Genomic DNA, 56,841 nt, shown 5'->3' with positions numbered 1-56,841 from the left:
CATGAGCGCCTGCCCGTATCCCTTGCCGCGCACCGACGGGTCGCTGCCGATCACCGCGAGGTACCAATGCGGCTCCTCGGGATGGTGCGCCTTCATCTGCGCCATCAGTTCACCGAGCCGACGGCCCATGGACAATCGCGGGCCGAAGCCGAACGCGAACGCCGGCAACATCATCAGCTGTTCACGGCCAGACTGCTTCCATCGGCCCGGCGGATCCCACAGGGCGGCCGCGCCGATCGTCGACCCGTCGGTGGCCACCTCCACGCCTCCCCCGGCCAGATGGTGGTACCGGGCAACGGTGCCGAAGAATCTGGCCAGGTGTCGCGTCCGGCTCTTCTCCTCGGGCATAATCCAGAGCGACACCGGGTCGTCGAAAAAGGCGCGGCCGAGCGTGTACGAGAGCTCGGAGACGTCGGCTTTGCGCCCCGGGCGCGTGTGGATTGTCATCGGCAGCCAGAGTAGTGGCGTACAAGTGGTGGCGGTCCCGCAGCCAGGCGCCCCAGCCACTACCCCTTGTCAAAACTTCGGCAGTAGTGAATCGACAAAGCCAAGAATGATCTCGTTGGTCGCGTTGATTGACGTGGCTTCGATGCCATACACGGCATTTTCCAAGCCAGCGGGCACGTTGCCGGCAACGAAATCGCTGAGTGCCAACGCGAGAGCCGCCTGGCCGTCGCTGGTGAGCATTTGCGCGCCTTCGATAGCCGCCTCAATGCCCTGGGGAAGCTCAGAAAAGGGCGAGATCTCGAATGCGCCTAATGCGTAGCCGCCCGTCAGCGCCTCAATCCAGCCCACCGTCACGTCGAAATTCGTTCCATAAAGCCAGTTGTCAGCAGCGGCAAGGTCGAGGTTGAGTCCGTCGAGTATGTCACCGTTACTGAAGTCAGTTGCCCCAGCACTGAAGTCGGCCTGGGCGACCCCGATCGTGGTCTGAATGTCGGCGGCGATGTCTGCGAAAGGATCATCGGGCTGCGCCTGCGCGGACGGGCCTTGAGCGAGCTGACCGATGAAGGCCATTAGGGTGCCGGCTGCGGCAGCAACAACGCCGGCGATGCCGTCAAACCGACGTTGGCGGCCGGGACGGCTGCGGTTCATCATGTCCTCCGGGGTCTAAGCGTCTCGTAAACGGATCCTTAAGGCAGCCTGTGTGACCGGTGACGCTCATTCAATAGGGGTTTTCCCTATATTTCTGACCCCTTCGGCGACCGTCGCCGAGTTCTAGGACGTGACCCGATCGACGTGGGCGAGGAAATGCTCGAGCACCGCAGCGGGTGCCTCGAGTTGCGGCCAGTGCCCGATGTCGTCGGCAAGCATCACCACGTCGGCGTCGGGAATCACCTCGGCGTAACGCCGCGCCATGTGCGCACCGGAGTTGGGGTCGACGGGTCCGTCGATCAGCCGCATCGGCACATCGGTCTCCCGCATCGCCCGCACCCACCGATTCCGGTGCGTGTGGCGGTCTTTGATGAACCGGCCGACTTTGTGCAGCACCCGTCGGCCGTCGTTGTAGTCGAGGATCTGACCGAAGACGTCCATCATGTGCCGGGTCGGTTTCGTGTTCGGGCCGAACATCTCCCGCAACGTCGGCTCGAGCAGTCGACGTGACAGGGGGCTGTTTTGTACCGGGCTCAGGATGTCGCCCAGCGGGGTACCCGACATCAGCTTCTGCGCGGCGCGCGGCGTGTAGGTCTCGACAAACATGCCGCCGTTGAGCCAGGTGATCGAGTCGACACGCAGCTTTCCGTAGGCGTGATCACCAAACTCGTGTCGAGACAACAATTCCTGGCCCACCGAGTCACCCAAATCGTGGGCCAAAATGTGCGCGTTGCGGATGCCCAGGTGGGCCAGCAGCGCCTCGTGCATGTCCGCGTGGTCGTGCACCGAGTATTCGTAGTGGACCGGCTTCGCCGAAAAGCCCAGCCCGATCATATCCGGTGCGATGACCGTGAATCGGCGCGTCAGCGTCGACCAGATCGGTTGCCAGTCAAAGGTATTGAATGGATACCCGTGAATCAGCAGCAGTGGCGGGCCGCTGCCCTCGAATCGGTAGAAGATGTCGAAGCCGAGGTAATCGAAGTACAGTCCGGCGTCCAGCCAGGAGGCCAGCGATGAATCCATGACGCGGGCGACCTAGGAGATGTAGCGGACGACGCTCTCGGCGACACACGCCGGCTTGTCGCTGCCTTCGACCTCCACGGTGGTCGATACGGTCGCCTGAGTGGCACCGTTGCCCAGGTCTTCGATGTCGACCAGCGAACTCTTCGCGCGAACCCGCGACCCGACAGGCACTGGCGCCGGAAAGCGAACTTTGTTCAGTCCGTAGTTGATTGCAAGCTTGATGCCGTTGACGGTGTACATCTGGTGTTGCAGTCGCGGCAGCAGCGCCAGCGTCATGAAGCCGTGCGCGATGGTCTTGCCGAACGGGCCGTTGGCCGCGCGCTCCGGATCGACATGGATCCACTGGTGGTCACCGGTGGCATCGGCGAACAGGTTGACGTCGTCCTGACTGATCGTCACCCAATCACTCTCGCCGATACTTTCACCCTTGATCGAGGCAAGGTCGGCAACTGAATCGAAGGTGCGCATGGCGTTTCTCTCCTTTGAGTGGACTGGTTAGCATCGTGCCACTACCTGCGGTGACGTTCACCACCGGGAGGTTTTGGCCGGAATCTCGTCTGGGTATGCAGCCCGAATGCGAATTTGGCGCCAAATCGGCCAGTGGCTCACCGGCCGCAGAGGCAACCAAGCAGAAGAGGACACCCGCCCGGAGCGCCATGAAGCGCGCTCCCGCCAGGGCGTCGACGGCGACGGCAGCTACGTCGGCCGGACGATCGGGCGCGATGACGCACTGGATGTCGGTGAAACCGGCGCCGAGGCCCGCAGTAAAGACGCCTGACAACTCGCCAGGTGCAGGATTGCGGGTGTGAGGCTGCTTCTCATCGCCGATACGCACGTGCCGCGACGAGCGCGCGACCTGCCGCCGCAGGTGTGGGACGCGGTGGCTCGGGCCGACGTCGTGGTGCACGCCGGTGACTGGGTGGTCCCCGAGTTGCTCGACGAGTTGTCCCAGAAATCCGCGAAGCTGGTGGCCTGCTGGGGCAACAACGACGGGCCGCAGTTGCGGGCAAGGCTGCCCGAGCGTGCCGACGTGGTGCTCGAGGGGCTTCGCCTCACGGTGACCCACGAGGCTGGGCCGAGCGCCGGCCGCGACGCACGGATGTCTCGCCTATACCCCGACACCGATGTACTGGTGTTCGGCCACAGCCACATCCCCTGGGACACCACAACGGCCACCGGCTTGCGACTGCTGAACCCGGGCTCTCCGACCGATCGACGGCGGCAACCGTTCTGCACCTTCATGACCGCGCGCATCGACGCCGGCAATCTGATGGCCGTTGACCTGCATCGCGTGCAGAAGTAGCTCGCTGCTAGCTGAGACATAGCCTGCGCACATACTTAGCTCCTAGACAGAGACATATGAGCACTGTGATTGATCCGGTCAACGAATTGTCAGGTGTGGTGGGCAGATTCCGCAGGCAACTGCGCCGCTCGGTCGAGCCGGGTTTCGACTCCGCACAGCTGACCGAGTCGCAGTCGGAGTTGCTGTGGCTGGTCGGCCGGCAGCCCGGCATCTCGATCAGCGCGGCTGCAGCGGAGCTGGGGTTGGTCGCCAACACCGCCTCGACCCTGGTGTCGAAGTTGGTGGCGAAGGGCTTCCTGGCCCGGACCGCCGATGAATCCGATCGTCGGGTGGGCCAGCTGTGGCTGGCCGGACCGGCCCAGCAGCTCGTCGACACTTCGCGCGCGGCGCGGCGCGAATTGCTGGCCGAGGTACTCAGGGATTTGACCGAAGACGAGATCGAGTCGCTGACAAAAGGTTTGGCGGTTCTCGAAACGATGACCCGACGACTTCAGGAGCGATGATCATGACCAGAGCACTGCCGATGGCGGTCGACGCGCGGAATTTGACCCACCGCTACGGCCAGTTCACCGCGGTCGACGACGTGACATTGCAGGTCCGGCCCGGCGAAACGCTGGGCTTGCTCGGACCCAACGGCGCCGGCAAGACCACCGTGGTACGGATGCTCACCACGCTGACCCCGGTACAGCGGGGCGAGCTGCGCATCTTCGGCCTCGACGCCCGCACCAAGACCACTGACATTCGCAGCAACATCGGGTATGTGCCGCAACAACTCTCGATCGAGCCTGCGCTCACGGGCCGCCAGAACGTGGCCTGGTTCGCGCGACTGTACGGCGTGCCCCGCGCGCAACGGGCGGAGCGGGTCGAGGAGTCGCTGAGCGCGATGGAGCTATTGGACGTCGCCGACCGGACGGCCGGGACGTACTCCGGTGGAATGGTGCGCCGCCTCGAAGTGGCCCAGGCTCTGGTCAACCGCCCGTCGCTGCTGGTGCTCGACGAGCCGACGGTCGGGCTGGACCCGATCGCGCGCGACCGGGTGTGGAACCAGGTGCTGACCATGCAGAGCCAATTCGGCATGACCGTGCTGTTGACCACTCACTACATGGAAGAGGCCGACGCGCTCTGTGATCGGGTGGCGCTGATGCACCGCGGCACCTTGCGCGCCGTCGGCACCCCGACGAAGTTGAAGGCGACCGTGTCGGCCGGCGCGACGCTGGAGGACGTGTTCCGCCACTACACCGCTTCCGATCTCTCGGAGCAAGGCGAGACGACCAGCTCGCTTCGCGAAATCCGTTCCAGCAGAAAGGTTGCCAGCCGTGCCGGTTGATACCGCAGTCACTCCCACACCCGCCGCCCTGACTCGCGCGGCGCACGGATGGCAGCGGCTGCCCGCGACGTTCGGCCGGGTGTGCGCATTCGCGATCGTCGAGATGCAGAAGCTGCAGCATGATCGCACCGAGTTGATCACGCGCATGGTGCAGCCGGCGTTGTGGCTGTTGATCTTTGGCACCACGTTCAGCAAGTTGCACGTGATCAACACCGGTTCAGTGTCCTACCTGGCTTTCCTGGCACCGGGGATCATCGCTCAGTCGGCGTTGTTCATTTCGATCTTCTACGGCATCCAGATCATCTGGGATCGCGACGCCGGCATCCTGTCCAAGCTCATGGTGACGCCGGCTCCGGCGTCGGCTCTGATATCTGGCAAGGCATTCGCGGCGGGCGTCCGTTCGGTCGCGCAAGTGGTGGGTGTGCTGGCGCTCGCGTACGTGATGGGCATCGGCATGACCATCAACCCGCTGCGCATTCTGGCCGCGATGGCCGTCGTCATGCTCGGTTCGGCGTTTTTCGCCTGCCTGTCCATGACGCTCGCCGGACTGGTGCGCAACCGTGACCGGCTGATGGGCATCGGGCAGGCCATCACCATGCCGCTGTTCTTCGCATCGAACGCGTTGTACCCGGTCGACGTCATGCCGCGATGGCTGCATGCGCTCAGCACGGTCAACCCGCTCAGCTACGAAGTCCATGCGCTGCGTGCGCTACTGATCGGGACCGCGTTCAGTCCGCTGGACATCGTGGTGCTGGTGGTGGCGGCCGCGCTCGGGATCACCGCTGCCTCAGCGCTTCTGCGACGACTGGTCAGCTGAGTCGGCGCGAATACTTGCACCTGACGTTACGTCAGGTCTTAGGTTCGCAGCGTGACCGAAATCAGGAGCTGGAGCGTCGGTGAACTCGCCGACGCCGCCGGCGTCACCGTGCGGGCCCTGCACCACTACGAACAGGTCGGCCTACTCGCGCCGGCCTCACGCACCGGCGCCGGTCATCGCCGATACGGGAGTGAACAGGCGGAAACGCTCTACCGGATCACCGCGATGCGCAGCCTCGGCTTCCGGCTGGACGAGATCCGAAGCGCGCTGGAGGGCGAGGATCTGACCGCGGTGGTCCGTCTGCACCTCGGGCAGGTGCGGGATCGTCTGCGACACACCTCCGAGCTGAATCAACGGCTCGAGCGCCTGCTGTCGGCTCTAGATGCTTCCGACCATCCGACCGAAGAGATCATCCGAGCAACGGAGGCCACCATGCACGTGAACCTGTCGACGATCTACACCCGAGTTGGCGACGGCGGCGAGACCTCGACCGGCGCCGGTGCCCTGGTCTCGAAGGACGATCCGAGGATCGAGGCCGGTGGTGACGTCGACGAACTCAACGCGCAGCTCGGTGTCGTCCTGACCCACCTGAGCGAGCAGCCGTTCGCCAGATGGATCGCCGAGATCCAGAACGAGCTCTTCGACCTCGGCGCCGACCTGACATGCCCGGCGGACCACGAAGCGTCGCGGATCCACGACGGGAACGTCGACCGGTTGGAGCGACGCTGCGACCAGGCCAACGCGCAACTCACCCCGCCGGCGTCCTTCGTACTGCCCGGCGGCGGCTCGGCGGCGGCCGGGCTCCACGTGGCCCGCACCGTCTGCCGTCGGGCGGAGCGGAGAGCGGTATCCGTCGATGACCTGAACCCGCAGGTCGTCCGCTACCTCAACCGCCTATCCGATCTGCTATTCATCATGGCCCGAGCCGTCGCCACCGACGAGCGAACCTGGATCCCCGGCGCTTCCGCTGATTGATCTGCATCCGTTGTGGTGCACCAACTTTCGTTGACATTGACCCACCGCTGCCCGGTTCTGGTCGAATATCCCTCGGCCATCTGCATTTTCGGCGCCGACTCCTAATCGTTATCAGCGAGTGACACTGGCGTCTCAATCGTTAGCGAACCGCGATCCCACACCCCGAGGCAACTGACAGGCCTGTAGTTACTCGCGTGTTTGACTGCCACAGACAGCTATTCGACCGCTTATGCGGCAAATGAAAGTTGGGACAGGAGCTATGAAGTTCGCAGAGAAAATCCGCGGCGCGGCAGAACATCTGCCGCGCAGATTGGCAATCGCGGCCCTCGGCGCAGCCCTGCTCGCCGGTCTGGTCGGTGCTATCGGCGGCTCGGCGACCGTGGGGGCATTCTCCAAAAAGGGTCTGCCGGTCGAATACTTGAGCGTCCCGTCGCCGTCTATGGGCCACGACATCAGGGTGGAGTTCCAGGGCGGCGGACCGCACGCGGTCTACCTGCTCGACGGCTTGCGCGCCCAGGACGACTACAACGGCTGGGACATCAACACTCCGGCGTTCGAGGAGTACTACCAGTCGGGCCTGTCGGTGATCATGCCGATCGGTGGACAGTCCAGCTTCTACAGCGACTGGTACCAGCCGGCGTGCGGCAAGAGCGGTTGCCAGACCTACAAAATGGAAACCTTCCTCACCAGGGAGCTCCCCGCATATCTGCAGGCCAACCGAGGCATCTCCCCGAACGGCAATGCCGCGGTGGGTCTTTCGATGTCGGGCGGGTCAGCGATGATCCTGGCGGCGTACTACCCGCAGCAGTTCTCCTACGCGGCGTCGCTGTCCGGCTTCCTCAACCCCTCCGAGGGCTGGTGGCCCACCCTGATCGGCCTGGCGATGGGCGACGCGGGCGGCTACAACGCCACCAACATGTGGGGCCCGACCAGCGACCCGGCCTGGAAGCGCAATGACGCGATGGTCCAGATTCCGCGACTGGTGCAGAACAACACTCGCGTGTGGGTGTACTGCGGCAACGGCACTCCCAACGAACTGGGCGGCGAGAGCATGCCCGCCAAGTTCCTCGAGCAGTTCACGTTGCGCACCAACGAGCAGTGGCGGGACAACTATGTCGCCGCCGGTGGCCGCAACGGCACGTTCAACTTCCCGCCCAACGGGACGCACGACTGGGGTTACTGGAACCAGCAACTGGTCGCCATGAAGCCTGACATTCAGCGCACCCTCGGCGGCGGTCCGAACGCCACCTGATAGACCCACCCCCCACATCGGCCGCAGCGCTCCCCCCGCGCTGCGGCCGATGTTCTTTCTTGGACGGCATCGTCGGACCCCGAGATATAAACCACTGCGACTCGTCACGGCGTGTCGTCGCAACCGTTTACGTGTCGGCGCCCGGTAGGGCTAGCCCAGCAGGGCGCGCCGATCCTGATGGAAGTAGGTGTAGGCCGTGGCCAGGGTGCACATCAGCGTCGCGAACACCAGCATGCCGGTCCCGTTGACGAACAGGCTGATCACACCGCCGCAGGTGGCGCCCACCAGAAATCCCGCGAATAGCAGGAAGTAACCGAGCCAATCCGCGAGGGTGCCGCCCGCGATATGCCGTTCGATGCCCTGACCCATCTTGACCAGAGTGCCGGTCACGTAGCTCAGCGGCACCGACACCTCGCCGTCTTTGACGAACGACGTGTTGAGTGCGCCGATGCCGAATGCCACCAACATGATCGGCGGGAAGTCAAGCTGGTTTTCCTCCCACCCCTCGTCCAGCACGTCGACGATGGTGGCCGCCAGCAGGCTGAAGGTGGTCAGCATGGTCGGGCCGTGTGGATGAGCCACCCAGAAGTGCCGCCGGCACACCGACGCGACCACCACGCCGGCCACGAAGCTCAGCAACAGCAGACCGGCCGTCACCGACAACAGCACGTCGTCGCGGAAGTAGCCCAGCACAGCGCGTTGCGCGTTGCCGGTCATGAACGTGACGAAATATCCGGCCGAATGGGTGAAAGCCGTGGCACCGAGCACACCGGCCAGCACCGCCAGCAAATACGCGAGGCGAGCCTCGCTATCAAACGTCTCACGGAGGTCGAGCGTCGCGCGGGGCATGCACCTCATGGTTGCATCGCTTCTTGGCGAAGGCAGAGCGGGGACGCCCATTCTGGCGAGACTCAGATCAATTTGCTACGAACCTGGCGATCGATCGCAGCGGGATCGGCAGCCAGGTCGGGCGGTGCCGGGACTCGTAGCCGGCTTCGTACACCGCCTTGTCCAGCTCGTAGGCCGCCAAGACCAGCTCCGAGTCGCGCGGATCCACACCGGAGGTGGCCGCATAGCCGTCACAGAACGCAGTCCGGTTGCGCTGCACCCACTCTCGGGCGCGTGCGGCGAGTTGCTTGTCGTCGCCCTGGTCGACCAGCGGACCGTATGCCGCGTACTCGTACGAGCGCAGCACACCCGCCACATCGCGCAGGGGCGAATCCGGCGCGCGTCGCTCCTCCAACGGCTGACCCGGCTCACCTTCGAAGTCGATCAGCAGCCAGGACTCCGGTGTGCGCAGCACCTGACCCAGGTGCAGGTCGCCGTGCACCCGTTGGACGGTGATGGTCTGCTCGGCCAGCTTGTGAATGCGCTGCTCGATGGACGGCACGTACTGCTCTAGTTCGGGCACCGCCGCGGCGGCCGACGACAGCCGCGACAGCATGGTGTCGACCGGGAACGGCGCCTGCGAGGTACCCAGGGCCTCGGCCAACCCGGAATGCACCGAGGCGACGGCCTCGCCGAGTCGATACGACTCGCCGGCGAAGTCACCACCGACCTCGTACGCGTAGAGATCGCCTTCGGCGAACAGGTCGCGGACGCTGGCCGTCGCCATCGCCCAACCTTCGGCCGCGTTGCCGGCGAATTCGGTCGCCATGCCCAGTGGGCTGGCAGCGTCGCCATCTGATGCACTCAGCTCGTAGGTACCCAAAAGCTTTGCCACGTGCGGATTCCCGGCCCGGCCGAGGACACGGTTGAGCTCGATGTCGGGGTTGATGCCTGGGCTGACGCGGCGGAACACCTTCAGGATCGCGTCGCGATCGAAGATGACGCTGGTGTTGCTCTGCTCGGCGTCCGACACCCGCGGGTAGGCGTTCAGCGGCAGCGTCACGTCGGGTTCTTTGCCGAACGAGACGCCGTCCTTGGTCGCCGACGAGTCCAGCAGCGACAGCAGGAACGCGGCCGCGGCAGGGTCGTAGAGCGCGTCGAAGCCGACCCGTTCCCCGTCCGCGCCAATGGTGGCGACGTCGCTGTATTCGTTGGGCGGCTCGGAATCCCAGCCGACGATCACCTGATAGCGCTCGGCGGAGCCGTCGGTGTAGGTGACGTCCACCAGGACGAGGTCCAATCCGTCACGCAGTGCTACCACCAGGCCCGGTTCGGCGGTTGCCAGTTCGCGGCTGCGGCCGGCATACCAGCGCTGCTTCGGCAGCCATTCTGACCACGGGAGGTTCATTGCGACTCCTCAGACCCACACAGCTGGAACCAGTAGAAACCGTGGCCCGGCAGCGTGAGCAGATAGGGCAAGTGTCCGATACGCGGAAACTCGACGTGCCCGGTGAGCTCGATCGGGGTATTGCCGCTCCAATGTTGCAGGTTCAATTCGATGGGCTGAGGAAAACGCGACAGGTTGTTGACACACAGCACGGTATCGCCGTCATTCGGCTCCTGACGCAGGAATGCCAGCACCGAGGGGTTGGAGCCGCCGAGTTCTTCGAAGCTCCCAGTAGCGAAGGCCTCGTGGCGGCGGCGCACGGCGAGCATCATCCGGGTGAAGTTGAGCAGCGAGGTCGAGGTGTCGCGCTGGGCTTCGACGTTCACGGCTTGATAGCCGTAGACCGAGTCCTGGCTTGGCGGCAGATACAGCCGACCGGGATTGGCCTTGGAGAAACCGGCGTTGCGGTCCGGCGTCCACTGCATCGGCGTGCGCACCCCGTCGCGGTCACCGAGCCAGATCACGTCGCCCATGCCGATCTCGTCGCCGTAGTACAGCACCGGCGACCCGGGCAGCGACAGCAGCAGCGCGGTGAACAGTTCGATCTGATTGCGGTCGTTCTCCAGCAGCGGAGCCAGCCGTCGACGGATGCCGACGTTGGCCTTCATCCGAGGGTCTTTGGCGTACTCGGCGTACATGTAGTCACGCTCTTCGTCCGAGACCATCTCCAGCGTCAGCTCGTCGTGGTTGCGCAGGAAGATCCCCCACTGCGCCATATCTGGAATTTCGGGTGTCTGCGCGAGGATCTCCGAGATCGGAAACCGCGACTCACGCCGCACGGCCATGAAGATGCGGGGCATCAGCGGGAAGTGAAACGCCATATGGCATTCGTCGCCGCCGGTGCTGTGCTCCCCGAAATACTCGACGACGTCGGCCGGCCACTGGTTGGCCTCGGCCAGCAGCACCCGGCCCGGGAACTCGTCGTCGACGACCTTGCGGACCCGCTTGAGGAAAGCGTGCGTCTCGGGCAGGTTCTCGCAGTTGGTGCCTTCACGCTCGAACAGATAGGGCACCGCGTCCAGCCGGAACCCGTCGATCCCGAGGTCGAGCCAGAAGCGGAGGACGTCGATCATCGCTTCCTGGACCGCGGGGTTGTCGTAGTTCAGGTCCGGCTGATGCGAGAAGAACCGGTGCCAGTAGAACTGCTTGCGCACCGGGTCGAAGGTCCAGTTCGACTCTTCGGTGTCGATGAAGATGATCCGGGCATCGGTGTATTTCTCGCTGGTGTCGCTCCACACGTAGAAGTCGCCGTACGGCCCGTCTGGGTCCTGGCGGGACTCCTGGAACCACGGATGCGAGTCCGAGGTGTGGTTCATCACCAGGTCGGTGATGACGCGGATGCCTCGCTCGTGGGCCGCATCGAGCAGTGCGACGAAATCCTCGACGGTGCCGAACTCCGGCAGAACCTTGTAGAAGTCGCGGATGTCGTAGCCGCCGTCACGCAGCGGTGAGTCGTAGAACGGCGGCAACCAGATGCAGTCGATGCCGAGCCACTGCAGATAATCCAGCCGCTGCAGCAGCCCACGCAGATCGCCGGAGCCGTCCGCGTCGGCATCCAGAAAGGCCCGAACCAATACTTCGTAGAAGACGGCGTGCTTGAACCACGTCGGGTCGGCAGGCAACGACTTGGCCTCGTTGAAGTCGTCGGCGTTGGGGTGTTCCACCACGCCGCCTTCGACGCGGCTTCCCTCCGCGGGGTCGTGCTCGGACGCGAGTTCTCTGTCCCTGGTCAAGTCCACGACCTTACACGTACCCGGGCACCGTCATCGAAAACCTTATGCGCCAAACGAATTCGCGCACCGGCTGAGCTGCGGTCTTCGATCAGCCGGGCGGGCCGTCACCCAGTTGCACATCGACGGACCGGCCCTGCAGGCCCACGGTGACATGATCGCCCGGGTGGTGCTGATCAAGGATGTTCGTCAGCGCGGTGGCCGAGTTGACCGGCTGGCCGTTGATCGAGTTGATCACGTCGCCGGGGTTGAGCCCGGCGCCTGCGGCCGGTCCGGTCGGGATGACCTGACGGATGATCGCGCCCGCTCCGCCGCCGGCATCGTTGACTCCCACGCCGAGGAACGCGGTGGGTCCGATGTGCACGGTCGCCGACGAGGCGCCGCCGCGGATCTGACCGGCAATGGCCATCGCTTCGTTGATCGGGATCGCGAAGCCCTGGCCGCGCCCGAGGTGGTAGTTCGAGGTTGCGGCGGTGTTCATGCCGATGACCTGGTTGGCGGCGTTGACCGTCGGACCACCCGAGTCACCGGGGCGGATGTTCGCGTCGACCTGGATCAGACCGGTGAGTGTCTCGGTGCTGCCGGTCAACGCGTCGTTCGCCGACACGGTCTGGTTCAAGGCGCCGACCCGGCCGTCTTCGACACTGGGGGCCCCGCCGGCGCCGCCGGCATTACCGAGCGACACCACCGGGTCGCCGACGTGCACCGTGTCGGAGTTGCCGATGTTGGCCACCGGCAGGCCGCCACCGGCGAGTTGGAGGACCGCGATGTCGTGCTGGCGGTCGTATCCGATCACGGTGGCTGGAAAGACCTGACCATTCGCGATCGACCGGGCGGTCAGGTCGGTTGCGCCGGCCACCACATGGTTGTTGGTCAGGATGACGCTGGGGTCGATCACGATGCCGGTGCCGGCGCCGATTGCGCTCTGGAACCCGAGCTTGGCGTCGATGTCGACGATCTGCGGACCCACGATGGCGCTGGCCGACGCCGCATCGCGCGGCAGCGGCGAGGTCACTGGCGACGCGTGGGCAGGCACGGTCGCCAACCCAAGTCCCGTCGCGGCCAACAGGCTGAGCAAGCTCAGCGACCTCCGCGGTTTGCGGCGGTGCGATCCGCTCATCCCGTCACCTCCTGATTGATTGTGTTGCCGAGCGACAGCATCGTATTCACCCAAACCTAGCCTGCGTCGCGGATGCGGGCATATCGACCTCGGGTTTCCCCGTTCGGATGAGCGCTAATCCGCGCGCCGTTCGGCAGGCGGTAGCTTCAAGGCCCTGGACTTGCACCGCAACCGATGAGCATGAGGTGACTGGCACATGAGCGTTCTCGATTCGTTCCGGCTCGACGACAAAGTGGTGATCGTGACCGGTGCCTCGTCGGGTCTCGGTGTGTCGTTCGCCCGAGCGTTCGCCGAGGCCGGCGCCGACGTCGTGCTGGGCGCGCGTCGTGTCGAGCGCCTGGCCGACACGGCGGCACTGGTCGAGGCGACCGGACGCAAGGCGCTGACGCTGGCCACCGACGTGAGCGTGCCCGAGCAAGGGCAGACCTTGGTCGACGCCGCAATGGAGACGTTCGGTCGGGTGGACGTGCTGATCAACAACGCCGGTGTCGGCACCGCCGTCCCGGCCACCCGGGAGACGCCCGAGCAGTTCCGCTCGGTGATCGACATCAACCTCAACGGCTCGTACTGGTTGGCGCAGGCCTGCGGCCGCGTCATGCGGCCCGGCAGCTCGATCGTCAACATCGCCAGCATTCTGGGCATCACCACCGCCGGTCTGCCGCAGGCCGCCTACAGCGCGAGCAAGGCCGCGGTCATCGGGCTGACCCGTGACCTGGCTCAACAATGGGGCTCCCGCAAGGGGATTCGCGTCAACGCGCTGGCTCCCGGCTTCTTCAAGACCGAGATGACCGACGAGTACCCGCCCGAATACCTGGACAGCCAGGCCCACCGTCTGGTCCTGGGCCGCCTCGGCGACGACCGTGAACTCGCGGCCACCGCGGTGTGGCTGGCGTCGGCGGCCGGCGGTTACGTCACCGGGCAGACGATCGTCGTCGACGGCGGACTCACCATCAACTGATTTGTCGCGAGCCCTTGCGTCAGATCTACCTTTCGCAGAAGAAACCCGAGTGCAGGCCTGCGAAACGTCGATCTCACGTCAGCGGGTTCCCCCTAGGCTCGACCCTGTGTCCGACTTCGAGCCCCAGGCGCGATTCGCTCGATCCCCGGTCGCCCGCCTAGCCACGGCCGGCCCCGACGGTCGCCCGCACCTGGTGCCGGTTGTGTTCGCCGTGCACGCGCAGGTCGTCTATACCGCGGTGGACGCCAAACCCAAGACCACGCAGCGATTGCGGCGGCTGACCAACATCGAGCGCAACCCTCGGGTGAGCCTCCTCGTCGACCACTACGACGAGGACTGGACGCAGTTGTGGTGGGTCCGGGTCGACGGGCACGCCACCATCCATCACGACGACGAGACATCCCACCTCGCCCGGGACCTGCTCCGCGCGAAATATGCCCAATATCAGTCGGTTTCGCTATCCGGCACGGTGATCGCGATCGTGATCGACCGGTGGAGCAGCTGGCACGGCTGAACCACGGCTGACCATCCGCGCGCACGCTTGCCAAGGCGTGCTCAGCTCACCGATCCGGGGGCTGTCTTTCAGATGCCAATAACCCGCTCAGCTGGGGATATGTCCGGTAGAGTGGCATCTCAAGTGCGAAGTGCGCAACATGCATCCGATTTGCTGAGCGGGATGTAAGGCATATTGGAGATACGGAATGCAAGCGGGGGTCTTGCATCGTCTCGGAGGGTGAACACCGTGGGTAGAGCGATTCGAACGGGTTGGCTCGCTGCATCGGTCGCGGCGCTGACCATGGCGGCGTCGGCCGCCCCGGCGGTGGCGGCGATCGCACCCCCGACCCCGATCCCCGCAATCGCGTCGATCCAGCCGGCCAGCGGCGCCGTCGTCGGAGTGGCCCACCCGGTGATCGTCACCTTCACCAGCCCGGTGACCAACCGGACGACGATCGAGAAGGCCATCGAGGTCACCGCGCCGAACCGGATGACGGGTCACTTCGACTGGCCCGAGCCCAACGTCGTCGAGTGGAAGCCCGACGGGTACTGGCCGGCGCACAGTCACGTCGGCGTCGAGATACACGCGCTGTCCACCGGCTTCGAGACCGGCGAGGCGGTGGTTGGCACCGCCAGCATTTCCGCGCACACCTTCACGGTCACCCAGAACGGTGAGGTCTTGCGCACAATGCCGGCGTCGATGGGCAAGCCCAGTCGGCCGACACCGATCGGAAATTTCTCGGCGCTGTCGAAAGAGCGCACGGTCGTGATGGATTCACGCACAATCGGCATCCCCCTTGATTCGTCCGACGGATACAAAATCACCGCGAGTTACGCCGTCCGCGTCACCTGGGGCGGCGTGTACGTGCACTCGGCCCCGTGGTCGGTCGACTCGCAGGGTTATTCGAACGTCAGCCACGGCTGCATCAACCTCAGCCCGGACAACGCCGCGTGGTACTTCGACACCGTTCACATCGGTGACCCGATCAACGTGGTGGCGTAGCCCCTTTCGGACACCGGAATACATCGGCGCCGCGCCGAGTTGGCGCGTGAATGGCTACGACACCAACACGCGCGGTCCGATTCGACAGCTACGGCGGGCCGGAGGTTCTCTACGTCACCGACGTCGAAAGACCGGTGCCGTCCGCAGGTGAAGTGCTCGTCGAGGTGCGGGCCGCCGGCATCAATCCCGGGGAGGCCGGAATACGCACCGGGGCCCTGCATGATCGATTCCCCGCGACGTTCCCGTCTGGCGAAGGCAGCGACCTGGCCGGCGTCGTCGTCGAAGTTGGCGACGGGGTCAGTGAATTCGCCGTCGGCGACGAAGTACTCGGCTTCAGCTTCCAGCGCTCCAGCCATGCCACGCACACGACCGTTCCCGTCGACCAGCTGATTCACAAGCCGGCCCAATTGCCTTGGGAGGTAGCCGGTTCGCTGTACGTCGTCGGCGCTACGGCCTACGCCGCCGTGAACGCCGTCGCGCCGCAGCGAGGCGAGACGGTGGCGGTTTCCGCGGCGGCCGGCGGAGTCGGCAGCCTGGTGGTGCAGTTGCTCGCGCAGCGCGGTGTGCGCGTACTCGGTATCGCCTCGTCGAATAATGCTGACTGGTTGGGCGCGCACGGCGTCGAATTGGTCGAGTACGGCGACGGTTTGGCCGAGCGCTTACGGCACGCGGCGCCCGACGGTGTCGACGCATTCATCGATCTGTTCGGCCCGGAGTATGTCGAGTTGGCGGTCGACCTCGGCGTGCCGACCGAGCGAATCAACACCATCATTTCGTTTGACAAGGCCGCCGAGGTCGGGGCGAAGACCGAAGGCAGTGCCGAGGCGTCGACCCCTGCGGTGCTGCAGGAGATTGCCGACCTGATCGCATCGGGTGCCGTCGAGTTCGACGTGGCCAAGACCTACCCGTTGGACCGGGTCGTCGATGCCTTCGTCGAACTCGAGCGGCGCCACACCCACGGCAAGATCGTGTTGCTCCCACAGCAGACCGACTAGGGGAAGTGCCCGTTGACGTTCATTAACGCCTACGCTGTGGGAATGGCAAACACACTCCACGAACCCCGCGTCGCCGACACTCTGCGCCGGATGTACGCCGAGGCGCAGGAGCAGATGGCGACGTTGCGCGAGCGACCGCCGAACATGTCCGGCGCCCGAAGCGTGCAGGAACGAGCCGACGCAATGAGCGAGTTCTACATTCCGGTCACCCCGGAGTCCGGTCGGCTGCTGTACTCGTTGGTCCGCGCGACCAAACCCGCCACCATCGTGGAATTCGGTATGTCTTTTGGCATTTCGGCGCTGCACCTGGCGTCCGCGGTTCGCGACAACGGCACCGGCCAGGTGATCACTACCGAGATCAGCCAACCCAAGATCGCGGCCGCGAAACAAACGTTCGCCGACACCGGCCTCGACGACCTGATCACCGTGCTCGAGGGTGACGCGCTGTCCACCCTGGCCGAACTGGACGGCCCGGTCGACTTCGTGCTGCTCGACGGTTGGAAAGAGCTGTACCTGCCGGTGATCGAGTTGCTGGAGCCCAAACTCTCCCCCGGCACGCTCGTGGTCGCCGACAACACCGAAAGCCCCGACACGCGGCCCTACCTCGACTACGTCCACGGCGCCGAAAGCGGTTATGTGAGCTTCAATTTCGCGGTCCGCGACAGCGACAGCATGGAGCTCAGCTGCTACGCCGGCACCTGAGCCCTCACCGCGGCTTGAGCGCTTGCTCGAGCCAGGGTGTCAGCCACTGCACGCCCTCTTCGGTCAGGTGCACGCCGTCGCTGCGGACGTGGATGCCGTCGACGTCGGCGGTATAGGTGCCGCCGGGGCAGAGCTTCTTCTTCAGGTCCAGGATGCGCACGTCCGGCCGGTCACCAATGGTCTTGGCCAGCATGGTGTTCCACTCGTCGACCCGCTGAGGCTGGTCCTCGGGATAGAGGCTTCCGTCGGGCCGCTCGCCTCGCCTGCTGTAGGGCAGGTTCGCGACGGTCAGCGGCGCACCGCTGAAGCTGAGAATGTTGATCGCGCGCGACAGCTCGGCGCTGATGTAAGAGTCGAAGGCCGGATCACCGATGTGGGTCCACCGGCCCTCGTTGACCCGGTCGACCGTTTCCCAACGACCGATGACGAGCAGGACGGCATCGGGCTGGTCGGCGGCGATCTGCGAGGTCCACCGCCCCGGCCACGATTCGCATTCGCTCTTCTGGTCCAGCGTCTGGCCGAGGTAGCTGTACGGGCCGCCGCGCACCAGGCTGCAGCCGATGACCGTGTGGTCGACGAACTGGAATCCAGGGGTGGGCGGCAGGAAGTGCATCATCGTCCAGCCGATCGAGTCGCCGAATACCGACACGGTGAACGGCCGATGCGGGTCGCGTCGGGTGAGCGCGCGCGCGGGCTTGACTCCGTCGGGGGTCGACGGCGATACCACGGCGACCGGCGATACCCCCGGCGGGAGGCTGGCGTCGAGCGCGCTGACGCCGTGCTTCGGGACGACGGGCACCACCAGCAGTGTCACGGCCGCGGCGGTCGCGGCGGTGGCGCCGGCCAGCGGCAGCAGCGGCACGCGGACCGGGCGCCACTTGCGGATCGGCTGCTCGATCGCCCACCAGCACACCACCGAAATCGCCAAGGTCACCGCGACCCTGACGGCGAACAGCGACAACCCGTGCCAGCCGGTCCGCTGACCGTTGAGCACCAAGAACACCGGCCAGTGCCACAGGTAGATGCCGTAAGAGATGCCGCCGAGCCAGGCCAGCGGTCGCCAGGCCAGCGCAATAGCAACCGGTCCGCGCTGGTCCACGGCCACCGGGGCGATCACCAGGACCGCCGCGACGGCGACCGCGATCAGCAGCCCGCTGCGGAACTCACGGGCATTTCCGGTCGCGAGATGCACGGCCGCTGCCAGCAGTGCCAAGCCGAGCACCGGGAGCAGCCAGGCAATCCACTTGCCCGTCCGGGACTTGATCAACGACCACCCCTTGTTGAGCGCCGGCCAGTCGCCGACCAGCAGCGCTGACGCAGCGGCACCCACCAGCAGCGCCTGCGCGCGGGTATCGGTCCCGAAGTAGACCCGGTCGCGGGTGGCATTGGACGCCATCAGCATGGCCGTCGCGGCCGAGCCGATCGCACCGACGGTGGCCAGCAGAAACACCGTCAGCCGGACTGCACCCACGGTGGCCTTGGTGCCGCGACGCCGCGCGTGGACGGCGAAACTCACCGCCACCGCGACCAGCACCACCGGCCAGACGATGTAGTACTGCTCCTCCACGCCAAGCGACCAGGCGTGCTGCAGCGGCGACGGCGGAGTTCCCTGCGCGAAATAGCCGGTCTTGTCGGCGACGAACATCCAGTTCGCCACCCAGAAGAATGCGGCGACGGCGTCGTCGCGCAAGCTCGCGATCGCCTCGGGGGCGAAGAACTGGCGTCCGATTGCGACGGCCAGCACCATCAGGACCAGCGCCGGCAGCAGGCGGCGGGCGCGGCGGACCCAGAAGTTGGCCAGGTCGATACGGCCGGTTCGGCCTAGTTCGTCGAGCAGCAGTGAGGTGATCAGGAAGCCGCTGAGCACGAAGAACACGTCGACGCCGAGGAATCCGCCGGACATGCCGGGAATGCCGCCGTGGTCGGCGAGCACCAACCCCACCGCCACGGCACGCAGGCCGTCCAGCGCAGGGATGCCCGGGCGGCGCTCGGTCCCGTCGTCGGCCCTTCGCGTGAGCCGACGGGTCGGTGAGGCCGCGACCCATCGAGGCTTACGAGCAGAAGGAACCGGCGCGGGCTGCGCCCCGGCCGGTTCCATGTTCACCTCTCCAGCGCGCCGACCGGTTGCCTGGTCGGTGGCCTTGTTGCCGCCGATACTCGGGTGCCCCTCCCTGCAGATGCAGGCGTCATTTTAGGGGCGGGCACGCCGCATCAGCGGCAGACACGACGCGGCGAGGATCCGAAATATGCTGCCGCGGGCCAACTCCGCGCTAGGCCGAGGGCGGTTTACCGTCGAGGTGCGGCGGCCGCGCGGGGTCGAACATGGCAACGTTGGCATGCTCGACCAAGAAGAACCATGCCATGCTTTCGCCGATGACGACGCTTCTAGGCGTTCGTGAAGTCGATGATTCCGCGAATGTTGCGGCCGTCCCGCAAGTCGGCGAATGCGTCGTTGATCTGGTCGAGCTGATAGTGCTTGGTGACGAGTTCATCGAGCTTCAACGCGCCGGCTTGGTACAACGACAGCAGCGTCGGCACACTCGTGCGCGGATTCATTCCACCGTAGAGCGCGCCTCGGAGTTGCTTGGCCGACAGCGTCATCTCCTGCAGGACGACCGGTACGGGCGGCTCGGTGAACGGGGTGATCCCGGTGAGCACGCAGATGCCACCTTTGCGGAGCAACGCCATCGCCGACGCGATCATGTCGACGTGGACGACGCCGGGGCAGATGACTACTCGGTCGGCCATCAGGCCGGCGGTGATCTCCCGCACCAGCGGAATCGCCTCGTCTGCGGCGCCTGCCGTGTGCGTCGCGCCGAAGATCTTCGCGGAATCTCTCTTCGATTCGACCGGGTCGACTGCGACCACGTACTTGGCGCCGACAGCGCGTGCGCCCTGCAGAGCGTTCATCCCCACACCACCGGCGCCGATCACGACGACGGTGTCGCCGGGCTCGGTTTCCGCCGACACCGTTGCCGACCCCCAGCCGGTACTGACACCGCATGACACCAGCGAGGCGGCGTGAAAGGGGATCGCGTCGTCGATCTTGATGACGGATCGCTCCGACAGCACCGCGTACTCGCTGAAGGTACCAAGTTGTCCATAGGCCAGCAGATTCTCGTCGCCGAGGTGCCGTCGGCAGGTGCCGTCGGTCGGCATCTCGCGGACGAACAGGCTGGCGCCGATGTCGCAGATGTAGCTCTGTCCGTTGACGCAGAACCGACAGCTGCCGCACGCAGGGATGAACGACAGCGCCACGTGGTCACCCGGTTGCACCGACGTCACTCCGGGCCCGACCTCGGTGACAACGCCGGCGCCCTCGTGTCCGCCGAGCAGCGGAAACCAGTCGGGCGCGGGCTGACCGCTGGCGGCCAGCGCCTCGGGGGTCGGCACGACATCGCCGGTGTACAGATGGTCGTCGGAGTGGCAGACCCCCGCGACAGCCATCCGGACCAGCACCTCACCGGCGCGGGGCGGGTCGAGGTCGATCTCGTGGATTTCCCAGTCCATACCGACACCGCGAATCACCGCGGCGCGACTTTTCACTGCGCCGAGCCCGCCGGCGCGTAGCCCAGCATGCTCTTGACTTCCAGGTACTCGTGGAATCCGAACTCGCTCCACTCGCGACCGTTTCCGCTCCGCTTGTAGCCGCCGAACGGCGCATTCATGTCAAATGCATGGTTGATCGTCACCCAGCCCGCGCGGATCCTGCGGGCGACCTGACGCGCCAGGTCGAGGTCGGCCCCCGAGACAAAGCCGGCGAGGCCGTACTCGGTGTCGTTGGCGATCTTGATGGCGTCGTCGATGTCGTCGTAGCCGAGGATGCACAACACCGGACCGAAGATCTCTTCGCGCGCGATGGTCATGTCGTTGGTGACGTGCGCGAAGACGGTCGGTTTGACGTAATAACCCTTGTCGAGATCCGCCGGCCGCCCAGGCCCTCCCGCCACCACGGTCGCGCCCTCGTCGACGCCCTTCTGGATCAAGCGCTGAACCTTCTCGAACTGGGCCCTCGATGCCACCGGCCCAATCGTCGTTCCGGCGTCGGGGCGCCCCACCGTGATCCGCTCGACCGCGTCGCGGGCGAGGGAAATCGCTTCGTCCATCCGGGATTTCGGGACCAGCATGCGCGTCGGCGCGTTACAGCTCTGCCCCGAGTTCGGCATCATCATGGTCACCCCGGCGGTGACCGCCTCGGCGAACCCGCTGTCGTCCAGGACGATGTTGGGGCTTTTGCCGCCGAGTTCCTGGGTCACTCGCTTCACGGTCGGCGCGGCCAGCTTGGCCACCTCGACACCCGCGCGGGTAGATCCGGTGAACGACACCATGTCGACTCCTGCGTGACTTGCCAGGGCCGCGCCCACCCCGGGGCCGTCCCCGTTGATCAAGTTGAACACCCCGGCAGGCACACCTGCGGCGTCAAGAATCTCGGCGAAGATGTAGGGCGAGAACGGAGCCACCTCGGACGGCTTGAGCACGACGGTGCAGCCGGTCGCCAACGCCGGGTAGACCTTGACCGCGACCTGGTTGATCGGCCAATTCCAGGGTGTGATCAGTCCGCAGACTCCGATGGGTTCCTTGGCAATCAGGCTGTCGCCGCGCTGTTCCTCGAACGCGAAGTTCTTCAACGCATCGATGGCCGTGTGCAGGTGCCCGATCCCGAGGAAGACCTGGGGTCCCGCGGCCAGAGCCGCAGGCGCACCGATTTCATCGGTGACCGCCTCTGCCAGATCGTTGGAGCGCTTTTCGTACTCGGCGAGCACTGCCTGTAGCAGGTCGAGGCGCTGTTCGCGCGTTGTCTGCGACCAGTCGGCGAATGCTCGGCGGGCCGCGACGACCGCAACGTCGACATCAGTCGCCGACCCGAGCGAAATCTTGCCGGCCACCTGTTCTGTCGCGGGATTTTCGACGTCGAAAGTGTTGGGCCGCAACGGGTCGACCCATTGACCGTCGATGTAGAACTTCAGGTATTCGCGCATGGCTTGCACTCTTCCTTACTCACAGCGCTTACTGGGTGCCTTCCGCATACCACGTGCGGAATCGGTCGTATTTGGGCATCTCCTCGGAATTGGCCTTCGGGTCGATGCAGACGTGCACCACCCCGACTTTGCCGCTGGCATAAGCGCGAGCGATCGCCGGCCCGATCTCCTCTTCCTTCTCGACGTACTCGCCGTGGCATCCGAAGCCTTCGGCGATCTTGTCCATCCGGACGTCCTTGCTCCAGTGCACACCGGGCTGCGGTGAAGGCTGCTCGAACGTGCGCTTGTACACGCCCACTTCCAGACCCCACTGGTGATCGACACCCACCACGCACACCAGCGGAAGGTTCTGCCGGGCAGCGGTTTCCAACTCGGCAATGTGGAACAGGAAGGCCGAGTCACTGGTCAACAGCATCACCGGGCGCTTACCGCCCTCGGCGACCGACGCGCCGACCGCATAGGGCAGGCCGGTGCCGAGGTGGCCAAAGTTCTGGTTCCACATCACGTCACGCGGCTTGCACTGCGAGTAGGTCCACTGGAAGATCACCGTCGCGCCGCCGTCGCGCACCAGGATGCCGTCGTCGAGCTCGTTGAATGCCTTCGTGGCCTCCACGACGTAGCGTGCCGGGTGAATGGGCGAACGACCGGACGGCGCCGACTCGGCAACGTCCGCAAGCTCTTTCGCGTCCTTCTCGATCAGGGACTCGAGCGCGGACCCGGGCTCGCGCGGCGAGCCCCTCAGCGCGGCGACCAACTGCGGCACGACACCACGCAGATCGCCAACCAAAGCTACGTCGAATCGACGGTTGACTCCGATGGCGGCTGGATCCTGCTCGACATAGACCCATTTGCGGTTTGCGTCGTTGTCGGCCCAGTGCTGCGTTCGTCCGTAATGCATGGGCTCTCCGAGTTCGGTTCCCAGCGCGACGCACAGGTCCGATTGTTCGACGGCTTCGTTGGCCGCCGGGGAGAACAGATACGGAAACGTGCGATCCTGCAATCCGGGAATGAACGAGGTGCCGCCGGAAGTCTGGATCACAGGGCAGGCCATGAGCTCGGCCAGTTCTTTGACCTGTTGCTGAGTCCGCGAGGTATGCACGCCGTGTCCGACAAGCAGAATCGGATTCTTGGCGTTGCGAATCAGTGCGACGGCCTCGGCCACCTCGCGGCTACCGGCGCCCTGATTGACCAACCGATAGCTCGAGGGTGGGGGCGCGTCGGCGACATCGAGTTCCTCGAGGATCACGTGCGACGGGAACTCGACATAGGACGGTCCGGGCGTTCCTGACATCGCGCGGCGGATCGCCTCGTGGATGATCTCGTCGGTTTGGTCGGCGTACTCTATCGAGCTGCTGTATTTCACCGAGGCAGCGAAAAGGGGTTCCTGCTGGACGAATTGGATGCGGCCGCGTCGCACCCGGCGTTCGGTGACACGGGCCCGCTGCCCGCCGAGGAAGATGACCGGCGAGTTCTCGACGAGCGCGCACTGAATCGCGCCGGCGATGTTGGCCATACCCGGCCCAAGTGTGCCGATGCACAGACCGGGGTTACCCGTCATCCGCGACGCCGCCTCCGCCATGAAGCCTGCGCTCAGTTCGTGATGCGGTGCGACCACCGACCACCCGCGCGCATCGGCCTCGGCGAACATGTGCACGAAGTTCGGGTCTGGAATGCCGAATAACGTGTTGACGCCCTCGGCCTCGAACAGGTCGAGAATGCGCTTGTATACCGGCACGGCCATCGTTGAACTCCTCTTCTAGCAATACATTTCGTCGGGCAAGCGTCATCCGGGGTTCGCCTCGACGGCGCGGCCGAGTTCGTTGAGGACAGAGTCGGTGTCGGCGCCGAGTTCTGGCGCCGGCCCTGCGACGCGACCGGGCGTCCGCGAGAACCAGGTGGGCACGCCGGGGAACCGCATCGGTCCGTGCGGGGTCTCGACCGTCTCGAACATGCCGACCGCGTTCAGATGCGGATCGTCGAACAGCGCGCCGGGGGTATTCAGCGGCGCCGCCGGTATCTCGAGTTCACCGAGCAGGGTCAGCCACTCGCCGGTGGACCGCTCCTTCATCGTCTCGGCCAGCAACCCGTAGACCGTGTCGATTTCGCGGGCGCGCTGCTCCAGCGTCGAATATTGTTCGCTGGCCCACGGAGGCTGGACCGCTTTCATGAACGCGTTCCAGTGCTTGTCGTTGTAAATCAGAGCTGCGATGTAGCCGTCGCTGGTGCGATAGGGGCGGCGGTTGCGTGCCACGGTGCGCGGGTAGACGGCGGGGCCGAGCGCCGGACTGAACAGGGCACCATTGGCGTGTTCGACGAGGACGAACGAGGCCATGGTCTCGAACATCGCGACCTCGACCTCTTGCCCCTCACCGGTCCGCTCACGATGAAACAGCGCCATCATTGTGGCGTAGAGTGCCGTCAGCCCGGCGACCTTGTCCGCCATGATGGTGCCGACGAAATCGGCCTGACCGGTCAATTGTTCCTGCACCGCGGGCAGGCCGCACTCGGCCTGGATCGTGTCGTCGTAGGCGGGGCGGTCGCGGTCCGGTCCCCGCCTACCGTACCCATAACAGTTGGTGTAGACGATGGCAGGATTGATCGCCGCGACGTCGTCGTAACCGAAGCCGAGCTTGGCGATCGCCTTGGCGCGCATCGAATGTATGAACACGTCCGCGGTTTCCACCAGGGCCCGCAAGGCGGCCGCGCCGTCCTCGGTTCGCAGATCGAGCACCACACTGCGCTTGCCCCGATTGACGTTGACGAAGACGCCGCTCATTCCCGGGGCTGGGCCCACCGAGATATAGCGGGTGTTATCTCCCTGCGGCGGTTCGACTTTGATGATGTCCGCACCCATGTCGGCCATGATCTGCGTGCAATAAGGCCCCATCACCATCGCGGTCAGATCGACTACTCGCACTCCGGCCATCGGACCCGCCGGGTTAGCCATGGCGGGCCAGCCCGAAGCTGTAGCGGATGTGCTCGTTGTGGCCGTCGGGCACGACAGGAAAGACCAAGGGCCGGTCCATCTCTCGGATTTCGGCGAGGTGCTCAGCGACATCCTCGATGGTCCATGACGGTCGGTACACGCCGCGGCTTTCCGCGATGACCGCCCGGGCCACCCGACCCGCCAACGCGATGTACAGCTCGCCGGTAACCGAGCAGGATTCGTGCGCCAGCAAGCCCACCACGGGCGCAACCAGTCCCGGCTCCATCGGGGGGTAGTCCGAGGTGTCGATGCCGGTGGCCATCCTGGTGACTGCGGCGGGGATGATCACGTTGCACATGACGCCGTGCGGAGCGCCCTCCAGCGCGGCAACGTTGGCCAGGCCGATTACGCCGGTCTTGGCCGCGGCATAGTTGGCGACGTTGTGGTTGCCGTACAGCCCGCCGATCGACGACGTGAGCACGATCCGCCCGTACCCGGCTCCGGTCATGACTGGAAATGCCTGCCGCACAACGTTGAACGCGCCGCGTAGGTGTACGTCGAGTACCGCGTCGAAGTCCTCGTACGTCATCTCTTCGAGCGAGCCACGCCGCACGTTGCCCGCATTGTGGACCAAGACGTCGATGCGGCCGTAGTGGTCCAGTGCCGTCCCGATGATCGCGGCGGCGCCGTCGACGGTGGCCACTGACTCGGTGCAGGCAACGGCGTCGCCACCGGCCGCCCGGATGGCCTCGGCCACCTGCTGGGCGGGCGCGGCGTCTACCCCGTCGCCGGCCAGGCTGCCGCCACGGTCGTTGACGACGACCTTCGCTCCGCGCTCGGCGAGCAGGCGGGCATAGGCACACCCCAATCCGCGTCCGGCACCGGTGATTACGGCTACGCGGTCGTCGAAGCGCAACTCGCTCACGAAAGCTCGAGACCTTCCAGGTCGCCTCTGGCCCGCCAGTCGGCGATCAGGTCGCCGAAGGCGTAGAAACCCGGTGAGTAGAAGTCGCCCAGGAACGCGCCATTGTCCTTGGCGCCACCTGCACCTTCGTTGTTGTAATAGCCGGGAGTGCAGGACCACTCAAAGGCCGAATTGTCAATCGCGAGTTCCGCGACGGTCCGGACCCAGCCATCCTGGCCCTCTTGACTGGGTTCGACAGTGGTCGCACCGCGCTTCCGCGCCTCGGAGATGATGTAGGCGATGTGTTCGGCTTGTTGCTCGAACATGGCGGTGGTGTTGGCCGATACACCGCCTTGGATGAAGCCGGTAAAGAATTGGTTGGGGAATCCGCGGGCGGTCATCCCGTGCAAGGTCTGGTACCGGTCGTGCCAATAGTCGAAGAGCGAAAGCCCGTCGCGGCCCTCGATGACGTCGACCGCGAAGCGCCGGCTGATCTCGGTGGAGATCTCGAACCCGCTCGCGAAGACGACGCAATCCACCTCGTACTCAATGCCGTTGGCGACGACGCCCTTATCCGTCAGCCGTTCCACGCCCTTGGATTCCGACACGTCCACCAACGTCACGTTGGGCAGGTTGAATGCCGGCAAGTATGTCTCGCTCGAGCACGGCCGCTTGCACATGAAACGGTAGTACGGCTTGAGCGCCTCCGCGGTGTCGGGATCGTCGACCAGGTCGGCCACCCGGTGGCGCAGCCGCTCCATGATCTTGTAGTCCTCTTCCTCCCTGATCGCCATGATCTCCTCGATCCCCAGCGAGGCGGGATCCGGGCTCGCGGCGATCCGAGCGGTCATGTTGCGGCCCAATTCGGTCCAGAAATCGCACACCAGATCCGGCTCGCCGAAGACCACCCCTACAAACGGTGACCAGTTGTGGAAGTTGCGCTTGCGCTCTTCCTGCCAACCGGGCTGAAGGGTCGCCGCCCAAGCCGGATCGGTGGGCGTATTGACGCGCATGTCCACCGATGACGGTGTGCGCTGGAATACAAACAGCTGCTGGGCATCCCGCCCCAGATGCGGCACGAGCTGAACGCCGGTAGCCCCCGTGCCGACGAGCGCGACCCGCTTGTCGGCCAGTTTGTGCAAACCACCGGTGGCATCCCCGCCGGTGTAGTCGTAGTCCCAGCGGGCGGAATGGAACGCGTGACCTCCGCTGTCCAGGTACTCCTTGATGCCGGGGATCCCGGGCAACTTCGGCTTGTTGTACGAGCCCTGCGCCATCACCACGAACCGCGCCCGGATGTTGTCACCGCGGTTGGTGATCAGCCGCCAGCGGTTGCTGCCCGCGTCCCAGCGCATGGTCTCGACCTGAGTCGAGAAGATTGCGCCGTCGTAAAGGTCGAAGTGCTTCCCCATGGCCTGGCAGTGCCCGAAGATCTCCGCGCCGTCGGCGAACTTCTTGCTCGGCAAAAAGTCGAGTTCCTCGAGCATCGGAATGTAGCAGTAGGCGTCGTTGTCGCACTGGATGCCAGGGAAGCGATTCCAGTACCACACGCCCCCGAAGTCACCGGCCATGTCGATGATCCGAACATCCTGCACGCCAGCCTTTTTCAAGTAGGCGCCGGATAGCAATCCCGCGAATCCGCCACCGAGGACCGCCACCTCGATGTCTTCGTCGATCGGGGCGCGGTCGGCCACCGGGGTGTATGGGTCCACCTCGTACAGATCGGCCAGGTCGCCGTCGAGTTCGAGGTACTGCGCACCAGCATCTTTGCGCAGGCGCTTATCGCGCTCCTGGGCATACTTGGCCCGCATCGCGTCTATGTCGACGAATTGCGGTACATCAGTGGGCCCACAAGTGTCAGGCCGCCCATCAAACGGGGTCATCTCTGCCTCAAAGCTCCTGCGGTTCGCCGATACCCATGTATTTGGACAGTTGATAGTGCAGGTTCACAGTGCTTCGTTCGCGGTACGGGTTCGGCTTGGTGCCCGGGAACCCGAGCGATTTCATGCCCTGCTGCACCGCGGCCATGTTGGAGAAATCCTGCGGCAGCACCGAAAGCCATCGAGGGTCGCCGACCGGCGTGTACTCCCATTGGGTCTGAGGCTCTTCACCTTTCGGATACAACTCGAAAACCGACACCTCGAAGAGGCACTTGTCCGGGTTGTAACTCGGATGCGGCCGTGCCCCGTAGCACAAGGCACTGGTCAGGCCCTGCCCGATCTGGAAGTTCGGGAAGATCTGCCACGCTGTGCCGGCCTGACCGAGAACGTCGGCCGGGATCGTCGGCCAGATCACCCCGCGAGCCTCGTCGTCACGACGCGCCGAGGCGAGCCAGTGCTCGAGGACCTTGTCGGCCGGTGTTCCTTCGGGCAACTCGGCGACCAGTCTCTTGGCCGCGTTCACCAACGTCTCGGTGGTGGTGGCGTTGGTCTCCTCCATGGTGTAAACCTGCATCTCGGCCGTCGAGATGCGCGGGTCGGCACCGATACCCAGCCGGATCTTGGACTTCGTCGCCTCCAAGTCCTGGGGTGCGTCGTACCCGATATGACTATGCCGGCCTTGCGTTTTCGCCCACCCCTTGAATTCACCGAATTTGTTGAACTCCGGGTGCGTGGTGAAGACGTGATAGGTCTCGTTGAAGGCCTCGAGAGCAACTTTCCAGTTGCAGTCGAACTCCAGCCATTTTCGCCATTTGTAGCGCATGTTCTGTAGGCCGAATGGATCGAGGATTTTCGCCGCGGGAAACAAGTAGTCGGCGAGCGGCTCGCATTCGGGGTCCATGTTGATCCACAACCAACCGCCCCAGGTGTCCACTCTGACCGGTTGCAGCCGAATGCTGTCCGGGGTGAGCGCGTCTTGCCAGTCTTGTCTCTCCCGAACGTGCGTGCACGTGCCGTCCAAACCGTACGTCCAGCCGTGGAATCCGCAGACGAAAGACTTTCGGGTGCGTGCGCAGGCGTTCTTGTCGCCCGCGGGTGTGTCGATCAGCCGCCGTCCACGGTGCATACAGACGTTGTGATGGGCATGAAACTCGTCCGGCCCGGTGCGCACCACGATGATCGAATCATCAAGGATGTCGTAGGTCAGGTAACTGCCTGTCTCAGGTAGTTCCTCGACGCGGCCGACCTGCTGCCAGACCTTGCGCCACAGCTTGTCTCGCTCGGCGCGGGCATAGCTCTCGGATATATACGCCTCGACCCCGATCGTCATCGGCCGCGACAGTTCCTCTGCCACTTCGGTGTTCACGCCTTTGGCGGGCTCGGTCATCACGGTCTCCTTATCGCATCTCGGAAGGAGTCGTCCTTGAGGAAGAGCGAGGTGTTGTCGCCGTCCAGGTGGGTCCACTTGAGATCCAGACCACCGTCGACCAGCAGGGTCTGTCCGGTGATGTAGCTGGACAAATCGGACAGCAGGAACAAGATGGCGCCGGCGATCTCCTCGGGGCGGCCGCGGCGGCCCATCGCGATGGCCCGCCGGTCACGCTCGGCGTCGTCGTCGACGTAGGCGAGCGACGCCGGGGTGGCGGTGACACCGGGAGCGACCGCGTTCACCCGGATCTCGTCGACGGCGAGCTCGACGGCCATGGTGCGGGTCATCGCCACGATCGCCGCCTTGGCCGTGCCGTAGGCGATGTGGAACGGCGCGGTGTTCATTCCGCTGATCGAGGAGATGGACACGATCGACCCGCGCCGGTTGCCGGATTTCAGCTCCGCGGCCACCGCCTGGCTCAGGAAGAACGCGGTCTCCAGGTTCTGGGTGAACAGGTCGCGCCAGTCGGTGCGGCTCACCCGCGTCGCCGGCATCCAGGTCTGCGGTGCCGCGCCGCCCGCGACGTTGACCAAGCCGTACAGGTCACCTTCGGCCTGCAGTGCCGCCTCGATGGTGGCGGCCACGCCGTCCTCGGTGGACACGTCCGCGGCGACGGGCACAACGGGCAGCCCCTGGTCGGTCAGCGGGGCGACGTGGTTGTCGAGATTGTCCTTGCCCCGGCTGACCGCGATGACGGTTGCGCCCGCCTCGGCGACCATCCGTGCCACGGTGGTGCCGATGCCGCCACCGGCCGCGCCGGCCACCACGACCACGCGACCCTCCAGTCCGAGGGGGTTACCGGGCACTACGCGAATTCACCTTTTGGTCCGGACAAGATATCTCAATACGCATAATTGAGAATATGATTCTCTGGGATGAGCCCAGCGTCAAGTGGCCTGCTCCGTAGTTGTGCTGCCTGTTGTCTGGACCACGCGTGGTTGCTAACGTCACCGGCCGGAGGTCATCACCGATGTTGCTGCACGAAGGTCGCTCCCGCGCAGGAGCATCACCTGCCGTGGCTGCGGGCTGGCGGCTGGCGCGGGTGACGCCGCCCAGCAGGCTGTTCGGCGCCAACGGGTTACGCACCGGCCCGGACGGTCGGATCTACATCGCCCAGGTCACCGGCAGCCAGATCAGTGCATTCGACATCGGCACCGGTCAACTGGAAACGATCAGCGCCAAGGGCGGCGACATCGTCGCGCCCGACGACGTGGCGTTCGGCCCCCGCGGGGACCTCTTCGCCACCGAGGTGATGGACGGCAGAGTCAGCGTGCGCGGTACCGACGGCCGCACGCGGGTGCTGCGCGGCGACGTCCCGTCGGCTAACGGCATCACCGTGCACGAGGGGCGACTGTTCATCGGTGAATGTCGCGAGGGTGGCCGGCTTCTCGAGTTCGACCTCGACGGCGGGGAGCCGAGGGTGCTACTGGACAACGTGCCGTCGCCGAACGCGATGGAGGTCGGGCCGGACGGTCTGCTGTATTTCCCAGTGATGGGCGCCAACGAAATATGGCGCATCAGCCTCGACGGCGGCGAACCCGAGACCGTCGCGACCGGTCTGGGTGTGCCGGACTCGGTGAAATTCGACCCGGCCGGACAGATCGTCTCGACGCAGGTGCACAGCGGTCAGGTGTTACGGATCGATCCGCGCACCGGCAGCCAAAGCGTGTTGGCGAATCTCAGTCCGGGACTGGACAATTGCACATTCGTCGACGGGCGACTGTTCATCTCCAACTTCACCGGCGAGATCACCGAGATCCTTGCCGACGGTACGACGAATGCCGTGCTGCCCGGCGGCCTGAACTGGCCGCTGGATCTGGCCGTCGACGCCGACGGCCAGCTGTACATTGCCGACGGAACCTACTTCTACCGGCTTGGCGCCGACAACAACCTGCAGACCGCTGGGATGCTGTTCACTCCGGGGTATCCGGGCTTTCTGCGCGGACTGGTCGCGGCCGGACCGGGCGAGTTCATCGTCACCACGTCCGGCGGTCAGGTCGCACGCTACCGGCCGTCGGACAGCGAAAATGAGGTGCTCGCCGACGGTTTCGACCAGCTCTACGGTGTTGCAGTCGGTGCCGACGGGACGGTGGCCGCCGCGGAGTTCGGCACGGGACGGGTTGTCGCGATCCGTGCCGGGCAGGTCGAAGTGATCGCGTCCGGGTTGGCCGAACCCATCGGAATGGCCGTCGCTCCCGACGGGAGTTGGCTGGTGTCCGAGGCGGGGGCCGGCCGCATCGTCCAACTCGACGGCTCCGGCGTTCGGACCGTGGTCGCCGAATTCGACTGTCCACACGGCATTTTGGTCGACGGCCGACGACTCTATGTGGTCGACGCCGGCGCCAAGGCGTTGTTTGCCATCGATGAGGACGGCACGCGGCACACGATCGCCTCGGACCTGCCGCTCGGCGCCGAGCCGGGCGTCATACCGAAGCCACTCAAGGGAATGCCCCCGTTCTCCGGGCCACAGGGGCCGTTCGCCGGCATCGCCCTGGGACACGACGGCACCATCTATGTCTCCGCGGACGCGGAGGGCAGCGTACTGGCATTGCACCCGGAGGGCGGCGATGACTGACACCGCCGACCATCGCTACCTGCAGGTCGCCCGCGCACTCCGCAAGGAGATCGTCGACGGCGTCTACCCGGTGGGCTCCCAACTGCCCACCGAACATCAACTTTGCGAACGCTTTTCGGTCAGCCGGTACACCGTGCGAGAGGCACTGCGCCGGTTGCGGGACGACAACCTGGTCACGTCGCGACCCCGGTCGGGCACGCTCGTGGTGCCGCGGCCGTCCTCGGACTCCTACGTTCAGGACGTCGTCTCGATCAACGACCTGCTCGCCTTCGCCACCGGCGCGCAGTTCGCCATCGAATCCACCGGTATGACCGTCGTCGACGAGGAGCTGGCGTCCCGAACCGGGCTCACCGTGGGTGAAGAATGGCTGTGCGTCACAGGCTTTCGGCGCGTCGATGGCGCGGAGCGTCCCGTCTGCCGAACGGAGTACTACATCAACCGGACCTTCGCCGGGGTGGGCCGGCTGCTACCCCGGCACACCGGTCCGATATTCCCACTGGTCGAAGACATCTTCGGGGTGAGCATCGTCGAGGTGCGTCAGGAGATCGCCGCCGTACTGCTCTCGCCGACGCTGGCCGAACAGCTCAGCGTCGAGGCCGGCGGCCCGGCGCTCGAGGTGCACCGCACGTACGCGACCTCCGACGGCGAGGTGGCCCAAGTGACGATCAATACCCATCCGGCGTCGCGTTTCCGTCACTCGATGACGATGCGACGGGTCCGCGGCTAACCTCAGACGCGGTGATGTCGAGCACCAAGCTGATCGGTGGGCGGACGGTCCGCTGGGATGACGCGCGGGCCGCCGAAGCCTACGAGCGTGGCTGGTGGGTGCGCCACACCCTGGCCGATTCGCTGGCCGCGGCCGTGCGGCAAACACCCAGGCGTGACGTGCTCGTCGACGGCGAGCACCGAGTGGACTGCGCAACGCTCAACGAGCGGGTCACAGCGCTTGCCGGGGCGATGCAGGACCGAATGCCGTTGGGCAGCGTGGTGTCGTTCATGCTTCCCAACTGGCACGAGGCCGCGGTCGTGTACCTGGCGGCAACCATCGCCGGCATGGTGGTCAACCCGATCCTGCCGTCGCTGCGAGATCGTGAGCTGTCGTTCATCCTCAACGATGCGAACACCCGAATGGTCTTCGTGCCGTCGGTTTTCGGAAAGCACGACTACGCGGCGATGCTCAGCCGGGTCAGCGCCGACATGGCTGATCCACCCGAGGTGGTCGAGCTTCGCAGTGATGCGGCGTTACCCGCAGCAAGTCAGCATGCTGAGCTGCCAACGCTCGACCCCGACGCGGTGCGGATGATCCTCTACACGTCGGGCACGACGGGTAGACCCAAAGGGGTTCTGCACAGCCATAACTCGATGCACGCGTTGATCACCCAGCTGCGCGATCACTGGGGGGTTGCGCCGGGTGACCGATTCCTGGTTCCGTCGCCGATCGCCCATATCGGTGGATCCATCTATGCTTTCGAATGCCCTCTGCTGCTCGGCACTTCGGCGGTCTTGATGGATCGGTGGGACGCCGATAGGGCGGTCGATCTGATCACCCGGGAACATTGCACCCATATCGCCGGAGCAACGCCATTTCTCGAGGGATTGCTGGCCGCAGCCGAGCGAGCCGGGACACGGTTGCCGGAGCTGAAGTTGTTCGTCTGCGGCGGCGCATCGGTGCCTCCCGCGTTGATCCGCAGGGCCGCAGCGTATTTCGAGCGTGCATCCGTTACGCGGGTATACGGCTCGACCGAAGTCCCAGTCACCACCGTCGGAGCGCCGGACGATCCCGACCACGCCGCAGATACCGACGGACGACCTGGCTTCGCAAGGATCGTCCTCGGCGAAAACGGTGAGATCCACGCCCGCGGCCCGCAAATGCTGGTCGGCTATCTGCACGCCACCGACGAACCCGAATCGTTCGACGACAGTGGCTATTTCCGAACCGGGGATCTGGGCCGCTGGTCCGACGACGACTATTTGGTCGTCACCGGGCGCGCCAAGGACCTGATCATCCGCAACGGCGAGAACATCGCGCCCAGAGAGATCGAAGACATCCTGGCCAACCATCCGGCTATCGCCGAGGTCGCCATCGTCGGGGTGCCCGACCAACGCACCGGCGAACGGGCTTGTGCCGTCGTCGTTCCCGCCAACCAGGCCCGGCCCGACGTGGACAGCCTTCGCGTCTTTCTCCAGTCGCAGGGAGTCGCCGTCTTCAAAGCACCCGAAGAGGTGGTCATCTGGGATGCGCTGCCGCGAAACGACGCCGGCAAGGTGCTCAAACATCAGATTCAAGCGGCCCTGACAACCACGGATGGATGACATGCAGGTAGCAATCGTGACCGGCGCGACCGGCGGAATCGGATTCGGCTGCGCGACCAAACTGGCCGAAGCGGGAATGGCGGTACTGGCCACCGGACGCAATCAGGCACGCCTCGACGAAGTGGCGGACGCCATAGGCGATCCCGACCGGGTCGCGACCGTGGCCGTCGATCTGACCGACGACGACGGGCCGGCGCGCGTCGTACACGCAGCCGTCGAGCGGTGGAACCGAATCGACTTCTTGATCAACAACGCCGGGGTCGGAAACCCCACACCGTTGCACGCCACCGACGACGACACCCTGGACTACTTCCTCGACGTGATGTTGCGCGCGCCCTTCCGCCTTGCCCGAGATGTGCTGCCGCACATGAAGTCCGGATCGGCGATCATCAACATCACCTCCACCTTCGCAGTAGTCGGCGGGTTGCGCGGCGGACCGTACTCCGCGGCCAAGGGCGGGCTGACTGCGCTGACCACCCACATCGCCGCGCAGTACGGCGCCCACGGCATCCGCTGCAACGCCGTCGCTCCCGGAGTGATCCAGACGGCGATGACCGCGGACCGGCTGAAAGATCCGAGGTTTCGGCGGATGCAGATCGAGATGACCCCGCACGAGCGGCTGGGCACCGTCGACGATGTGGCCAGCACGGTCGCGTTCCTGTGCTCGCCGGGCGGCAGCTTCATCAACGGCCAGACCATCGTCGTCGACGGTGGGTGGAGCTCGACGAAGTACCTGTCGAATTTCGCGTTGAACTCGGAGTGGACGGCCCAGTGAACCTGTTCGCGCTGCTCGACCAAGTGGCGCAACGCTTTCCCGATCACGGCGCGGTGTACCACGGCCAGCGGTGTTGCTGCACCTGGAAAGAACTGCGTGACCGCGCGCTGCGACTGGCCGGCTCGTTGCGGCCCGAGCATCCACCGGGCGCCCGAATCGCCATCGCCAGCGAGAACCGCCCCGAGATCGTCGAGCTGCTGTTCGGTATCTGGGCCGCCGAATGCGTGGCGGTGCCGATCAACTACAAGCTGCACCCCCGCGAAATGGTTCAGATCCTCGACGACGCCGGCGCCTCGCTAGTGTTCGCATCACCGACTATCGCCGCCCAGCTGGAATCCGCATTCACGGCGGAAGCCGTTGCCTCCCCTTCTTATTCACGCCGCTTCGATGCGCTGGCCGCGGCCGTGCCACACACGGACCCCACGGCGTTGGCGTGGCTGTTTTACACCAGCGGTACCACCGGTAAGTCGAAGGGCGCGATGCTCAGTCATCGCAACCTGATAGCGATGACGATCGCCCATCTCGCCGACATGGACGCCCCCGACCAGAACTGCAGCCTGGTGCACGCCGCACCGATGTCACACGGGTCGGGCCTCTACATCCCCGCCTACGTCTCGCGCGGCGCACGGCAAGTGGTTCCGGAACGCGGCGGATTCGATCCCGACGAGTTCCTCGATCTCTGCGAGCAACACCCCGGCTCCAGCGCCTTCCTGGCGCCGACCATGGTGCAGCGTGTGATCGAAACCGGCCGCAACCGGCCGGCACACCTGCGAACGGTCATCTACGGCGGCGGACCAATGTACGTGGACAGCATGAAAAAGGCGCTGGCGGCTTTCGGTCCCGTGTTCGCTCAGATCTATGGGCAAGGCGAATCGCCCATGACGATCACCGGCTTGCGCCGCGTCGACCATGAGGACGCCGGCGACGCTATTCTCGGATCGGTCGGGTATGCGCGGTCCGGCGTCGATGTCGCGGTGCTGCGAGACGACGGCAGCAGGGCGACGGTCGGCGAAATTGGTGAAATCGTCTGTCGCGGAGACGTCGTGATGGACGGCTACTGGGGCAATCCCGCGGCCACCACGGAGACACTGCGCGACGGCTGGTTGCGAACCGGTGACATGGGGTCCTTGGACGCACGCGGCTACCTGACGTTGCACGACCGGTCGAAAGACGTGGTGATCAGCGGCGGCTCGAACGTCTATCCCCGAGAGGTGGAAGAGGCTCTGCTCGAGCATCGCGGGGTGTCGGAAGCGTGCGTGGTGGGGGCGCCCGATGCGGAATGGGGCGAGATCGTGGTCGCCTTCATCGTCGGGACAGCCGATCCGGAAGATCTCGACGCGCATTTACTGAACCGCATTGCTCGCTTCAAGCGACCGAAGCGATACCTATTCGTCGACGAACTGCCGAAGAACAGCTACGGCAAAGTTCTGAAGAAGGACCTGCGGCAGCAACTCGTCTGAGCGCTAATGGTTTTCGAAATGTCCACGGATACCCGCCAGCATGGCGACGTGGGCATCAACGGCCTGGCGTTGGGTCAGCGCCGCGAGCGGACGTGGGGCCGCGATGTGTAGCCGTTCGGTGAGCAGGGTGCCGGTCTCGATCCGCTCGAAGCTGACCGTGCCGTTCAGACAGACCGCGGGAAATTGCCGCGCCTCGGTGATCACGTCACCCTCGGCTGGCACCTGGACCCGGGCCCAGTACGTGATGCCCAGCCAAACGGGCCCCAGCGGAATTCGGTCGCGCACCCGATAGGTCTTGTGATAGCCGTCAGATGTCTGGTCGTGAGACAGCACATCAATCGAAACCACGAGCGGATGAAGGTCTTTTGTGTTGTCGAGGTCGACGTAAAAGTCGCGGACCGCGTCCGGTGCCGCCGGAATCTCCTCGCTGATTGTCCGCTCGGCGTGCGCGATCCAGAAGCTCACGTCAACGGCCGCGGGCCAGCGATTCGAGGAACGCGTTGATTCGACCGCGGGTCTCCTCGGAGATCCAGCTGGCGCGCACGACGGCGTCCGCGGCGGCGCCGGCGTCGATCGCGGCGCGGACTGGTTTGTGCAGTTCGGACTTGGTGGCCGCGTATGCGGCCGGCGAGTAGGCGCCGAGCTCACGCGCGGTGGCCAGCGCTTTGTCGAGCAACTCGTCCTTACCGACCAGCTCGTCGACCCAGCCGCGGGCCAGCGCCGTCTCGGCGTCGATCGTCTTGGCGCCCAACGCTGCCCGGGTCGCCGAAGTCCCCATCGCGGCGCGACAGATCTCCAGCGCGGCCACCGGGAACGGGACGCCAACCGACAACTCGGTCAGACCGATCGTCCCGCCGGACATCAGCCGCACGTCCGCGCACATGGCCAGCACGCAGCCACCCGCGATCGCATGCCCGTTGACGGCGGCGATCACCGGCGCGGGGTGGTCGTAGATCGCCAGGAAGGCCTCGGAGAGTGCGGCGACGAACTGCGCGGCGTAGTCGGTGCCGCCGTCGGCCAGTGCCCGCAAGTCGACTCCGGCCGAGAAGGCCCGCCCCGCGCCGGTGAGGACGACCGCGCCCTCGACGCCTCGCATCGAGTCGATGATGACGTTCAGCAGGTCCAAGTCGAGGGCGTTCACCGGAGCGTTGTCGAACCGAAGGATCGTCGCGCCGTCAGCCTTGTCAAGTGCGGTCATGCGTCTCCCTCGTCGCCAACCAGAAGCCATCGTCGTGAACGTGCGATTCTTACAGCCCAGGCTTCTGGTTCACGGCAGAAGGGCGCAGGTCCGTTGCGCTCGCGCGCCCGCGAAGAATAGCATTCTCATAAACCGCGAATCAGTATCTCAGGGCTCGCGACGAAGGGAGCTCGGTTGACGGCGACCGCCACGGTGAGCGCGCAGCGGCCACACGACGGCGTGGTCGTGCTGCACCTGCACCGCCCCGAGCGACTCAATGCGATCAACGAAGTCATGCTCGATGAGCTGACCGACACCCTGGCGGATCTGACGTTCGACACCTCGGTCCGTGCCATCGTCCTCACTGGTGCGGGCCGCGGCTTTTGTTCCGGCATCGACGTTCGCAACTTCGGGACCGGGATACCCGAAGCAACCGCGCCCGCGATCGACCGTTTGCGATTCCAGGAGGCGATGGCAGCCTTGCCGCAAGCCATCCGCGACGCCCCGCAACCGGTGATTGCCGCGGTCAACGGGCCATGCGTCGGCGCCGGATTGGCGCTGTGCCTTGCCGCGGACATCAGAATCTGTTCGACCGCGGCAAGTTTCGGCAACGCCGCGATCCTGCTCGGCCTGTCCGGCGCCGAAATGGGCATGAGCTATTTTTTGCCGCGCATCGTCGGCACCAGCGTGGCCGCCGACTGGATGCTCACCGGCCGCACCGTCTCCCCCGAGGAAGCCGACCGCCGCGGTCTGGTCAGCGAGGTCACCGCACCGGAGGAACTGACCGACCGCGCCATCGAAATCGCTTCTGCGATAGCTGAACTCACGCCGCTCGGAGTACAGATGACGAAACGTGCACTTCAGGTCAACACTGACGCCGCCGGTCTCGGTCCCGCTCTCGAGCTCGAGAACCGCAACCAGGTTCTCAGCCACGCCACCGAAGAGGCGGCCGCGCGCCGGCGGACATGGTCGTCATGACGGGCCCGCTACACGGGGTGCGGATCGTCATGATGGGCGGCCTCGGTCCCGGCCCGTTCTGCGGCATGCTGCTCGCCGACCTCGGCGCCGACGTCGTGCGGGTCGACCAGGTACGCGACGTCGACACCGAATTGCCCATCGACTACACCGTCCGTCGCAGCCAGCGTTCGATCGCCGTCAACCTGAAAGACGCCCGCGGAACGGAGTTGGTCGGCCGGCTCGTCGCGGATGCCGACGCGTTCGTCGACGTGTTCCGACCAGGGGTTGCCGAACGCCTCGGCATCGGGCCCGACGACCTCCGCCCCGCGAACCCGCGGCTGGTGTACGCCCGAATGACCGGTTACGGCCAGGATGGCCCGTACGCCGATCGCGCCGGTCACGACATCAACTACATCGCGTTGACCGGCGCGCTGCATAGCATTGGCACTCGTGAAACACCCCTTCCGCCTTTGAATCTCATCGGTGACTACGGCGGCGGCGGGATGCTGCTGGCTGTCGGGCTGCTCAGCGGCATCCTGGAGGCGCGCGAATCCGGTCAGGGACAGGTGCTCGACGTCGCGATGGTGGACGGCGCGGCGACCATGATGGCTCCGTACTACGGGATGGTGCACGCCGGGATGTGGCGTGATCGTCGGGGTGACAACGTTCTGGACGGCGCCGCACACTTCTACGGCGTCTACCGAACCGCCGACGACAAGCACATTGCTCTCGGCGCGATCGAACCACAGTTTTACGCCGAATTGTGCTCCCGTCTGGAGGTCGACGTGCCGCACGACGCGGACGCACCGGAGGCGTGGGAAAGGCATCGCGAGGTGTTGTCCGCGCGGATCCGACAAAAGACCCGCGCGGAGTGGGACGAGCGACTGGGCACACCAGGAGCATGCGCGGCGCCGGTATTGACCATCGCCGAAGCACCCCAGCACCCGCACAACGTCGCACGACAGACCTTCGTCGAGATAGACGGTGTGCCGCAGCCGGCCCCGTCACCTCGATTCTCCCGAACCGTTCCCGCACAACCGAAGTCATCCGCACTGCCCGGCGATCACACCCGCACGCTGTTGACGGGACTCGGGCTCGGCGAAAAGGCGGTCGACGAACTCGTTGAAGCAGGCGTGGTTCGACAGAGCACAACCGTGACAACGCAGTAGCGAAAGGACGATCGGTGGCGTGGGATTTCTCGACCGACCCGGAATGGGCCGCACAACTGAAGTGGGTCGACGAGTTCGTGCGGGCCGAATGTGAGCCAATCGATCTGATCGTCAAGGAGTCCCACGACCTCAACGACCCGGTTCGCCAAGCGCTGATACCGCCCCTGCAGGCGATCGTCAAAGAGCGCGGATTGTGGGCCACTCATCTGGGACCACATCTCGGTGGGCCCGGTTACGGTCAAGTGAAACTCGCCCTGCTCAACGAGATCCTGGGCCGGTCCGAGTGTGCCCCGATCGTATTCGGTTCACAGGCGCCGGATTCCGGCAACAGCGAGATACTGGCCCATTACGGAAGCCCGGAACTCAAGCGGCGCTACCTCGAGCCGCTGCTGGATAATCGGATCGTTTCTTGCTTCTCGATGACCGAGCCGCAAGGCGGCGCGGACCCGAAGGTCTTCACCACCACCGCTACCCAGGACGGCGACCACTGGGTCATCAACGGAGAGAAGTGGTATTCGTCATTCGCATCGATGGCTTCGTTCATCATCGTGATGGCGATGACGGATCCGGATGCTTCGCCCTACCAACGGTATTCGATGTTCGTGCTCCCCGGTGACACTCCGGGCATCAACGTCCTACGCGACGTCGGACTCGGTTACCAACCGCTCGGCGGTGGTGGCCGGGAGGGATACGTCCGCTACGAGAACGTGCGGGTACCCCATGATCACATGCTCGGTCCGAGAGGTGGCGCGTTCGCGGTGGCGCAAACCAGGCTGGGAGGCGGCCGCATCCATCATGCTATGCGCACGGTCGGGCTGGTACGCCGCATCTTCGACATGATCTGCGAACGCGCTGTATCTCGATACACCCAGGGCACCGTTCTTGCGGACAAACAGATGGTGCAGGAGATGGTCGCGGACTCGTGGATGGAGATCGAGGCATTTCGGCTGTTGACCCTGCAAACCGCCTGGAAGATCGATCAATTCAACGACTACCAGGCGGTGCGAGGCGATATCTCAGCGGTGAAGGCGATGATGCAGAAAGTGCTTCACGACGTGTCGGCGCGGGCGTTGCAGATTCACGGGTCACTAGGGACGTCGCATGAAATGCCCTTCGTGCAATACCTCACCGAATCCTTCGTGTTGGGCCTCGCCGACGGGCCCACTGAGGTGCACAAGGTGACACTGGCCCGGTTGCTGCTCAAAGATTATGAGCCCTCCCCTGACCTCTTCCCCTCCGAGCACATCCTGCGGTTGCGCGACGCGGCGGAGAAGAAGTTCGCCGATGTGCTCGCCGGCATACCACGCAATTAACTGCCCACTCGGACAACTGTTTTCGTGCGGTACAACTGGCGGTTGCCCATCCGTGCCGCTCGACACCGTATGCGCGCCGATCCGGGTCAGCGGGCGCTCATACTAGACGCCGCAGAAGTGCTGCGGCCACTGCAAGAGGTGATGGATCCCAGTGGCCTCGACCTCATTACGCGGGTTACTTCGTCGGCGCGTACTGCCCGCAGTTCGCTAGCTGACGGCGGCCGCCAGATCCGCGGTGCACCGACATCCTCAGCCGGTAATATTGAGGCAGCCTTATTCGGGAGAGCCGCAATGATCACAAAAGTCCTCGTCGCAACTGCTATCGCCGTGTCCGCAGGGTTGATCGCCGCGACTCCTTCGATCGCCGACCCGGCATCGTTCGGCGACCTCTCCTGCACGTGCCAAGACCCGGCGCCGCTGGGGGCGTTCCCATTCGGCCCGCCCGCCGGAGACCCGGTCGATCAGGGAATCCGACAAGGCTTCGCCGACACCAGTCCTGGTACGTTGCCGGACGGCGTCCCACACAGTTAGTCAAGCAGGTCGCGCGCTGAACCAATTGGGTTTCGGCACTTCGGTTCTCATCGCCTCCCAGCCGATGGTCGCGAGTTCGTCCTTTTAGTGCAACCACCCGATTTCACGCAGGAACGGCTGCGTGTGGGCGATCCTGCCGGTCATCGCCTTGGGGTCCGCGGTGACGAGTGTCAGCGCGGTTTGAGTGATGAGTTCGATGCCCTCGGTGTCAGCCTTGGCCAGATCGAGCGCGCCGGCACCTTCGGTCGCGACGGGCTTGGACGGCGCAGCGGCGTTGACGGCGATCCCGTCGTTAAAGAGCTCTGCCGCAAAGCTTTTGGTGAGTCTGTTCAGTGCCGCCTTTACCGTGCCATAGACCCCAAAGCCGGCCGCCCGATCGAACTCGTCGAACGGCGGGCCGTCCGGCAGGTCGCCGCCGACCGAGGTGATGTTCAGCACCCAGCCGCAGCCCCGTTCCCGCATTGCCGGAATCGCCAGTTGAGTGAGATGCATCGGCGCCAGGAGGTGCATTTCGATCATCAACCGAGCGCGGCGATCCGGAAACTCGTCGAGCGGCCGCAGAAAGGTGACCGCCGCGTTGTTCACCAGAATGTCGGGCGCGCCGGCCTTTTCGACGAGTTCGCTGAACAACCGTTCGCGGTCTTCGGGTTTCGACAGATCAGCCTGAATGGCGACCGCGGATCCGCCTGCGGCAGTGATCTCTTCGCGAGTTTGTTGTAGCGACCCGTGATACTTCGGATCGGGGTCCATCGTGCGGGCAGTGATCCCGACCGTGGCGCCTTCGGCGGCCAACCGCTGCGCGATCGCCTTGCCCAGACCGCGGCTGGCACCCGTCACCAGAGCCACCTTCGCGTCGCACAATCCTGCCATCGCTCCACCCACTCTCATAACGGGCGATAACGGCTTCTCGTTTAGAGAGAATGCTATTCCGCCGAGAATCGAAGTATAGAGATCGCCGACGGCGATCTGTCGTCGGTCACATTTACTGAGCGGGCGCTGAGTGGGGCTGGAAGTCGACCAGTCGTCGGGACACACCGTCCCGCGCGTCAACGTCAACGCTCTGAACTGGTCATTTAGGCAACGACCTGCGTGATTTCGCCTGCTGACAAGGTGTCAATAAGCTGGGAACTCCCTGTCAACCTGAGATTTACCCAAGATTTTGTATTGACTGCCTATATTACCCCTGAGTAAAGTCCGGTGACGTTACTCACAAGTAACACCACGCCCACTCTGCATCACACGAACGAACACGTAGGAGTGAGATCTGTGCAAAAACGCTTGATATTGGCTGGCATGGCGGCCACGGGCGGGTTGATTACCACGGCATTTCTGCAGGCGGCCGTCGCGGCCGCGGACGCCGGCGCCGATGCCTTCACGATCGGCGGCTTCACTTTCGACCCGCAGTTAGCGGCCGGTGGCGAGGGCTTCGACCCCGTCTTCCAGCTAACCACGACGCCGCCCCTGTTGGAACTTGGCGGCGGCACGGCACTCGGGCTTCCACTCGCGACTCAGGCCTTCAACGTCTACGACCCCACCAACGGCACCGAGTTGGGCAGCATTCAGGGCAACGAGACGGTGACCGAGCTTTTCGGGCTGACCAATGCGGAATTCACGGTTGGCAGCGTCGACCCGACCGGCAGTGCCACCGACGCAAACCTGCCGACAGTGGGATCGGTCTACGACGTCTTCAACCTCGGCAACGGGTACGAAAACGTCTACGTCGCCACCCCGGGTGCTGACGGCACCGTTACCGACACCCTCATCACCCCTTTCGGTAACGAAGACCTCAACTCTCTGTTCACATTCAACGCGGCGGACCCGCTCAACCCTGGCGACGCCTTCACCGGCCTCGAGGTGGGCAACATCAGCGGCGCTGCGGATGCCTTCAGCATCGCCGGATACACGCTGGACCCCCAGTTGGCAGCCGGCGGTGAGGGTTTCGACACGATCGCACCGCTGGCGACCGCTGCGCCGTTCTTGGAAATCGGAGGCTCGTCGCTGGGGGACCCCGTTAATTCCAGCCTGTCCAGCCAGGCGTTTGAGGTTCTCAACAGCAGCGGGACCGAGATCGGCACGATCAACACCGGTGTCGACGTAACGAACCTGTTCGGGTTGACCAATACGCAGCTTGTGGTGGAGCAAGGCAGCGAGGTGGGGCAGGGCCTCCCGACTCAGGGCACCGTGCTCGACGCGATGAACTTCGGTCACGGCTACGAGAATGTTTACACCGCGACTCCGGACGTCACGACCGACGGTGTGACCACCCCGGGCACGGTGACCGACACTCTGGTGACGCCGTACGGCAACATCAACCTCGACTCGCTGTTCGGCACTGTTAACTACGCCAATCCGCTGGATCCGGGTGACGCGGTTACCGGTCTGCAGGCTGGGGACGGTGCAATCGGCGCCGACGCGTTCACCATCGGCGGTGTGACTTTCGACCCGACTTTGGCGAGTGGCGGCGAAGGCTTCACCCCGGTCGAGCAGCTTGTCGGTGCCCCACCGTTCCTGGACCTGGGTGGCGGTACGCCGACCATCATATTGGGCGGAACGCCGATTCCGCTGTCGCTGGCGACGCAGGACTTCAACATCTACGACGGCAGCGCGTCGACCGATCAGATCGGCTGCATCGAAACCACGGAAAACGTGACCAACCTGCTCGGTCTCACCAACACCGAGTTCACCGTCACCGGTGGCACGTTGGCGGCGGATGCTCCTGCCGGCGCGGCGATTCCGACCGACGGATCGGTCTACGACGTCCTCAACTTCGGTGGTGGCTTCGAGAACATCTACACCGCGATTCCGGGTGTGGACGGCGCGGCCGCGCAGATCAGCGACGTCCTGGCGACACCGTTCGGGAACGTCGACCTGAGCGACCTGTTCGGCGGTATCGACGCCACGGCGTTGCTCAACCCGGGCGATGCCTTCACCGCGGGCCTCGAAGCGCTGACTTCGGCAGCCACCGATGCAGGTGCCGGCGCAGCCACCGCAATCGACCCGCTGTCCTTCCTCGGGCTGTAGGTCGACCAGCACTACCCAGACATCCCGGGACCCGAAAGGGCCCGGGATGTCTGGCGTTGGCCCTCGGCCGAGTGGCCAGTTATGTACGGATTTGGGCGTTTGCCGTGCGAAAACTGGCCACTCGAGCTGCTCAAACCGCGCGAAGTTGATAGATCGACTAAATACTTGCTAGGCTAACTAAGTACGTCCCGACTATCTGAAGGAGCAGGCAATGCCCCGCACCGATAACGACTCCTGGGACCTCGCAACCAGCGTTGGAGCAACAGCCACGATGGTTGCCGCGGCCCGTGCCGTCGCCACCAAAGCCGACAACCCCCTCATCAACGACCAGTATGCCGAGCCACTCGTCCGAGCCGTCGGGGTCGATTTCCTGACCCGGTGGGCCGCCGGTGACCTCGACATCGCCGAGGTCGACAGCGAGGATTCGACCTGGAAACTGCAGCAGATGCCCGACGCGATGGCCGTCCGGACCCGCTTTTTCGACGCGTTCTTCGCTGACGCGACGCAGGCCGGCATCCGCCAGGCGGTGATCCTGGCCTCAGGTCTCGACGCCCGCGCCTACCGGCTGGACTGGCCGGCCGGTATGACCGTCTTCGAGGTCGACCAGCCAGAGGTGATCGCGTTCAAGACCCAAACGCTGTCCGAGCTCGGCGCGAACCCGACCACCGACCGTCGCGCAGTGGCGATCGACCTGCGCAACGACTGGCCGACCGCGCTTGCCGAGGCCGGTTTCGACAAGAGCCAGCCGACCGCGTGGATCGCCGAGGGACTGCTGGGCTACCTGCCGCCAGAGGCGCAAGACCGGTTGCTGGACAACATTTCTGAGCTCAGCGCCGACGGCAGCCGGCTGGCCACCGAGGCCATCCCGGACGCCAGCGGTGTCGACGAGGAGAAGGTCCGCGAGACGATGCGCAAAGCCACCGACAAGTGGCGCGCGCACGGATTCGACCTCGACTTCGACGAGCTCGGCTACCAGGGCGAGCGCAACGACGTCGCCGCGTACATGGACGGGCTGGGCTGGCGATCGGTCGGCCGACCGATGAGCCAGCTGTTGGTCGAGAACGGGCTGCCGCCGGTTCCGGAGTCCAGCGACTCGGTATCGCTCGGCGACACCATCTACTACACCTCGATCAAGTGACGCTGACACCGCCGCGTCGCGGTTTCAACGACATCGTCACCCGGTTCTGGGGGGTGGCCGCCCCGGCCTACAACCTGCCCTTCCTGCAGCAGTGGGTCTACCGCCCGGCGCACGACGAGGTGGTCGCGCAACTGCGCGACCACCTGTCGGCGCGCGTAGCCGATATCGCCTGCGGCACAGGCATTCTGGCCGACCGCATCCAGCGGGATCTGCATCCGGCCGAGGTGTACGGCGTCGACATGTCCGAAGGCATGCTCAAGCAGGCTCAGTCGCGATCCAGTGAAGTCGACTGGCGGCGCGGCCCGGCTGAGCAACTGCCCTTCGACGACCAAACGCTGGACGCGGTCGTGACGACGTCGGCCTTCCACTTCTTCGACCAACCGGCGGCACTGCGCGAATTTCACCGCGTGCTCTCCCCCGGTGGGCTGGTAGCCGTGTCGACGATGAGCGCGCGGCGGCGGATCGTGCCGGGCAGCACCTGGGCGCCCCAGCACAATCCGACACCGGCCGAGATGCGCCGGCTGTTCGAGGATGCCGGTTTCACCGTCGTCGAGCAGCGTCGGGTGCGCCGTCCGCTATGGACGCAACCGATCGGCGACCTGTTCACGGCGGGCGTGAAGAGCCAATAAGCGTCGAGCGGATTCAGCCACCGGGCGCCAACATCTGCTTCCACCCGTCATCGCCTGTGTTAGTTGAGTTTTCGAGGGAGTACTTGACTCCGTCCGGCCCAACCACACGGCCGTTCTGCGGGTTGTAGAGCGCCGGGGGGCCGGGGGCCGGCGTGAAAATGCACGGGTTGGGCTGTTGCCCGTTGCACTGCACGGACCCCGAGCCCGGCCGCTGCAACGGATCGCTGACCGGAGGCGGTGTCCCCGCCACCCGGTCGGCCGGCGCGGGGTTGAGGCCGTTGTCGACCGTGGGCGCGGGAATCACTCTGCCTGGATCCACCGGCTGATCGCATCGCGCGGCGGGCGCGGGACAGTTGCGGATCTGGTTCGGGTCGCCGTACCACGGGTTGGTGCCCAATGGAACGTATGGGTCCTTACTGCGGCACTCCCGAGGCGTCGCCGCCCGCTTCCCGGGGACATCGGCGCAGGGAAGGTTGCGCGAACCGCGCACGCTGTTGGACGGAGTGTCCTGCGGGATCTTGCAGTACAGACCGGCCGGTACCGGCTGGGAACTGACGTCGGCCGGCGACCGCCACTCCGAAGCTGGAAGGAAGCCGGTCAGGCACGGTGGCGGCTGATTGATCGCCAGGGTGAGGTCCTGCAAAGCCTCGCCTGGGAACGTCCCCACGACGGTCTGCGCGGACGAGGCACCCGACGGCAAGTACACCAGCATTTGCTCGACGCCTTTGTTGTAGCGCTTGAGCATTTCCGCCACGACCTCGACGTTTGCCAGCGTCTGCGGCAGCGACTCACGTACGTCACTGAATAGCGCGTCGACCTGATCGCCGGTGGGCGCGGCTTGAGCCAGGATGCTCTGCACGTGCTGGTCGTTCCTCGCGGCCTGGGCGGCCAGGGTATTCAGGTTGCGCGTCCATTGCCTGATCGCCCCACCTGTTTCCACCTGACTGTCCAGGATCGGCCCGGAGTGCTTGATGATGTCGTTGACGTCGGCGATGTTGGTCTTGAAATCACCGGTGATGGCCTGGGTCGCATCGACCATCCGTTCCAGTGCAGGCCCGAGGCCGCCCACCGCTTGAGACGTCTCATCGAGCAGTGACGCAATCTTGTCCTTCGGCAGCGCCGCCAGGCCACGGTTGGCGGCGTCCAGCGTTGCACCGATGTCCGTGGGCACTGTGCCCTTGGTGATGGTCTGGCCGGCCGAAAGGTACTTGTCGGGATTGTGCGCTGAGACGAGGTCCAGATACTGCTCACCGACCGCCGACACAGAATGTACGTTCGCCGTCACGTCGACCGGGATCTTGTGCTTGCTGCCGATGCTCATCGTGGCCCGGACCCCGTCCTCGGTGGGCTGGACATCGGTCACCTTGCCGACGTTGATGCCGCGGTAGGTCACGTTCGCCGTGGGATACAGGCCGCCGGACTCGGGCAATTCCGCTTGCAGGGTGTATTGGCCGATGCCCGCCAGGCTGGGAAGCCGCAGGTAGTACCAGCCCAGCACGACGATCGCGACCACCGTCAAGACCGCAAACACCCTGAGTTGGCGGCGAATGAACCGAGTCAGCACTGTTTGTCCCCCCTCTCGACCAGTGGCCCGCCGGGCGCATCGTTGGGGTTCGACGTGTAGCGGACATCCGGGATCATCGTCTCGGGGTCACGGCCATACGACTGCTCGACTGCGCGGAGCGCTCCCGAGAACCCGGTGCCGGTGAGGAAGGCGTTGTCGATGGAGCTGAGCGTCAGGTCGAGCTTCAGCGAGAGGTTGAAGTAGTCGCCTCGGAACGCTTTCGGCACCGAGTCAACGTCGAAGGGCTGGGTGAACAGATACTTCAGTGCGCCTTGCAGATCCGGCGCGCCGCGGCCGAGCTCCTTCAACGGGCATTGAAGCGACTGCAAGTCGGTGTGCAGGTTGGCACGCGACGGCCCCAGATACTGGTCGACGGCCTCACTCAGCCCGCCTACCGCGTCGACCGCGTTGATCAGGAGCTGTTTCTTGTCCGCGAAATGCTGGACCAGTGGCGGGAATTCGGTCAGAACCCGGTCAAGAACATCCGCGCGGGGAGCAACGCGAGCCAGCAGCCGGTTGGTGGAATCGATGGCGTGGATGGTGTCACCGCGTTGCTGGTTGAGCTGGTCGGTGAAGGTGTCCAGCTTCCCCAGCAACGCACGGATCTGCTCGGCACGCCCGCTGACGATGTTGTAGATCTCATTCTGGACCGCCTCGAGGTTGGGGATGCCGCCACCGCGAAGCACCAGGGCGAGGCTGGCCAGCGTTTGCTCGACGGTTGGGTAGGACGACGAGTTCGCCAGCCGGATCGTGTCGCCATTCTTCAGCGGCTGCGGCGACGGGTCAGGGGGCGAGGCAAGCTCCACGTGCTGAGAACCCAGCAAGGTCGTCTGCCCAATCTTGGCGGTCGCGTTCCTGGGCAGACTGACGTCCTTGTTCAACCCGAGGGTCAGCGTGGCCTTCCAGTTGTCGATCTTGATCGCGCGGACCGAACCGACGAAGACGTCGGCGACCATCACCTTGCTGTTGCCGTTGATCGCCAGCGTGTCCGGCACCTGCACGTACACCGTGTACGAGTTCGACCCGGTGCCCGGACCCCCGGGAATCGACACATTCGAGATACCACGCCAGCTCGCACACGATGTCAGCACGACGGCCGCCGTCAGCAACACCAGCGCCTGCCAGATCCGGCGCCGGGCAACGCGTCCGACCGCGCCTATCGCGCTCGTCGTGCGCCTCGTCCGTCGTTGGTTCGGCTTACTCCTCGCGCGTACCGCGCTCGTCGTGCACCTCACGAGCCTGCTCCCGTCGGTGCCTCAGCGGGCAGCGGTGCGCCGACCGGCGCGGGTGTCGGCGCTACCGGGCCGACGACTACACCTGGGCCAGGTGGCGGCGGCGGGACCGGCACCTGCGGGGCGTTCAACCCGATGGGCGGCAAGATCGGGTTCTCGTCGTACGCGTTCGGTGGTCCAGGCGGGGTTTGCAGATTGGATCGCGGGGGCACGATGTCCGGGCCACCCATCAATTCGGCCAGCGATTCCGGTGTCAATAAACCGGCCGTGATCGGCCCAACCCGCGTTCCCTGCATTCCCGGTGCGACCACCCAACCCGGTTGAGTGTTGCGGTGTGCCAACGGTGTATCCGGCACCCAAATCCCGGGGACGGTGGTGTCCTTGTAACCATTTGGCGGATGTAGGCGCGGCTCGGAATAGGCGACCTCCTTGGGAAGGATCGCCGCGGTGCTCGCCAGATTCAGCCCGAACGGCAAGTAGTTGAACTTCATCGCGTCCAATACCGGACCCAGATACTGCGCGCACAGTTCGGCAGATTCCTGATTCCCTAGCCGACTACCGGCCTGGATCGCACTGCAGATGAACTGCATCGGGTTGGCGAAGTTCGTGATCGCCGGGTTGCCGACGACAGCGCCGTGCGCCGGGTAGTAAATCTGGCCGAGGTTTCCCCACAGATTAGGCAGGACGTGCAGCACGCTTTCCAATCCGTTGCGCGGATCCGGCTGGAGCACCGTATTGGTCGCGGTCGCGAGATTGTTGACGTCGTGGGTCAACACCTCGTGGTTCTTGGCCAAGAATGGACGCAGCGTCGAGAGTAAGCCGTCGAACTGCTGTAGGGCGTTGGCCAGATCATGATCGGACCCGGTCAAGCTGGTGGTGAACTGCGAAAGGTTCTTGTTCAGCGCCACGAACTTCTGGTCGTCTTGGTGTAGGTCGTTGACGAACATCGCCAGGCTGCGCACGACCGCGAACAAGTCGCCGCGGCCCTCGTTGAGGGCGGTCAACGTGCGCGACAGGCTGTCGAACGTGGTGTTGATCTGCTTGCCTTTGCCGGCCAGCCCAGTGGCGAACGAGTCGATTGCCTCGCCGAACGGGCCCTCGGGCTGTTCTTTCGTCGGGCCGAGCTCCGACACGATGTTGGTGACCGAATTGCGCAGTTCATCCCATTCGGTGGGCACCTGGGTGCGTTCGACCGGAATCACCGCGTGATCGCCCATCACCGGCCCACCGTTGTAGGGCGGCTCCAACTGAATGTTGCGTGAGGCGACCAAGGTTGGGTTGAGGATGACCGCGGAGGCGTTGGCGGGCACCTTGTACTTGTTGCTGTAGTGAAAGGTCACCTTCATCTTGTCGCCGACAGGCTCGATTTTGTCGATCGAGCCCACTCCCGCACCCATGATCTGGACTTCGTCGCCCGGATAGATCGCGTCGGCCCGCGGGAAATAGGCGTCCACCGTGTTGGTGGTCAGCTCGCGGTAGATCCGTCCGCCGATGAACACGACGAGCACGGCAACCGCCACCACCAATGACGCGACGATCAGCGACGCCCGGGACCTTCTCGGGAGCCTAAGGTTGCGAATATCCAAGCGGGTACTCAATTCTGACTACCTCCCTGCGCGCCGCTGCCTCCCGTTCCGCCGGGATTGATGAAGGGCGCCGGAAGGTTGGCGCCGGGTCCCGCAGGTGCCGCGGGCACGACCAACGGCGGCGGGGGTGGTGCCGCCGCCGGATTGGCGGGTGCGGGTCCCGGCAGCGGTCCCAGCGGCTCCGTGCGGGCACCCGGGGCCGCGTTCGGCGGCAGCGGCACCGGCGTGCCGGGGACGTCGGGTTGCACCTCGCCCGGCCGCCCGGCGATCGGGATCCCCGGTGTCGGCGGGAGACCGTTCGGGTTGGGTGGCGACGTCGCGACGTCGATCGGCGCGGGGAAGCTGCCGCCGAACGGCGCCAGATCCAATCCCGCACAGGGCAGTGGGTTTCCTGGCCTTGGCAACGAGTCCGGCGACGGCGTATACGAGCACGGTGTGCCGGGCGGCACAGCCGGTCCCGGGTGATCCGGGGTTCCTTCCCGCACCGGTGGCGCCGGCGGCGGTGCGCCGTTGGGAAACCGCGTGCCGTTCGGGTCGGGGAACCGGAAGGCCGGCAAACCGGCATTGCGCCAGAATTCCTCCGGGTCGATACCGCGCTTCTTGAAGGCGGCGTCCACCCACGGCTGCAAAATCCAATAAGGCAGCAGGTTGGCCAGCGACACCTTGAAATACGGCCCCGAGGCAATGGCCTCGTTGAGCCCGGCCGTGAATTTGGCTGCGATCGAGAGTGATTGGGCCAAATCGTCCTTGCGCGCCACCAGCAAGTCGCTGACGACCCGTAATTGCTCGAGCACGTGATTAAGGTTCGGGTTGTCGTTCACGAGGTTCCGCACCTGGGCTGAGAACGCGGACACGTTGTCCAGAAGTGTGCTGATCGCCCGGCTGCGCTCGTTGAACGCGGCCAGCAGGTCGTTCGAGTTCACCAGGAGACGGTCGACCTGTGGGCCGCGATCACTCAACACCCGGGCCACTTTGTTCGCCTGCGTCAGCAGGTGCTTGACGTCGTCGTCGCGCTTGCCGATGGTGTCGGAGAACTTGGCCACCCCGTCGAGTGCGGCGCTCAAATGCGGGTAGGTCTGATTAATGGTCTGCGACAACACATTCAGCGACTGTTTGACGGTGTCGATGTTCCAGCCGGCGGCGGCCTTGGTGGCATCGGAGAAGGCGTCGTAGATCTGGTACGGCGTGGTGCTCTGGGCCAGTGGCAGCACACCGCCCGGCCGTAGCGTCTGGTTGCCCCGCGGTTCGATTTGGAGCACCTTCTTGCCCAAGATGGTGTCCGTGCGGACAGCCAGCCGGCTTTCGGTGCCAATCGTGTTGGCACCGATCGAAAACTTCATCGTGATGTGGTTGCCGTCGATCTTGACGTCCTCCACGCTGCCGACGTTCATGCCGGTGATGCGCACCTTGTCACCCTTTTTGAGGCCACCGGTGTTGCCGAATTGCCCGTAGTAGCTGGGGCTGGCGAACAACATCGGGACACTGGTGAACGTCTGGCCCACGGCGACGCCCAGCACCACCACCACGAGACCCATGACTCCGAGCCGGGACCGGTTGGGAGGGTCGAGCAGCTGATTTTTGAGGGCACCCCAGGTTGTCATTGCGGCGTGCACCTTCCCGTGGGCTGCCCCCAGATTTTGACCGTGCGGACGGGACCGCCGGGCTGCAGCCCGTTTTCCATCAGCGTGATGTCGCAGACGTAGAAGTTCACCCAGTCGCCGTACACCCCGATGGAGCGGCCGATCTGGTTCAACGCGTTGGGGAACCGCTGGATCAGGTCGTTGTACTGGTCGCGCTGGTCGACGATCGGCTGCTGCACAGTCTCGAGGTAGTCCAGCGATTTGTGCAGCAGAGTGCGGTTGTCAGACAACAGATCGGCTACCACTCCCGCGCCCTCGCTGATGTGGGCGGTGTTGGCAGCCAACGAGTCACCGTGGTCCGCGAGCCCCGTGATGAGCTTCTCAAAATTGTCGATGGTCTGGTCGAACTCGATGCGATGGCGGACCGTGGTGTCCAAGACAACGTTGAGATTTTTGATCACCTCGCCGATGGCCTCATCGCGCTCGGCGAGGTGTGACGTGAGCTGTGCAGTCTGATCGAGGATGTCGCTGATGGTGCCGCCCTGACCCTGGAAAACGGTGACGATAGCCGAGGCGATGGTGTTGATCTTCTGCGGATCGAGCGCCTTGAACAGAGGTTTGAAGCCGCCGATCAGCGCGTCGAGATCCAGGGCCGGCTGGGTGTGCGACACCGGGATGAACCCGCCCGGCGGCAGTACCCGGTCGGCGCCTTCGCCTTCACCACGCTTGAGTTCGAGGTAGCGGTCGCCCACCAGGTTGAGGTAGCGGATCTGCGCGGTCGTCGACTGGTACAGCGGAAGCGCTCGGTCGACGGTGAAGTCCACCCGTATCCGCTTACCGCCGTCGACAAGCTTCATGCTCTTGACTTTGCCGACCTCCACCCCGGAGGCGCGGACGAACTGACCGTCCTGCAACCCACTGGCATCGCTGAAATCAGCGGAGTAGGTGTTGGTCCGGTCGAAGCGGATCTGACCGAATACCACCACGATCAACGCAGTGAAGAACACCAGCACCGCGCTGACGGAGCCGAGCCGGACGAGGGTTCCAGTGATTTTCATGGGTTGATCGTGTTGTCCCCTACTTGACGGCCCCAGACGTACTCGGTTGCGTAAGGCGACCCAGTCTCGATGTGGTTGTACGGTGCGATCTCGGCGCCGATGTCCATCACCGTCGAAGGGGCCGGCCAGAGCTGCCTCGTAATCGGCTGCCAACAGCCCGGTGCACCGCCCGGGCCGCCGTGGGCATTCACCCGCGGCAGATTGTCCGGGTACACATAGGGATTCGGCGCCCCGGCGACCAAACCGGCCAGACCCAACTGGCCGAGGGATAGCGCTGTGCCGGCCAGCCCCGCCGGACTGAGCAAAAGGCCTGCACCAGAGAGAACTTCGGAGCGGGCCCGTAGCGCATAGCCGTTTCCGCCACCCACTGCGGCGTAGACCTGTGGTTCGACGTCGTGGTAATTGCGTATCGTGCAAAAGATTTCGGGACTGTAGGTGTCCAGGAGCTTGAGGGTGGGCGTCAGGTCGGCGAGTTGCCGCTGTAGATAAGGTCCACCGCGACGAACAATATCTGCGCCACTATTACCGAACCCGGCCGCGGCCAACAATGCCTGATCCAGGTCGTTCTGCTGACGGCGCAGTGTGCGCGACGTGGTTACCGCACTGTCGAGAAAGTCCAACAGGTCTGGCGCAGCATCGGCATAAATGTCGCCAAGGGCCGCCAACTGCTGGATATCGTGACGGATCTGGGGCATCTGCGGGTTCACGTCATCGAGGACGGAGTTCGCATTGACCAACGCCTGCCCGAACTTGTCGCCGAGCCCATTCAACGCCTGGGCGGCCGCGCTCAGCGTCAGGTTCACCTTGACCGGGTCCACTTTCTCGGCGATCGACGTGATCGTCTGGAACAGCGTATTGACTTCCGTCGTCACCGACCTGGCATCAATTACATCGTGCGAGGTGATCCGTTGCGGCGTCGGCTTTTTTGGTGATTTCAGCGAGACGTACTTTTGACCGAAAACCGTGGTCGCCCTGATATTGGCGAGCACGTTGACCGGAATCAGCGTGATGTACCGCGGATACACGTCGAGGATGAGCTTGGCCGCCGGTTTGTTGTCGCGTCGGACCTCGGAAACACTTGCCACGCGGCCGATCTCGACCCCGTTGTAGGTGACCTTCGAGCCGGGTTCCATCACCAAGCCAGCGCGCGCAGACAACATGGTCAAGTGGATCTTCGGGGTGAAATAGCCTCGGAACTGTCCATACACCAGCGCGGTGATCACCACCGCGAGGACGAACATCACGAGAGCAACCCGTTTGAACGGCGGTGTGCGTGGGTCGATCGCCTTCGCTGGCGTAGTCATGACGGCTAACCCGCGACCGCGAGGTCTGGGTCGAGACCATCGAGTACAACGTCGGACAACGCGCAAGCCGCCAACACGATCAGCGAGAAGCGATCTGCAGGCGGACAGTCCCGCACGTTTCCTCCTCAACGAGACCACTGTGTACGTGGGTAGAGGCTAAACTAAACTGGCGCTAGCATATTATGACTGCGATCTCCGACGCAATGGCCGGTCGACAGGCCCAGGGGAGGATGTGATGCCGATGCGCGGTTTGACGCCGCGGCGGCGTGGAGCTGCCGCCCGAAGTCCCGGTCGGCCGCGCGCGGGCGAGCGTGTAGACACCCGGGCGGCGTTGCTCCACAGCGCCCTTGCCCTATTCGCCAGCCGAGGTTTTGCAGGCGTGACAGTCGGTGAGATCGCCACTGCGGCGGAGGTGACAGTACCGGTCATCTACCAGCGTTTTGGCAGTAAGGCCGAGCTCTTCATCGCTGTCGCCGAGGATGCCTACGACCGTGGCCTTCGCCATCTCAAGTCGGCGATTTCCGGTGTTTCGTCGTTCGATGCCGCGATCGACACCGTCCTCGACGCGGTCGCCAGCCTGAACAAACTCGATCGCCACACGACCGCGATGGTGCTGATCGCTCCGGCCGAAGCGCGGCGCTACGAGGAACTCTCCGCGGAGTTGCAGCCGACTTTGCGCCGGCTCGGCGCCTTCTTCGATGACATCGCCAAGCTTGCTCCGCCCGACCTTGCGCCGGATTCCCGCGCGCGACGCGATCTCTCCCGCGCCCTGCTCAGCGTGTGCAATGGACTCGCCAGCGCGGCAATGATGATCGACGACACCGCCGACTACGAGCGGGTAGTCGACGCGATGCGATCCCTGTTCGGCGCACGCGGTCGAACTTTGATGTCAACGCCGTGAACGGACCCGACCACCGGCGTGAAGAGTTGACGCCTGCAGGGCCTCGCCGTAACTCCACATCGCAACGCCTAGCAGCACAACGTCTTTCAGCAAAAACTGACCGGGCAACGCCGACAAGACCGGGATCGGCCCGGCGAACCGGCTGACTACCCCGGGAGTCGTGAACAGAAAGCTCAGCGTGCCGCAGAACAGCACGATCGCCAGCGCACTCCCCGCCGCGGACAACCCGGCCGAAAACGGCCGCGCGACAATGAGAATCGCGGCGACGATCTCGATCGTGCCGAGTCCGCGTGCCACGGTGCTGGCGCTAAACAGGTCGTAGACCCAATTCATCAGCGGACTGTGCTCGATCAGCACCCGGCTCTCCATTTTGACGTACTTGCCGAATCCGATCCAGGCCAGAACCAAGGCCAACCCGTACCTGCTGATCGCCTGTCCCAACATCAACGCTCCGTCCGAATCGCGCGCTACATCGTCCGTGTAGCTCACGCATCACAGGGCCGTTCGGTTCACCGTCCGCTCAGAGGCGAGGCGGGCGCAGATCGTCGGGATCGTTCGGGTCGGGTTCGCCGAACCACCTCGATGGCGCGTGCTGCCCATAGGTGTCGTGCCAGTCCCACCATTCGTAGGGCGCGCTCTGCGGGTAACCCTCAGGTGAGTCTTCCCAGGTCTCCTGACGTCCGAGCGCCGTCAGGTCCAACAAGCTCCAGGTGTTGCCCAGGACCTCGTCGCCGCGGCCGTTGATGAAGTAGGTGCGGTACACCCGGTCGCGGTCATGAATGAACACGTTGGTGCCGTGCCAGTCGCGTACGCCGAAGTCCTCGTCGAAACTGTCGCTAATCGAGTACCACGGCATCCGCCAGCCCATCCGATCCTTCAATCGCTCGATGCCGGCCTGCGGGGCCCGCGAGACGAATACCAGCGTGGTGTCACGCGCGTTGAGATGAGCCAGGTTTCCGATGTGGTCGGCGATCATCGAGCAACCCCGACAGCCGTGATCGGGCCATCCGTCGACGTCGGGCCCGACGAATGCGCGGTAAACAAGTAGTTGCCGTCGACCCTGGAACAGACCCAGCAAGTCGACTTTGCCCTCTGGACCGTCGAACTCGTAGTCCTTCTCGACCAGCAGCCACGGCATTCGTCGCCGCTGCGCGGCGAGCGCGTCGTGCGCGCGCATCAGTTGCTTTTCCTGCTCGTGCAGTCGCTGATGCGCGGCGTCCCACTCCCGGACCGACACCACCGGTGGTGTGTTCATCTGTGCGCCTTCCGCTTTCAGTTAGTTGTCGCCAGGCCGGCGGCGGTGAGGAGAAATGAGCCGTGCTGGTAGCCGATTGCGAGGTCGAGAACCCAGCGGCCGACCTGTTCTGCCG

General features: G+C 64.9%; 54 protein-coding genes and 1 pseudogene (2 of these 55 cut by a window edge). 26 read left to right on the top strand and 29 right to left on the bottom strand.

Going from position 1 to position 56,841, the window contains the following annotated elements; genetic code table 11:
- The 4 genes from MKK62_RS10880 to MKK62_RS10865 form a co-directional block, all read right to left on the bottom strand.
- Positions 1 to 447, bottom strand: the 5' portion of a protein-coding gene (locus MKK62_RS10880; RefSeq protein WP_240261068.1) for a GNAT family N-acetyltransferase. It extends 165 nt beyond the left edge of the window; the window shows 447 of its 612 coding nt (coding positions 1-447); the start codon lies at positions 445 to 447; its stop codon lies beyond the left edge, outside the window.
- A gap of 69 nt (positions 448 to 516) precedes the next feature.
- Positions 517 to 1,098, bottom strand: coding sequence for a hypothetical protein (locus MKK62_RS10875; protein ID WP_240261069.1), 582 nt, complete (start codon positions 1,096 to 1,098; stop codon positions 517 to 519).
- Between the two features lie 120 nt (positions 1,099 to 1,218).
- Positions 1,219 to 2,118, bottom strand: a complete 900-nt coding sequence (locus MKK62_RS10870) for an alpha/beta fold hydrolase (RefSeq protein ID WP_240261070.1) — start codon at positions 2,116 to 2,118, stop codon at positions 1,219 to 1,221.
- Positions 2,119 to 2,130: 12 nt separating this feature from the next.
- Positions 2,131 to 2,586, bottom strand: a complete 456-nt coding sequence (locus MKK62_RS10865; RefSeq protein ID WP_240261071.1) for a MaoC family dehydratase — start codon at positions 2,584 to 2,586, stop codon at positions 2,131 to 2,133.
- 106 nt (positions 2,587 to 2,692) lie between these two features.
- Here MKK62_RS10865 and MKK62_RS10860 point away from each other — a divergent pair, with 106 nt between their 5' ends.
- The 8 genes and pseudogenes from MKK62_RS10860 to MKK62_RS10825 all read left to right on the top strand — a co-directional run bounded on the left by MKK62_RS10860 (position 2,693) and on the right by MKK62_RS10825 (position 7,792).
- A complete protein-coding gene (locus tag MKK62_RS10860) occupies positions 2,693 to 2,896 on the top strand; it encodes a hypothetical protein (RefSeq protein WP_240261072.1) in 204 nt (67 codons plus the stop codon).
- A 27-nt stretch (positions 2,897 to 2,923) separates the two neighbouring features.
- Complete coding sequence (locus tag MKK62_RS10855) at positions 2,924 to 3,421, top strand: metallophosphoesterase family protein (RefSeq protein WP_240261073.1); 498 nt, start codon at positions 2,924 to 2,926, stop codon at positions 3,419 to 3,421.
- A 56-nt stretch (positions 3,422 to 3,477) separates the two neighbouring features.
- A complete protein-coding gene (locus MKK62_RS10850) occupies positions 3,478 to 3,924 on the top strand; it encodes a MarR family winged helix-turn-helix transcriptional regulator (protein ID WP_240261074.1) in 447 nt (148 codons plus the stop codon).
- A gap of 2 nt (positions 3,925 to 3,926) precedes the next feature.
- The gene (locus MKK62_RS10845; RefSeq protein WP_240261075.1) at positions 3,927 to 4,748 is read left to right on the top strand and encodes an ATP-binding cassette domain-containing protein; all 822 of its coding nucleotides are present in this window, start codon (positions 3,927 to 3,929) and stop codon (positions 4,746 to 4,748) included.
- Positions 4,738 to 5,565: an ABC transporter permease gene (locus MKK62_RS10840; protein ID WP_240261076.1), complete on the top strand. Its 828-nt coding sequence runs from the start codon at positions 4,738 to 4,740 to the stop codon at positions 5,563 to 5,565. The genes MKK62_RS10845 and MKK62_RS10840 overlap by 11 nt, the downstream gene beginning before the upstream one ends.
- A gap of 51 nt (positions 5,566 to 5,616) precedes the next feature.
- Positions 5,617 to 5,781, top strand: a pseudogene (locus tag MKK62_RS10835) (MerR family DNA-binding transcriptional regulator); the annotation flags it as partial.
- A 216-nt stretch (positions 5,782 to 5,997) separates the two neighbouring features.
- Positions 5,998 to 6,540 carry a cob(I)yrinic acid a,c-diamide adenosyltransferase gene (locus MKK62_RS10830; protein WP_240264209.1) on the top strand — a complete coding sequence of 181 codons (543 nt, stop codon included), beginning with the start codon at positions 5,998 to 6,000 and terminating at the stop codon, positions 6,538 to 6,540.
- A gap of 259 nt (positions 6,541 to 6,799) precedes the next feature.
- Complete coding sequence (locus MKK62_RS10825; RefSeq protein ID WP_240261077.1) at positions 6,800 to 7,792, top strand: esterase family protein; 993 nt, start codon at positions 6,800 to 6,802, stop codon at positions 7,790 to 7,792.
- Positions 7,793 to 7,942: 150 nt separating this feature from the next.
- On the opposite strand, the gene MKK62_RS10820 is transcribed toward MKK62_RS10825, so the two are convergent.
- The 4 genes from MKK62_RS10820 to MKK62_RS10805 form a co-directional block, all read right to left on the bottom strand.
- A complete protein-coding gene (locus MKK62_RS10820) occupies positions 7,943 to 8,641 on the bottom strand; it encodes a YoaK family protein (RefSeq protein ID WP_240261078.1) in 699 nt (232 codons plus the stop codon).
- A gap of 67 nt (positions 8,642 to 8,708) precedes the next feature.
- Complete coding sequence (locus tag MKK62_RS10815) at positions 8,709 to 10,028, bottom strand: maltokinase N-terminal cap-like domain-containing protein (RefSeq protein ID WP_240261079.1); 1,320 nt, start codon at positions 10,026 to 10,028, stop codon at positions 8,709 to 8,711.
- A complete protein-coding gene (treS, locus tag MKK62_RS10810) occupies positions 10,025 to 11,800 on the bottom strand; it encodes a maltose alpha-D-glucosyltransferase (RefSeq protein ID WP_434085051.1) in 1,776 nt (591 codons plus the stop codon). Before treS ends, MKK62_RS10815 begins: the two co-directional genes overlap by 4 nt.
- An 88-nt stretch (positions 11,801 to 11,888) precedes the next feature.
- On the bottom strand, positions 11,889 to 12,917 hold the full coding sequence (locus tag MKK62_RS10805; protein WP_240261081.1) for a S1C family serine protease: 1,029 nt from the start codon (positions 12,915 to 12,917) through the stop codon (positions 11,889 to 11,891).
- 196 nt (positions 12,918 to 13,113) lie between these two features.
- Here MKK62_RS10805 and MKK62_RS10800 point away from each other — a divergent pair, with 196 nt between their 5' ends.
- The 5 genes from MKK62_RS10800 (at position 13,114) to MKK62_RS10780 (ending at position 17,070) form a co-directional block, all read left to right on the top strand.
- Positions 13,114 to 13,875: an SDR family NAD(P)-dependent oxidoreductase gene (locus MKK62_RS10800; protein WP_240261082.1), complete on the top strand. Its 762-nt coding sequence runs from the start codon at positions 13,114 to 13,116 to the stop codon at positions 13,873 to 13,875.
- A 106-nt stretch (positions 13,876 to 13,981) separates the two neighbouring features.
- The gene (locus MKK62_RS10795; protein WP_240261083.1) at positions 13,982 to 14,389 is read left to right on the top strand and encodes a TIGR03668 family PPOX class F420-dependent oxidoreductase; all 408 of its coding nucleotides are present in this window, start codon (positions 13,982 to 13,984) and stop codon (positions 14,387 to 14,389) included.
- Positions 14,390 to 14,617: 228 nt separating this feature from the next.
- The gene (locus tag MKK62_RS10790; protein ID WP_434085050.1) at positions 14,618 to 15,373 is read left to right on the top strand and encodes a L,D-transpeptidase; all 756 of its coding nucleotides are present in this window, start codon (positions 14,618 to 14,620) and stop codon (positions 15,371 to 15,373) included.
- Positions 15,374 to 15,423: 50 nt separating this feature from the next.
- Positions 15,424 to 16,368, top strand: coding sequence for an NADP-dependent oxidoreductase (locus MKK62_RS10785; protein WP_240261084.1), 945 nt, complete (start codon positions 15,424 to 15,426; stop codon positions 16,366 to 16,368).
- A 42-nt stretch (positions 16,369 to 16,410) separates the two neighbouring features.
- Positions 16,411 to 17,070 carry an O-methyltransferase gene (locus MKK62_RS10780; protein WP_240261085.1) on the top strand — a complete coding sequence of 220 codons (660 nt, stop codon included), beginning with the start codon at positions 16,411 to 16,413 and terminating at the stop codon, positions 17,068 to 17,070.
- Between the two features lie 4 nt (positions 17,071 to 17,074).
- On the opposite strand, the gene MKK62_RS10775 is transcribed toward MKK62_RS10780, so the two are convergent.
- The 9 genes from MKK62_RS10775 to MKK62_RS10735 all read right to left on the bottom strand — a co-directional run bounded on the left by MKK62_RS10775 (position 17,075) and on the right by MKK62_RS10735 (position 29,994).
- Positions 17,075 to 19,168 carry an acyltransferase family protein gene (locus tag MKK62_RS10775; protein ID WP_240261086.1) on the bottom strand — a complete coding sequence of 698 codons (2,094 nt, stop codon included), beginning with the start codon at positions 19,166 to 19,168 and terminating at the stop codon, positions 17,075 to 17,077.
- A gap of 287 nt (positions 19,169 to 19,455) precedes the next feature.
- The gene (locus MKK62_RS10770; protein WP_240264211.1) at positions 19,456 to 20,598 is read right to left on the bottom strand and encodes an NDMA-dependent alcohol dehydrogenase; all 1,143 of its coding nucleotides are present in this window, start codon (positions 20,596 to 20,598) and stop codon (positions 19,456 to 19,458) included.
- A 14-nt stretch (positions 20,599 to 20,612) separates the two neighbouring features.
- A complete protein-coding gene (locus MKK62_RS10765) occupies positions 20,613 to 22,049 on the bottom strand; it encodes an aldehyde dehydrogenase family protein (protein WP_240261087.1) in 1,437 nt (478 codons plus the stop codon).
- 28 nt (positions 22,050 to 22,077) lie between these two features.
- The gene (locus tag MKK62_RS10760; protein ID WP_240261088.1) at positions 22,078 to 23,790 is read right to left on the bottom strand and encodes a thiamine pyrophosphate-binding protein; all 1,713 of its coding nucleotides are present in this window, start codon (positions 23,788 to 23,790) and stop codon (positions 22,078 to 22,080) included.
- 42 nt (positions 23,791 to 23,832) lie between these two features.
- Positions 23,833 to 24,975, bottom strand: coding sequence for a CaiB/BaiF CoA transferase family protein (locus MKK62_RS10755; RefSeq protein ID WP_434085082.1), 1,143 nt, complete (start codon positions 24,973 to 24,975; stop codon positions 23,833 to 23,835).
- A gap of 13 nt (positions 24,976 to 24,988) precedes the next feature.
- A complete protein-coding gene (locus MKK62_RS10750; protein ID WP_240261090.1) occupies positions 24,989 to 25,900 on the bottom strand; it encodes an SDR family NAD(P)-dependent oxidoreductase in 912 nt (303 codons plus the stop codon).
- Positions 25,897 to 27,762: a flavin-containing monooxygenase gene (locus MKK62_RS10745; protein ID WP_240261091.1), complete on the bottom strand. Its 1,866-nt coding sequence runs from the start codon at positions 27,760 to 27,762 to the stop codon at positions 25,897 to 25,899. Before MKK62_RS10745 ends, MKK62_RS10750 begins: the two co-directional genes overlap by 4 nt.
- 7 nt (positions 27,763 to 27,769) lie before the next feature.
- Entirely contained in the window at positions 27,770 to 29,146 is a 1,377-nt protein-coding gene (locus MKK62_RS10740; RefSeq protein ID WP_240261092.1) for an aromatic ring-hydroxylating oxygenase subunit alpha, read from the bottom strand.
- Positions 29,146 to 29,994 (bottom strand): SDR family NAD(P)-dependent oxidoreductase, encoded by an 849-nt coding sequence (locus MKK62_RS10735; RefSeq protein ID WP_240261093.1) that lies wholly within the window; start codon positions 29,992 to 29,994, stop codon positions 29,146 to 29,148. The genes MKK62_RS10740 and MKK62_RS10735 overlap by 1 nt, the downstream gene beginning before the upstream one ends.
- Before the next feature lie 164 nt (positions 29,995 to 30,158).
- Here MKK62_RS10735 and MKK62_RS10730 point away from each other — a divergent pair, with 164 nt between their 5' ends.
- From MKK62_RS10730 to MKK62_RS10710, 5 genes are read left to right on the top strand one after another with little or no spacing between them, the layout of a single operon-like run.
- Positions 30,159 to 31,763 (top strand): SMP-30/gluconolactonase/LRE family protein, encoded by a 1,605-nt coding sequence (locus tag MKK62_RS10730; protein WP_240261094.1) that lies wholly within the window; start codon positions 30,159 to 30,161, stop codon positions 31,761 to 31,763.
- The gene (locus MKK62_RS10725; protein ID WP_240261095.1) at positions 31,756 to 32,490 is read left to right on the top strand and encodes a GntR family transcriptional regulator; all 735 of its coding nucleotides are present in this window, start codon (positions 31,756 to 31,758) and stop codon (positions 32,488 to 32,490) included. The genes MKK62_RS10730 and MKK62_RS10725 overlap by 8 nt, the downstream gene beginning before the upstream one ends.
- Positions 32,491 to 32,504: 14 nt before the next feature.
- Entirely contained in the window at positions 32,505 to 34,076 is a 1,572-nt protein-coding gene (locus tag MKK62_RS10720; RefSeq protein ID WP_240261096.1) for an AMP-binding protein, read from the top strand.
- Positions 34,069 to 34,851, top strand: coding sequence for an SDR family NAD(P)-dependent oxidoreductase (locus MKK62_RS10715; protein ID WP_240261097.1), 783 nt, complete (start codon positions 34,069 to 34,071; stop codon positions 34,849 to 34,851). The genes MKK62_RS10720 and MKK62_RS10715 overlap by 8 nt, the downstream gene beginning before the upstream one ends.
- Positions 34,836 to 36,311, top strand: coding sequence for an AMP-binding protein (locus tag MKK62_RS10710; RefSeq protein ID WP_240261098.1), 1,476 nt, complete (start codon positions 34,836 to 34,838; stop codon positions 36,309 to 36,311). The genes MKK62_RS10715 and MKK62_RS10710 overlap by 16 nt, the downstream gene beginning before the upstream one ends.
- A gap of 3 nt (positions 36,312 to 36,314) precedes the next feature.
- Here MKK62_RS10710 and MKK62_RS10705 read toward each other — a convergent pair whose 3' ends face one another.
- Positions 36,315 to 36,776 carry an SRPBCC family protein gene (locus tag MKK62_RS10705; protein ID WP_240261099.1) on the bottom strand — a complete coding sequence of 154 codons (462 nt, stop codon included), beginning with the start codon at positions 36,774 to 36,776 and terminating at the stop codon, positions 36,315 to 36,317.
- A gap of 1 nt (position 36,777) precedes the next feature.
- Positions 36,778 to 37,509, bottom strand: a complete 732-nt coding sequence (locus MKK62_RS10700) for an enoyl-CoA hydratase/isomerase family protein (protein WP_240261100.1) — start codon at positions 37,507 to 37,509, stop codon at positions 36,778 to 36,780.
- Positions 37,510 to 37,683: 174 nt separating this feature from the next.
- Here MKK62_RS10700 and MKK62_RS10695 point away from each other — a divergent pair, with 174 nt between their 5' ends.
- The 4 genes from MKK62_RS10695 (at position 37,684) to MKK62_RS10680 (ending at position 41,458) form a co-directional block, all read left to right on the top strand.
- Complete coding sequence (locus MKK62_RS10695; RefSeq protein WP_240261101.1) at positions 37,684 to 38,466, top strand: enoyl-CoA hydratase/isomerase family protein; 783 nt, start codon at positions 37,684 to 37,686, stop codon at positions 38,464 to 38,466.
- Complete coding sequence (locus MKK62_RS10690) at positions 38,463 to 39,614, top strand: CaiB/BaiF CoA transferase family protein (protein WP_240261102.1); 1,152 nt, start codon at positions 38,463 to 38,465, stop codon at positions 39,612 to 39,614. Before MKK62_RS10695 ends, MKK62_RS10690 begins: the two co-directional genes overlap by 4 nt.
- 14 nt (positions 39,615 to 39,628) lie before the next feature.
- The gene (locus MKK62_RS10685) at positions 39,629 to 40,927 is read left to right on the top strand and encodes an acyl-CoA dehydrogenase family protein (protein WP_240261103.1); all 1,299 of its coding nucleotides are present in this window, start codon (positions 39,629 to 39,631) and stop codon (positions 40,925 to 40,927) included.
- A gap of 291 nt (positions 40,928 to 41,218) precedes the next feature.
- Complete coding sequence (locus MKK62_RS10680) at positions 41,219 to 41,458, top strand: hypothetical protein (RefSeq protein WP_240261104.1); 240 nt, start codon at positions 41,219 to 41,221, stop codon at positions 41,456 to 41,458.
- Between the two features lie 84 nt (positions 41,459 to 41,542).
- Here MKK62_RS10680 and MKK62_RS10675 read toward each other — a convergent pair whose 3' ends face one another.
- On the bottom strand, positions 41,543 to 42,328 hold the full coding sequence (locus tag MKK62_RS10675; RefSeq protein ID WP_240261105.1) for an SDR family NAD(P)-dependent oxidoreductase: 786 nt from the start codon (positions 42,326 to 42,328) through the stop codon (positions 41,543 to 41,545).
- A 423-nt stretch (positions 42,329 to 42,751) separates the two neighbouring features.
- Here MKK62_RS10675 and MKK62_RS10670 point away from each other — a divergent pair, with 423 nt between their 5' ends.
- The 3 genes from MKK62_RS10670 (at position 42,752) to MKK62_RS10660 (ending at position 46,246) form a co-directional block, all read left to right on the top strand.
- Positions 42,752 to 44,479, top strand: coding sequence for a hypothetical protein (locus tag MKK62_RS10670; RefSeq protein WP_240261106.1), 1,728 nt, complete (start codon positions 42,752 to 42,754; stop codon positions 44,477 to 44,479).
- 211 nt (positions 44,480 to 44,690) lie between these two features.
- Positions 44,691 to 45,617, top strand: coding sequence for a class I SAM-dependent methyltransferase (locus MKK62_RS10665; RefSeq protein WP_240261107.1), 927 nt, complete (start codon positions 44,691 to 44,693; stop codon positions 45,615 to 45,617).
- A 2-nt stretch (positions 45,618 to 45,619) separates the two neighbouring features.
- A complete protein-coding gene (locus MKK62_RS10660; protein ID WP_240264212.1) occupies positions 45,620 to 46,246 on the top strand; it encodes a class I SAM-dependent methyltransferase in 627 nt (208 codons plus the stop codon).
- 13 nt (positions 46,247 to 46,259) lie between these two features.
- Here the strand turns inward: MKK62_RS10660 and MKK62_RS10655 are convergent, their stop codons facing one another.
- The 6 genes from MKK62_RS10655 to MKK62_RS10630 all read right to left on the bottom strand — a co-directional run bounded on the left by MKK62_RS10655 (position 46,260) and on the right by MKK62_RS10630 (position 54,570).
- On the bottom strand, positions 46,260 to 47,810 hold the full coding sequence (locus MKK62_RS10655; RefSeq protein WP_240261108.1) for an MCE family protein: 1,551 nt from the start codon (positions 47,808 to 47,810) through the stop codon (positions 46,260 to 46,262).
- Positions 47,804 to 48,970 (bottom strand): virulence factor Mce family protein, encoded by a 1,167-nt coding sequence (locus tag MKK62_RS10650; protein ID WP_240264213.1) that lies wholly within the window; start codon positions 48,968 to 48,970, stop codon positions 47,804 to 47,806. Before MKK62_RS10650 ends, MKK62_RS10655 begins: the two co-directional genes overlap by 7 nt.
- 71 nt (positions 48,971 to 49,041) lie before the next feature.
- Positions 49,042 to 50,640: a virulence factor Mce family protein gene (locus MKK62_RS10645; protein ID WP_240261109.1), complete on the bottom strand. Its 1,599-nt coding sequence runs from the start codon at positions 50,638 to 50,640 to the stop codon at positions 49,042 to 49,044.
- On the bottom strand, positions 50,637 to 52,229 hold the full coding sequence (locus tag MKK62_RS10640; protein ID WP_240261110.1) for a virulence factor Mce family protein: 1,593 nt from the start codon (positions 52,227 to 52,229) through the stop codon (positions 50,637 to 50,639). Before MKK62_RS10640 ends, MKK62_RS10645 begins: the two co-directional genes overlap by 4 nt.
- The gene (locus MKK62_RS10635) at positions 52,226 to 53,266 is read right to left on the bottom strand and encodes a virulence factor Mce family protein (protein WP_240261111.1); all 1,041 of its coding nucleotides are present in this window, start codon (positions 53,264 to 53,266) and stop codon (positions 52,226 to 52,228) included. The genes MKK62_RS10640 and MKK62_RS10635 overlap by 4 nt, the downstream gene beginning before the upstream one ends.
- Complete coding sequence (locus tag MKK62_RS10630; protein WP_240261112.1) at positions 53,263 to 54,570, bottom strand: MCE family protein; 1,308 nt, start codon at positions 54,568 to 54,570, stop codon at positions 53,263 to 53,265. Before MKK62_RS10630 ends, MKK62_RS10635 begins: the two co-directional genes overlap by 4 nt.
- Before the next feature lie 379 nt (positions 54,571 to 54,949).
- On the opposite strand from MKK62_RS10630, the gene MKK62_RS10625 reads away from it, so the two are divergent.
- Positions 54,950 to 55,471, top strand: coding sequence for a TetR/AcrR family transcriptional regulator (locus MKK62_RS10625; protein WP_240261113.1), 522 nt, complete (start codon positions 54,950 to 54,952; stop codon positions 55,469 to 55,471).
- On the opposite strand, the gene MKK62_RS10620 is transcribed toward MKK62_RS10625, so the two are convergent.
- From MKK62_RS10620 to MKK62_RS10610, 3 genes are all read right to left on the bottom strand, one after another.
- A complete protein-coding gene (locus tag MKK62_RS10620; RefSeq protein ID WP_240261114.1) occupies positions 55,460 to 55,915 on the bottom strand; it encodes a DUF417 family protein in 456 nt (151 codons plus the stop codon). The two genes, MKK62_RS10625 and MKK62_RS10620, sit on opposite strands and share 12 nt — an antisense overlap.
- Positions 55,916 to 55,991: 76 nt before the next feature.
- The gene (locus tag MKK62_RS10615; protein ID WP_240261115.1) at positions 55,992 to 56,726 is read right to left on the bottom strand and encodes a DUF899 domain-containing protein; all 735 of its coding nucleotides are present in this window, start codon (positions 56,724 to 56,726) and stop codon (positions 55,992 to 55,994) included.
- A gap of 17 nt (positions 56,727 to 56,743) precedes the next feature.
- On the bottom strand, positions 56,744 to 56,841 hold the 3' portion of the coding sequence (locus MKK62_RS10610) for an SDR family NAD(P)-dependent oxidoreductase (RefSeq protein WP_240261116.1). It continues 655 nt past the right edge of the window; only the last 98 of its 753 coding nucleotides appear in the window; its start codon lies off the right edge, out of view; the stop codon is at positions 56,744 to 56,746.

This window comes from Mycobacterium paraterrae, assembly GCF_022430545.2.
Lineage (GTDB): Bacteria > Actinomycetota > Actinomycetes > Mycobacteriales > Mycobacteriaceae > Mycobacterium > Mycobacterium paraterrae.
Note: the sequence above shows the minus strand (reverse complement) of the source record. Positions and strands in the feature narration are given on the sequence as shown.

What these genes read in the sequence shown, in the direction of transcription:
- MKK62_RS10670 (WP_240261106.1), top strand. Translation starts at nt 42,752, where the DNA reads ATGGCGGCCACGGGCGGGTTGATTACCACGGCATTTCTGCAGGCGGCC.
- MKK62_RS10690 (WP_240261102.1), top strand. Translation starts at nt 38,463, where the DNA reads ATGACGGGCCCGCTACACGGGGTGCGGATCGTCATGATGGGCGGCCTC.
- MKK62_RS10665 (WP_240261107.1), top strand. Translation starts at nt 44,691, where the DNA reads ATGCCCCGCACCGATAACGACTCCTGGGACCTCGCAACCAGCGTTGGA.
- MKK62_RS10780 (WP_240261085.1), top strand. Translation starts at nt 16,411, where the DNA reads ATGGCAAACACACTCCACGAACCCCGCGTCGCCGACACTCTGCGCCGG.
- MKK62_RS10785 (WP_240261084.1), top strand. Translation starts at nt 15,424, where the DNA reads ATGGCTACGACACCAACACGCGCGGTCCGATTCGACAGCTACGGCGGG.
- MKK62_RS10640 (WP_240261110.1), bottom strand. Translation starts at nt 52,229, where the DNA reads ATGACAACCTGGGGTGCCCTCAAAAATCAGCTGCTCGACCCTCCCAAC.
- MKK62_RS10765 (WP_240261087.1), bottom strand. Translation starts at nt 22,049, where the DNA reads ATGCGCGAATACCTGAAGTTCTACATCGACGGTCAATGGGTCGACCCG.
- MKK62_RS10615 (WP_240261115.1), bottom strand. Translation starts at nt 56,726, where the DNA reads ATGAACACACCACCGGTGGTGTCGGTCCGGGAGTGGGACGCCGCGCAT.
- MKK62_RS10825 (WP_240261077.1), top strand. Translation starts at nt 6,800, where the DNA reads ATGAAGTTCGCAGAGAAAATCCGCGGCGCGGCAGAACATCTGCCGCGC.
- MKK62_RS10725 (WP_240261095.1), top strand. Translation starts at nt 31,756, where the DNA reads ATGACTGACACCGCCGACCATCGCTACCTGCAGGTCGCCCGCGCACTC.
- MKK62_RS10745 (WP_240261091.1), bottom strand. Translation starts at nt 27,762, where the DNA reads ATGACCCCGTTTGATGGGCGGCCTGACACTTGTGGGCCCACTGATGTA.
- MKK62_RS10620 (WP_240261114.1), bottom strand. Translation starts at nt 55,915, where the DNA reads ATGTTGGGACAGGCGATCAGCAGGTACGGGTTGGCCTTGGTTCTGGCC.
- MKK62_RS10815 (WP_240261079.1), bottom strand. Translation starts at nt 10,028, where the DNA reads ATGAACCTCCCGTGGTCAGAATGGCTGCCGAAGCAGCGCTGGTATGCC.
- MKK62_RS10760 (WP_240261088.1), bottom strand. Translation starts at nt 23,790, where the DNA reads ATGGCCGTGCCGGTATACAAGCGCATTCTCGACCTGTTCGAGGCCGAG.
- MKK62_RS10755 (WP_434085082.1), bottom strand. Translation starts at nt 24,975, where the DNA reads ATGGCCGGAGTGCGAGTAGTCGATCTGACCGCGATGGTGATGGGGCCT.
- MKK62_RS10800 (WP_240261082.1), top strand. Translation starts at nt 13,114, where the DNA reads ATGAGCGTTCTCGATTCGTTCCGGCTCGACGACAAAGTGGTGATCGTG.
- MKK62_RS10870 (WP_240261070.1), bottom strand. Translation starts at nt 2,118, where the DNA reads ATGGATTCATCGCTGGCCTCCTGGCTGGACGCCGGACTGTACTTCGAT.
- MKK62_RS10675 (WP_240261105.1), bottom strand. Translation starts at nt 42,328, where the DNA reads ATGGCAGGATTGTGCGACGCGAAGGTGGCTCTGGTGACGGGTGCCAGC.
- MKK62_RS10860 (WP_240261072.1), top strand. Translation starts at nt 2,693, where the DNA reads ATGCGAATTTGGCGCCAAATCGGCCAGTGGCTCACCGGCCGCAGAGGC.
- MKK62_RS10775 (WP_240261086.1), bottom strand. Translation starts at nt 19,168, where the DNA reads ATGGAACCGGCCGGGGCGCAGCCCGCGCCGGTTCCTTCTGCTCGTAAG.
- MKK62_RS10820 (WP_240261078.1), bottom strand. Translation starts at nt 8,641, where the DNA reads ATGCCCCGCGCGACGCTCGACCTCCGTGAGACGTTTGATAGCGAGGCT.
- MKK62_RS10805 (WP_240261081.1), bottom strand. Translation starts at nt 12,917, where the DNA reads ATGAGCGGATCGCACCGCCGCAAACCGCGGAGGTCGCTGAGCTTGCTC.
- MKK62_RS10680 (WP_240261104.1), top strand. Translation starts at nt 41,219, where the DNA reads ATGATCACAAAAGTCCTCGTCGCAACTGCTATCGCCGTGTCCGCAGGG.
- MKK62_RS10875 (WP_240261069.1), bottom strand. Translation starts at nt 1,098, where the DNA reads ATGATGAACCGCAGCCGTCCCGGCCGCCAACGTCGGTTTGACGGCATC.
- MKK62_RS10720 (WP_240261096.1), top strand. Translation starts at nt 32,505, where the DNA reads ATGTCGAGCACCAAGCTGATCGGTGGGCGGACGGTCCGCTGGGATGAC.
- MKK62_RS10630 (WP_240261112.1), bottom strand. Translation starts at nt 54,570, where the DNA reads ATGACTACGCCAGCGAAGGCGATCGACCCACGCACACCGCCGTTCAAA.
- MKK62_RS10635 (WP_240261111.1), bottom strand. Translation starts at nt 53,266, where the DNA reads ATGAAAATCACTGGAACCCTCGTCCGGCTCGGCTCCGTCAGCGCGGTG.
- MKK62_RS10730 (WP_240261094.1), top strand. Translation starts at nt 30,159, where the DNA reads ATGTTGCTGCACGAAGGTCGCTCCCGCGCAGGAGCATCACCTGCCGTG.
- MKK62_RS10740 (WP_240261092.1), bottom strand. Translation starts at nt 29,146, where the DNA reads ATGACCGAGCCCGCCAAAGGCGTGAACACCGAAGTGGCAGAGGAACTG.
- MKK62_RS10865 (WP_240261071.1), bottom strand. Translation starts at nt 2,586, where the DNA reads ATGCGCACCTTCGATTCAGTTGCCGACCTTGCCTCGATCAAGGGTGAA.
- MKK62_RS10845 (WP_240261075.1), top strand. Translation starts at nt 3,927, where the DNA reads ATGACCAGAGCACTGCCGATGGCGGTCGACGCGCGGAATTTGACCCAC.
- MKK62_RS10715 (WP_240261097.1), top strand. Translation starts at nt 34,069, where the DNA reads ATGGATGACATGCAGGTAGCAATCGTGACCGGCGCGACCGGCGGAATC.
- MKK62_RS10850 (WP_240261074.1), top strand. Translation starts at nt 3,478, where the DNA reads ATGAGCACTGTGATTGATCCGGTCAACGAATTGTCAGGTGTGGTGGGC.
- MKK62_RS10700 (WP_240261100.1), bottom strand. Translation starts at nt 37,509, where the DNA reads ATGACCGCACTTGACAAGGCTGACGGCGCGACGATCCTTCGGTTCGAC.
- MKK62_RS10830 (WP_240264209.1), top strand. Translation starts at nt 5,998, where the DNA reads ATGCACGTGAACCTGTCGACGATCTACACCCGAGTTGGCGACGGCGGC.